The organism is Nocardia sp. NPDC059240 (assembly GCF_042753865.1).
In the GTDB taxonomy this organism is placed as follows: domain Bacteria; phylum Actinomycetota; class Actinomycetes; order Mycobacteriales; family Mycobacteriaceae; genus Nocardia.
The window spans coordinates 115344-173014 of the sequence record NZ_JBHZAC010000011.1; the positions used below are offsets into that span (position 1 = coordinate 115344).

38 protein-coding genes (2 of these 38 cut by a window edge) are annotated in these 57671 nt (G+C 68.7%); 17 read left to right on the forward strand and 21 right to left on the reverse strand.

The genetic code is table 11. The features are described 5' to 3' along the window. The 7 genes from ACFXHA_RS34475 to ACFXHA_RS34505 all read right to left on the reverse strand — a co-directional run. Nucleotides 1-481, reverse strand: the 5' portion of a protein-coding gene (locus ACFXHA_RS34475) for a lipase family protein (protein WP_379363927.1). 716 nt of this gene lie to the left of the window's left edge; the window shows 481 of its 1197 coding nt (coding positions 1-481); the start codon lies at nt 479-481; the stop codon falls past the left edge of the window. A 98-nt stretch (nt 482-579) separates the two neighbouring features. Beyond that, nucleotides 580-1326 (reverse strand): anti-sigma factor, encoded by a 747-nt coding sequence (locus tag ACFXHA_RS34480; RefSeq protein ID WP_379363641.1) that lies wholly within the window; start codon nt 1324-1326, stop codon nt 580-582. Continuing rightward, a complete protein-coding gene (gene sigK / locus ACFXHA_RS34485) occupies nt 1323-1979 on the reverse strand; it encodes an ECF RNA polymerase sigma factor SigK (RefSeq protein WP_379363643.1) in 657 nt (218 codons plus the stop codon). Before sigK (ACFXHA_RS34485) ends, ACFXHA_RS34480 begins: the two co-directional genes overlap by 4 nt. 127 nt (nt 1980-2106) lie before the next feature. Continuing rightward, a complete protein-coding gene (locus ACFXHA_RS34490; RefSeq protein ID WP_379363644.1) occupies nt 2107-2322 on the reverse strand; it encodes an MbtH family protein in 216 nt (71 codons plus the stop codon). After that, nucleotides 2319-25628 carry a non-ribosomal peptide synthase/polyketide synthase gene (locus tag ACFXHA_RS34495; protein WP_379363646.1) on the reverse strand — a complete coding sequence of 7770 codons (23310 nt, stop codon included), beginning with the start codon at nt 25626-25628 and terminating at the stop codon, nt 2319-2321. Before ACFXHA_RS34495 ends, ACFXHA_RS34490 begins: the two co-directional genes overlap by 4 nt. A gap of 30 nt (nt 25629-25658) precedes the next feature. Further along, nucleotides 25659-27296, reverse strand: a complete 1638-nt coding sequence (locus ACFXHA_RS34500) for a molybdopterin-dependent oxidoreductase (RefSeq protein ID WP_379363648.1) — start codon at nt 27294-27296, stop codon at nt 25659-25661. Nucleotides 27297-27312: 16 nt separating this feature from the next. After that, nucleotides 27313-27939, reverse strand: coding sequence for a fasciclin domain-containing protein (locus tag ACFXHA_RS34505; RefSeq protein WP_379363649.1), 627 nt, complete (start codon nt 27937-27939; stop codon nt 27313-27315). A 357-nt stretch (nt 27940-28296) separates the two neighbouring features. On the opposite strand from ACFXHA_RS34505, the gene sigK (ACFXHA_RS34510) reads away from it, so the two are divergent. Beyond that, on the forward strand, nt 28297-28959 hold the full coding sequence (gene sigK / locus ACFXHA_RS34510) for an ECF RNA polymerase sigma factor SigK (protein ID WP_379363650.1): 663 nt from the start codon (nt 28297-28299) through the stop codon (nt 28957-28959). Next, the gene (locus tag ACFXHA_RS34515; protein WP_379363651.1) at nt 28952-29674 is read left to right on the forward strand and encodes an anti-sigma factor domain-containing protein; all 723 of its coding nucleotides are present in this window, start codon (nt 28952-28954) and stop codon (nt 29672-29674) included. Before sigK (ACFXHA_RS34510) ends, ACFXHA_RS34515 begins: the two co-directional genes overlap by 8 nt. 25 nt (nt 29675-29699) lie before the next feature. Here the strand turns inward: ACFXHA_RS34515 and ACFXHA_RS34520 are convergent, their stop codons facing one another. Further along, entirely contained in the window at nt 29700-30116 is a 417-nt protein-coding gene (locus ACFXHA_RS34520; protein ID WP_379363653.1) for a nuclear transport factor 2 family protein, read from the reverse strand. Nucleotides 30117-30204: 88 nt separating this feature from the next. Next, on the reverse strand, nt 30205-30756 hold the full coding sequence (locus tag ACFXHA_RS34525; protein ID WP_379363655.1) for a CGNR zinc finger domain-containing protein: 552 nt from the start codon (nt 30754-30756) through the stop codon (nt 30205-30207). A 110-nt stretch (nt 30757-30866) separates the two neighbouring features. On the opposite strand from ACFXHA_RS34525, the gene ACFXHA_RS34530 reads away from it, so the two are divergent. Beyond that, nucleotides 30867-31730: an NAD(P)-dependent oxidoreductase gene (locus ACFXHA_RS34530; RefSeq protein ID WP_379363657.1), complete on the forward strand. Its 864-nt coding sequence runs from the start codon at nt 30867-30869 to the stop codon at nt 31728-31730. A 276-nt stretch (nt 31731-32006) separates the two neighbouring features. After that, the gene (locus ACFXHA_RS34535) at nt 32007-32489 is read left to right on the forward strand and encodes a hypothetical protein (RefSeq protein ID WP_379363659.1); all 483 of its coding nucleotides are present in this window, start codon (nt 32007-32009) and stop codon (nt 32487-32489) included. Here ACFXHA_RS34535 and ACFXHA_RS34540 read toward each other — a convergent pair. Next, nucleotides 32442-32789: a DoxX family protein gene (locus tag ACFXHA_RS34540; RefSeq protein WP_379363661.1), complete on the reverse strand. Its 348-nt coding sequence runs from the start codon at nt 32787-32789 to the stop codon at nt 32442-32444. The genes ACFXHA_RS34535 and ACFXHA_RS34540 overlap by 48 nt on opposite strands. 49 nt (nt 32790-32838) lie before the next feature. On the opposite strand from ACFXHA_RS34540, the gene ACFXHA_RS34545 reads away from it, so the two are divergent. Beyond that, nucleotides 32839-33213, forward strand: a complete 375-nt coding sequence (locus ACFXHA_RS34545) for a winged helix-turn-helix transcriptional regulator (protein ID WP_379363663.1) — start codon at nt 32839-32841, stop codon at nt 33211-33213. 145 nt (nt 33214-33358) lie between these two features. Here the strand turns inward: ACFXHA_RS34545 and ACFXHA_RS34550 are convergent, their stop codons facing one another. Both ACFXHA_RS34550 and ACFXHA_RS34555 read right to left on the reverse strand, forming a co-directional pair. Then, the gene (locus ACFXHA_RS34550; protein WP_379363665.1) at nt 33359-34282 is read right to left on the reverse strand and encodes a formylglycine-generating enzyme family protein; all 924 of its coding nucleotides are present in this window, start codon (nt 34280-34282) and stop codon (nt 33359-33361) included. A 10-nt stretch (nt 34283-34292) separates the two neighbouring features. Beyond that, nucleotides 34293-36620 (reverse strand): sulfatase-like hydrolase/transferase, encoded by a 2328-nt coding sequence (locus tag ACFXHA_RS34555; RefSeq protein ID WP_379363667.1) that lies wholly within the window; start codon nt 36618-36620, stop codon nt 34293-34295. A gap of 444 nt (nt 36621-37064) precedes the next feature. Between ACFXHA_RS34555 and ACFXHA_RS34560 the strand changes: the two genes are divergently transcribed. Together ACFXHA_RS34560 and ACFXHA_RS34565 are read left to right on the forward strand one after the other, a co-directional pair. Further along, the gene (locus ACFXHA_RS34560; RefSeq protein WP_379363669.1) at nt 37065-38168 is read left to right on the forward strand and encodes a diguanylate cyclase; all 1104 of its coding nucleotides are present in this window, start codon (nt 37065-37067) and stop codon (nt 38166-38168) included. 58 nt (nt 38169-38226) lie between these two features. Then, entirely contained in the window at nt 38227-39084 is an 858-nt protein-coding gene (locus ACFXHA_RS34565; protein ID WP_379363671.1) for an alpha/beta fold hydrolase, read from the forward strand. On the opposite strand, the gene ACFXHA_RS34570 is transcribed toward ACFXHA_RS34565, so the two are convergent. Further along, a complete protein-coding gene (locus tag ACFXHA_RS34570) occupies nt 39053-40261 on the reverse strand; it encodes a M20 family metallopeptidase (protein ID WP_379363673.1) in 1209 nt (402 codons plus the stop codon). The genes ACFXHA_RS34565 and ACFXHA_RS34570 overlap by 32 nt on opposite strands. A gap of 157 nt (nt 40262-40418) precedes the next feature. Here ACFXHA_RS34570 and ACFXHA_RS34575 point away from each other — a divergent pair, with 157 nt between their 5' ends. Continuing rightward, nucleotides 40419-40790, forward strand: coding sequence for a hypothetical protein (locus ACFXHA_RS34575; protein ID WP_379363675.1), 372 nt, complete (start codon nt 40419-40421; stop codon nt 40788-40790). A gap of 3 nt (nt 40791-40793) precedes the next feature. Here ACFXHA_RS34575 and ACFXHA_RS34580 read toward each other — a convergent pair whose 3' ends face one another. After that, complete coding sequence (locus ACFXHA_RS34580) at nt 40794-41435, reverse strand: TetR/AcrR family transcriptional regulator (protein ID WP_379363677.1); 642 nt, start codon at nt 41433-41435, stop codon at nt 40794-40796. Nucleotides 41436-41473: 38 nt separating this feature from the next. Continuing rightward, complete coding sequence (locus ACFXHA_RS34585) at nt 41474-42805, reverse strand: lipase family protein (protein ID WP_379363679.1); 1332 nt, start codon at nt 42803-42805, stop codon at nt 41474-41476. A gap of 457 nt (nt 42806-43262) precedes the next feature. Between ACFXHA_RS34585 and ACFXHA_RS34590 the strand changes: the two genes are divergently transcribed. Genes ACFXHA_RS34590 through ACFXHA_RS34600 form a run of 3 tightly spaced genes read left to right on the forward strand, consistent with a single transcriptional unit; the run spans nt 43263 to nt 47126 of the window. Next, entirely contained in the window at nt 43263-44792 is a 1530-nt protein-coding gene (locus ACFXHA_RS34590; protein WP_379363681.1) for a mannitol dehydrogenase family protein, read from the forward strand. Continuing rightward, complete coding sequence (locus ACFXHA_RS34595; RefSeq protein ID WP_379363683.1) at nt 44789-45511, forward strand: HAD family hydrolase; 723 nt, start codon at nt 44789-44791, stop codon at nt 45509-45511. Before ACFXHA_RS34590 ends, ACFXHA_RS34595 begins: the two co-directional genes overlap by 4 nt. A 10-nt stretch (nt 45512-45521) precedes the next feature. After that, nucleotides 45522-47126, forward strand: coding sequence for a hypothetical protein (locus ACFXHA_RS34600; protein WP_379363685.1), 1605 nt, complete (start codon nt 45522-45524; stop codon nt 47124-47126). Between the two features lie 21 nt (nt 47127-47147). Here the strand turns inward: ACFXHA_RS34600 and ACFXHA_RS34605 are convergent, their stop codons facing one another. Then, on the reverse strand, nt 47148-47597 hold the full coding sequence (locus tag ACFXHA_RS34605) for an NUDIX domain-containing protein (protein WP_379363687.1): 450 nt from the start codon (nt 47595-47597) through the stop codon (nt 47148-47150). Between the two features lie 136 nt (nt 47598-47733). Between ACFXHA_RS34605 and ACFXHA_RS34610 the strand changes: the two genes are divergently transcribed. Then, on the forward strand, nt 47734-49167 hold the full coding sequence (locus tag ACFXHA_RS34610) for a DUF222 domain-containing protein (RefSeq protein ID WP_379363689.1): 1434 nt from the start codon (nt 47734-47736) through the stop codon (nt 49165-49167). 390 nt (nt 49168-49557) lie between these two features. Here ACFXHA_RS34610 and ACFXHA_RS34615 read toward each other — a convergent pair whose 3' ends face one another. Beyond that, nucleotides 49558-50844 carry a family 1 glycosylhydrolase gene (locus tag ACFXHA_RS34615; RefSeq protein ID WP_379363691.1) on the reverse strand — a complete coding sequence of 429 codons (1287 nt, stop codon included), beginning with the start codon at nt 50842-50844 and terminating at the stop codon, nt 49558-49560. A gap of 138 nt (nt 50845-50982) precedes the next feature. On the opposite strand from ACFXHA_RS34615, the gene ACFXHA_RS34620 reads away from it, so the two are divergent. Both ACFXHA_RS34620 and ACFXHA_RS34625 read left to right on the forward strand, forming a co-directional pair. Next, nucleotides 50983-52185, forward strand: a complete 1203-nt coding sequence (locus ACFXHA_RS34620) for a cytochrome P450 (RefSeq protein WP_379363693.1) — start codon at nt 50983-50985, stop codon at nt 52183-52185. A gap of 123 nt (nt 52186-52308) precedes the next feature. Next, nucleotides 52309-52698 (forward strand): hypothetical protein, encoded by a 390-nt coding sequence (locus ACFXHA_RS34625; protein WP_379363695.1) that lies wholly within the window; start codon nt 52309-52311, stop codon nt 52696-52698. 4 nt (nt 52699-52702) lie between these two features. Here ACFXHA_RS34625 and ACFXHA_RS34630 read toward each other — a convergent pair whose 3' ends face one another. The 3 genes from ACFXHA_RS34630 to ACFXHA_RS34640 form a co-directional block, all read right to left on the reverse strand. After that, nucleotides 52703-52897 carry a hypothetical protein gene (locus ACFXHA_RS34630; protein ID WP_379363697.1) on the reverse strand — a complete coding sequence of 65 codons (195 nt, stop codon included), beginning with the start codon at nt 52895-52897 and terminating at the stop codon, nt 52703-52705. 162 nt (nt 52898-53059) lie between these two features. Further along, nucleotides 53060-54028 (reverse strand): hypothetical protein, encoded by a 969-nt coding sequence (locus ACFXHA_RS34635; RefSeq protein ID WP_379363699.1) that lies wholly within the window; start codon nt 54026-54028, stop codon nt 53060-53062. A gap of 61 nt (nt 54029-54089) precedes the next feature. Further along, nucleotides 54090-54779, reverse strand: a complete 690-nt coding sequence (locus ACFXHA_RS34640; RefSeq protein ID WP_379363701.1) for a PAS and ANTAR domain-containing protein — start codon at nt 54777-54779, stop codon at nt 54090-54092. 174 nt (nt 54780-54953) lie between these two features. On the opposite strand from ACFXHA_RS34640, the gene ACFXHA_RS34645 reads away from it, so the two are divergent. Next, on the forward strand, nt 54954-55109 hold the full coding sequence (locus ACFXHA_RS34645) for a hypothetical protein (RefSeq protein ID WP_379363703.1): 156 nt from the start codon (nt 54954-54956) through the stop codon (nt 55107-55109). 157 nt (nt 55110-55266) lie between these two features. Beyond that, nucleotides 55267-55899, forward strand: coding sequence for a glyoxalase (locus tag ACFXHA_RS34650; RefSeq protein WP_379363705.1), 633 nt, complete (start codon nt 55267-55269; stop codon nt 55897-55899). Between the two features lie 14 nt (nt 55900-55913). Here the strand turns inward: ACFXHA_RS34650 and ACFXHA_RS34655 are convergent, their stop codons facing one another. Beyond that, the gene (locus ACFXHA_RS34655; RefSeq protein ID WP_379363707.1) at nt 55914-56402 is read right to left on the reverse strand and encodes a MarR family winged helix-turn-helix transcriptional regulator; all 489 of its coding nucleotides are present in this window, start codon (nt 56400-56402) and stop codon (nt 55914-55916) included. 81 nt (nt 56403-56483) lie between these two features. On the opposite strand from ACFXHA_RS34655, the gene ACFXHA_RS34660 reads away from it, so the two are divergent. Then, on the forward strand, nt 56484-57671 hold the 5' portion of the coding sequence (locus tag ACFXHA_RS34660; protein ID WP_379363709.1) for an FAD-dependent oxidoreductase. Its footprint extends 48 nt past the window's final position; 1188 of the gene's 1236 nt are visible here — the first part of the coding sequence; its start codon is at nt 56484-56486; the stop codon falls past the right edge of the window.

Here is a 57671-nt window from a genome sequence, read left to right on the forward strand (position 1 = left end):
CCCCGTAAGCGCTCGACGGCCCGAGGTGATCGGGGACCGCGACGGCCCAGCCGCGCGCCAGCAGCAGATTCACGCCGCCCGCCTCGCGCACGCCGCCGTCGAACAGGGCATGGGAGGGCGCGCACTGCAGGCCGAGGGAATTCTCGAACGGCTGATACGACAGCAGCGGGCGCGGCCCGGGTCCCGGGGTGAGCAGGGTCGTCACCGCCGCGATGGGCGCACCGGCCGAGTTGGTGGACCGGAAGAGCAGTTGCCAAACCGTTGCTCCTGGCCAGCTATTGGCGTCGAGCTGACGGGCGCGCAGCACGTCCCCGGGCGCGGAGGCACCGAGATCGCCTGGTGCCGAATAGAAACCGTCGGGGTCCGCGGCCGGATACACCGGCGCGGCCTGCGCGGCTGGTAGTCCGTATGTCGCGACCATCAGCGCGGCAGCGCCGACGGCTCCGGCCAGTGTCCGTCGCAGCGCGGGCCGCAGGTCCATCGCAGGGCGTAGGTCCACAGTCACTCCATTCGGGAAGGGGGTCTTCCCGAAGGTTCGCTAGGAGTGTGCTGATGGTTTGGTCGGTGCGCGGAAATCCCTCATCGCAGTTCGATACTCGCGATCGGCACCGTCGTCGGCTGCCGCGAGCCGCCCGCCGGTTCCACGGTCACGACCAGCCGATCCGCCGCACCGAAGGGCGTGATCAGCGGCTGCCCGGGCACCGCGTCCAGGATCGCGGCCGAGCGCGGCTCGCCGCCATTGGCCACCAGCCACACCTGGTAGGCCCGGTCCGGCGGCGGCGCGGCGAGCCCGTCGAAGGCGACGGTCATCGCGGACAACTTCGGCGCGGCCTCGATGCGGACCGTGCCGCCGCCGATGATCGGCGCCGACCGGGTGACCGCGTCGGGCTGGGTGGCGATCAGGCCCGCGGTCAACGGCAGCGGCTCGGGTGCGCCCGGCCGGTGTGTGCCGACCAGGACTCCCACGCCGATCGCGACAGCGACGAGTACGACGGCCGCCGCGAGCCGTTCGAGCCGCGGGACATGCCGGGTGCGGCCGCCGTGGCGTTCCAGGGTATGGCGCTCGGCGGCCCGGATGGCCCGGTCCACCGCGCGCATCAGCCTGGTCTCCAAGGTTTTCGGCGGCGTGCAGATGTCGGCCGCGCTGAGTTCGGCGAGCGTGTCGTAGAGCGCCGCCACCGCGCCGTCGAATTCCGCGGCGGTCAATCGGTCGGCGTGTTCGCGCCGCCGTTCGATGCCGCGGCGTTCCCATTCGGTCACCGCGTCCAGCGCGTACGGGTAGGCGAGGTCGAGTAGTTCGACGTCCGGGCCGACACCGGCGGTCATTGTGGATCACTTCCTGTCAGACAGGTCCCGAGGCGCTTGAGTCCGTCCCGGATGCGGGACTTCACGGTGGCCAGCGGCGTGCCGAGCTTGTTGGCCACATCCGAGTAGGTCAGCCCGCCGTAGTAGGCCAGGCCGATGCTCTCGCGTTGCAGATCGGTGAGCGTGCCCAGGCATTGCAGCACCGCCCGGCGGTCGGCGCGCTGTTCCACGGATTCGGCCACCACGTCGCGTTCGCGTTCGGTATGGGTTCGGCCGTAATGGTTTTCGCGGCCGATGCTGGAGCGGTCGGCCCGCATCCGGTCGACGGCGCGCCGGTGGGTGAGCATCATCAGCCAGCCCATCGGGCTGGCGAGCTGACGGTCGTAGCGCTCGGCCAGCGTCCACGCCTGGAGATAGACCTCCTGGGTGATCTCCTCGGCGGAGGCCCGGTTGTCGAGCATGCGTAGCGACAGCCCGAACACCCGGTGGCTGGTCAGTCGGTACAGCTCGGTGAAGGCGTCCCGATCCCCGCCCGCGATCGCCACGATGAGCTCGGAGAGCACCATGGCGTCCCGGTCGCGGTCGGTGCGGGCGGGGCAGGTCGTCGGTGTCGCGTCCTCGGTCTCGGCGGGTTCGCGCACCAGTCGCAGTACCCGTGGATAGTCGTCGTTCATCGCACACTCACCTGCACTTCCTCCTGATCCGTTCGGCCCCGGCCGAGACCGCGACCGGATTGCCGGTCGCGGTTTTCGGTACGGATGCCAAGGGGTTTCGGGTGGATCGGTCGAAGGGTTTGGTCGGCTAGCCGACCGACACCTCGTCGACGAGGCTCTTGGGTCGCATGTCCAGCCAATGGCTTTCGACGTATTCGACGCAGTTCGGTTTGGCGCCTTCGAAAACCACTCGCCAGCCGGCGGGGACGGCCGCGAAGTCGGGCCACAGCGAGTACTGCTCTTCGTCATTGACCAGAACCTGGAACCGGCCGTCCTCGTTGTCGAAGGGATTGGTGTCGCTCACCGGTGTGTCCTTTCCGTGGTGGGGGTGTTCGAACAGGCACTGCGCCAGCCGATCTCGTCACGGTCGGCGCCGCGTTCCAGGTAGCCGCGCAGCTGCAGCGCGACGTCGGCGAGCGCTTCGGGCGATCCCATGTCGACGTGCGAGCAGGCCACGAAGCGCTCGTCCACCTCGCCGAACACCTGGGCTCGCCACGGCAGCGCGCCGGGGGCGGGTTCGGCCCGCTGTCCGGGTGCCGGGTCGCCGGGTGCGGTCGCGGTGAAATACAGCAGATCGCCGACGTATTCGCCGGGGGTGTACCGGTATCCCATGCTGGTTCCGGCCAGGTAGCCGCCGTAGAGTCGCTCGACCTGTGCGGCGCTCAGCGCCCCGAACGGGCCTTGATGCTCGTGCAGCAGCTGGGCGGCCCGTGCGGCCGAGACGTTCTCGGCGGCCAGGCCGGAGTCGCCGAGCAGGGCGGCCAGCAGTTCACCGGCGCTGGCGTCGGCGATCTCCGGTTCGGTGCTGAGGATGCGGCTGTCGAGCATGGCCAGCACCGCGATCCGCTCCCCTGCCCGGGTCAGTTGCGCGGCCATCTCGTAGGCGATGAGTCCGCCGAGCGACCAGCCCAGCAGGTGGTAGGGGCCGTGCGGCTGCACGGCTTTCATCTCGCGGATGTAGCGGCGGGCCAGCTGTTCGACGCTGCCGGGTCCGGTGGCGCTCTCGGTCAGGTGCGGCAGTTGCAGTCCGTACACCGGCCGATCCGGTTCCAGGTGCGGCACCAGCCCGGTGTAGCTCCAGGCCACACCGCTGACCGAGTGCACGCAGAACAGCGGCGGCAGTTCGCCGCGGGGCCGGATCGGCAGCACCGTGTCGAAGGCGGACTGCAGCACGGTGGTGCTGTCGAAGGTCCCCTCCAGCCGGGCCGCGATGCCCGTCGCGGTCGGATCCAGGAAGACCGCCTGCATGGGCAGTTCGGCCCGATGCTCCTCCCGCAGTGTGGCGACGAGTTTGGTGGCGAGCAGGGAGTTGCCGCCGAGTTCGAAGAAATTGTCCTCGGCGCCAACCGATTCCAGCCCCAGCACCGACCCGATCGCCGCGCACACCGCCGCCTCGGCCGGGGTGGCCGGGGCCCGATAGGCACTCGCCGACACCGGGGTGGGTGCGGGCAGCGCGGCCCGGTCCAGCTTTCCGGCCGGCGTGAGCGGCAGCGCATCGAGCAGCGTGATCGATTGCGGCACCATGTATCCCGGCAGCCGGGCGGCGAGATGGCGGCGCAGTTGCGCGACCGTCGGCGCGGCCGAGCCGGTGACGCGGACGTAGGACGCGAGAATGTGTGCCCCGCTGCCCATTTCGCATCCCACCGTGGTCGCGGCCTCGACCTGCGGGTGGGATACCAGTGCGGCGTCGATCTCGCCGAGTTCGATCCGGAAGCCGCGGATCTTGACCTGATCATCACCGCGCCCGAGGTATTCGAGCTCACGTCCGCCCGCGCTCGCGACCCACCGGACCAGATCACCGGTGCGGTACATGCGCTCGCCCGCGGAGCCGAACGGCGAGGCGACGAATCGCTGTGCGGTCAGTGCGGGCCTGCGATGATAGCCCCGCGCCAAACCCGCTCCGGCGACATACAATTCGCCGGGGACGCCGACGGGCACCGGTTGCAGTCGCGAGTCCAGGACCGCCACCGCGAACCCGCGCACCGGCGTCCCGATGGTGACCGGTTGCCCGGTCCGCAGCGGTGCGCTGACAGTCGCGGCGACGGTGGCCTCCGACGGCCCGTAGGCGTTGAGCATGAGGCGGGTGGGGGCCTGGGCCGGACCGGTCCAGCGCCGCACCAGTTCCGGGCCGGTGCGGTCACCGCCCACCATGATCATGGTCAGCTCGTCGAGCCCATCGGGGTCGACCGTGGCCAGGGCCGCGGGTGTCACGAACGCGTGGGTGATCCGCTCGGCGCGCAGCAGCGCGTGCAGCGCGTCACCTCCGTAGACCGCGGGATCGGCCAGCACGGCGGTGGCGGCCGCACCGAGTGCCAGCAGGGTCTCGAGGATCGCCGCGTCGAAACTCGGTGAGGCGAAGTGCAATACGCGCGACTGCGCGGTGACCCCGCAGCGTTCGACGAGTTCGGTGGTGAAGTCGGCGAGGCCCGCGTGCGTGACGGTCACGCCCTTGGGCTGCCCGGTCGAGCCGGAGGTGTAGATCAGGTAGGCGGGTTGCGCGGTCGAGATGCGCCCGCGTTCGTTGTCGCGCAGGGCACTGTCGGCGTGCGCACGAACCCGGGCCGCGGTGGCCGGATCATCGAGGATCAGCCACGGCACCTCGTCGGGCAGTGCGGTCCGGCTGCCGCTCAGCGTGAGGCCCATTGCCGCACCCGAATCGGTGAGCATGTGCCGTTGCCGGTCGACCGGATAGGCGGGGTCCACGGGGACGAACGCGGCCCCGGTCTTGAGCACCGCCAGCATCGCCCGCATCGAGCTCACCGAGCGCGGAATACTCAGGGCCACCACCGATTCCGGTCCGATGCCGCGCGCGACCAGTTCCCGGGCCAGCCGGTTGGCGGCGCGATCGAGCTGGTCGTAGCTCATCTGCACGTCGCGGTCGCGCACCGCCAGCCCGCGCGGTGCGGCGGCCGCGGCGGCGGCGAACACCTCGGGGAAGGTCACCGCGGGCACCGAGGCGGGTCCGCGCGCCGGTGCCAGGGTGCGCGTTTCCTCCGCGTCGAGCAGCGGCGCGTCACCGACGGCCGCATCCGGCTGTGCCACAAAGGCTTCCAGCAGGCGGACGAAACGCCACCCGAGCCGGTCGGCGGTGGACTCGTCGAACAGGTCCGTCGCGTAGGTGACGCACAGCTCCATCGAGGCGGAATCGCCGTCGGCCGCCGCCGCTTCCGTGCAGGTGAATTGCAGATCGAACTTCGCCACCGCGACGTCGGGGTCCTCGACGGTCACCGTCAGCCCGGCCAGTGCGGGTACCCGCGGTATCTCCTGGTGGACCGACAGCATTACCTGGAACAGCGGATGGTAGGCCGCCGATCGGGTCGGTTCGAGCACCTCCACGAGCCGTTCGAACGGAATGTCGGCATGCGCGAACGCATCCAGGTCGGTGTCGCGGACCGCCGCGAGCAGCTCGGTGAAGGAGCTCGCGGTGTCGACGGGCGTCCGCAGTACCAGCGTGCCGACGAACATGCCGACAAGTGGTTCGAGCTGCGGGTCGACCCGGCCGCCGATCGGGGTACCGACGGTGATGTCCGCCCCGCCGCCGAGCCGGGCCAGCAGTACCGCGAGGACCGAGTGCAGCACCATGAAGACACTGACGTCGTGCTCACGGGCCAACGCTCCGGCCGCCGCGTACAGGGACGGATCTATCCGATGCCGTACCGACGCACCCCGATGCGACGGAACCGGCGGGCGGGGACGATCCGTGGGCAGCGCCAGCACGTCGGGCAGTGCCGCCAGTTGCGTTGTCCAATAGGCCAATTGCCGCCCGGCGAGGCTGCCGGGATCGGCATCGTCGCCCAGCGCTTCGCGCTGCCACAGGCTGAAGTCGGCGTACTGCACGGGCAACGGTCGCCAGTCGGGTGCGCGACCGGACGACCGGGCCGCATAGGCGGCGGCCAGATCCCCGGCCAGCGGCACGATCGACGCGCCGTCGGCGACGATATGGTGGGTGACCAGGACCAGTACATGCTCGTCGGCATCGAGGCGCAGGAGTTCGGCGCGCACCGGAATCTCCTGTGTGACATCGAATCCACGGCTCGCCATCGCGCGCAGGTGCTCGGCGGCAGCGGCGTGCGACAGGTCGGTCACGGTCAATGCCGGACCCGAGCCGGTCCGGATCACCTGGGTGGGTCCTTGTTCGTCGCTGGGGAATACTGTGCGCAGGGCCTCGTGGCGGTCGATGACATCGGCGAACGCCCGGCGCAATGCGGCGACGTCCAGTTCCCCGCGCAACCGCAGCAGCAGCGGGATGTTGTAGGCGCCACCGGCGGTGTCGAACCGGTTGAGCAGCCACAGTCGCTGCTGTGCCGCCGAGAGCGGGATCCGCTGCGGCCGTGGCCGTGTCGTCAAGGCCACCCGGCCACCACGTCCGGCCGCCAACTCACCGTCGAGCAGTGCGCCCAGGGCGGCCGGACTCGGGTTCTCGAAGACGGCCCGCACCGCCAGCCCGGACCCGGCCGCCGCATTGATCAGCCCGATCAGCCGGGTGGCCGACAGCGAGTTGCCGCCGAGGTCGAAGAAGCTGTGGTCGGCACCGACTTCCGCGAGGCCCACCACCTCGGCCATGGCCGTCGCGACCAGCCGCTCGCTCGAGGTGCCGGGGGCCCGGCCCACCTCCACCTCCGGCCAGGTCGGCTCGGGCAGGGCACGCCGGTCGAGTTTTCCGTTGGGCGACAAGGGAATCGCGGCGAGCGCCATGAAGGTCGCCGGCACCATATGCGCGGGCAGTCGTCGTGCGGCCGCCTTGCGCAGGTCGTCCGCCACGCACCCGTGCCCGTCTGCGGCGACGACGTAGCAGACGATCTGGGCGCGGCCGCCGCGATCACGGCGGATCTCGGTGTGCGCGAATCGGATCGACTCCTCGGCGGTGATCAGCGCGGTGATCTCGCCCAGTTCGACGCGGAAGCCGCGCACCTTGACCTGGTCGTCGGCGCGACCCACGAACACCAGATCGCCGTCGGCGTTCCAGCGCACCAGGTCACCGGTCCGGTACATGCGGGCGCCGGCGGCGGCGAACGGGTCGGCGAGGAATCGTTCGGCGGTCAGCGCCGCCCGGCCGTGGTATCCCCGCGCCAATCCCGCTCCGCCCACGTACAGTTCGCCGACCACACCCGGCGGGACCGGCCGCAGCCGGGCGTCGAGAACGATGGCGGTGACGCCGCGGATCGGGCGGCCGAGCGCGATCGGCCGGGCCGGATCCATGGGCGGGGAGAAGGTGGCCGCGATGGTGGCCTCCGACGGCCCGTACCCGTTGACGATGGCGTGGCCGCGGGTCCAGCGTTCGATGAGTTCGCGGTCGAAGGCTTCCCCGCCGACCACCAGGGTGTGCAGGTGCGGCAGCGGCCAGCGGGCGGCATCGATGCTGGCCAGCGCCGCCGGGGTGATGACCCCGTGCGTCACCTCGTACCGGTGCATCAGCGCGGCCAGTTCGTCGCCGCCGTAGACCTCGGTCGGCACGATCACCATGGTCGCGCCCGCGGACCAGGCCATCAGCAACTCCAGCACGGCCACGTCGAAGCTGGGCGAGGCCAGGTGCATGGTCCGCGCCCCGGACCCGATGCCGAACCGGACCCGTTGCACCTCAGCACAATTGAACAGTCCGGCGTGGGTGACCGTGACGCCCTTGGGCAGACCGGTCGACCCGGAGGTGTAGATGACGTACGCGACATCCGACACCGCCAGCGGCCGCACCCGATCGGTCTCCTCGATCTGCCGATCATCGACGGTGTCCGCGCACTCCACCGGCATCCAGTCGATGCCGAGGTCCGCGGGCAGCGCGTCCCGGTCGTGCGGGGTGGTCAGTCCGAGCCGCGCCCCGGAGTCGGCGAGCATGTGCCGGATGCGGTCGGCGGGGTGTCGCATGTCCACCGGCAGGAAGGCCGCGCCGGTCTTGGCGATGGCGATCGAGCCGACCACCGATTCCACCGAGCGCGACAGTCCCAGGGCGACCAGGTCACCCGGGCCGACGCCACGCTCGATCAGCGTGTGCGCCAACCGATTCGACCAGCGGTCGACCTCCCCGTAGGTCAGCGTCCGGGACGTCGTGACCAGGGCCGGGTGCTGCGGCCGGGCGGCGGCGCGGGCGAAGAGCTCGGGCAGGGTGATCGCCGATGCCGCGGTGGTGCCGCAGGCCGGGACGAGCGCCGATCGTTCACCGGCGGTGAGGATTTCGGCGTCGCCGACGGCCGCCTCCGGACGGGCCAGCAGCGCGGTCAGCAGCTGGGTGAACCGTTGTGCGAGCAGTTCGGCGGTGCGGGCCTCGAACAGGTCCGTCGCGTAGGTGAGCGACAGCTCGATGCCGTCCGGATCACCGTGCGCGGCCCGCGATTCGGCGAAGGTGAACTGTAGATCGCATTTGGCCAGCCCCGGGTCGACGGGCACGATGTCGACGGTCAGATCGGGCAGGCGCAGCTGCGGTCCGGCCGCATCGGTCAGCGACATGCTGGCCTGGAACAGCGGGTGGTGCGCGGTGGAGCGCACCGGATTGAGCACCTCCACCAGCCGCTCGAACGGCAGGTCCGCGTGCGCGAAGGCGTCCAGGTCGGTCTCGCGCACCGCGCGCAGCACCTCGGCGAAGCCGGCCGTGGCGTCGATTGCGGTGCGCAGCACCAGGGTGCCGACGAACATGCCGACCAGATCGTCGAGCGCGCTGGCGCCGCGCCCGGCCACGGCGGTGCCGAGGGCGATATCGCCGGAGCCACCCATACGGGCCAGCAGCACCGCGAGCGCCGCGTGCAGCACCATGAAGGCGCTGGCGTCGTTGGCGTGCGCGAATTCCACCAGTTGCCGGTGTGTTCCGGCGTCCAGCCGGGTCGAGACCGAGGCCGCGCGGTGGGTGGCGACCAGCGGTCGCGGGTGATCGACCGGCAGTTCGAGGCACTCCGGCAGATCGGCCAGCCGGTCGCGCCAGTACGCGAGTTGCCGCGCGGCGAGGCTGTCGGGATCGTGCTCGTCGCCGAGCAGATCACGTTGCCACACCGTGTAATCCGCGTACTGCACGGGCAGCGGCGGCAGGCCGGGATCGGTACCCGCACGACGAGCGGCGTACGCGGCCGCGAAGTCGCGGGCCAGCGGGGTCATCGACCAGCCGTCGGCGGCGATGTGATGCACGACGATGATCAGCACATGTTCCTCGGCGCCGAGGGCGAGCAGGGCGGCGCGCACCGGCGTCTCGACGGTGAGATCGAAGCCGACAGCGATCAGGTCGGCCGCATCGGCGTGCAGCGATTCCGGGCTCGAAACGATGTGTGCCAGGGTGGTTTCCGCGACGCCCAGCACCACCTGATGCGGTCCCCGATCGTCCTCGGGGAACACGGTGCGCAGCACCTCGTGGCGGGCGACGACATCGCCCAGCGCCGCCGCGACGGCGTCGCGCTCGAGGCGGCCGGTGAGCCGCAGGCCCACCGCGACGTTATAGGCCCCCGACCCTGGTTCGAACCGGTTGAGGAACCACAACCGTTGCTGCGCGAGTGACAGCGGCACCCGATCCGGGCGGAGCCCGGCGCTGAGCACGGGCCTGGCTGCCACCTCCGGCGAGCAATCCAGCAGTGCCGCCAAACCTTCCGGCGTCGGCTGCTCGAACACCGCGCGCACGGCCAGTTCCCGGCCGGTGGCCTCGGCGATGCGAGCCACCACCTGGGTGGCCGACAGCGAGGTGCCGCCCGCTTCGAAGAAGCCTTGGTCGGCCCCGATGTCATGGCCGAGCACCTCGGCCATGACCCCGGCGACGAGCCGCTCACCGGGTGTCGCCGGGGCGCGCCCGGCCGTGAGTGTCGGCCATCCGGGCTCGGGCAGCGCACGGCGATCCAGTTTGCCGTTGGGCGACAGTGGAATCGAGGCCAGTGGCACGAACACCGACGGCACCATGTGCGCGGGCAGGCGGCCGGCGAGCGCCCGGCGCAACTCCGCCGGGTCGGCGGGCTCGCCCGATTCGGTCACCACGTAGCAGGCCAGGGCGGCACGTCCGGCCGGATCGTCGCGGACCTCGGTGTGCGCGAAGCGAATACCGTCCAGGCCCGCCACGGCCGCCGAGATCTCGCCGGGCTCGATCCGGAAGCCACGGATCTTGACCTGGTCGTCGCCGCGACCGACGAACAGCAGTTCGCCGGCGTCGGTCCAGCGCACCACGTCCCCGGTGCGGTACACCCGCGCACCCGCGGCCACCGCGAACGGGTCGGCCACGAAACGCTGTGCGGTCAGGCCCGGTCGGCGATGATAGCCCCGCGCCAGCCCGTCACCGCCGATGTAGAGCTCCCCCGCCACCCCGGGTGGCACCGGCTGCAGGCGCTCGTCGAGCACCACGACGGTGGTGCCGCGCACCGGACGCCCGAGCACGACCGGGCCGTGCGCGGGCAGCCGCTCGGAGATCGCGCTCATGATGGTGGTCTCGGTCGGCCCGTACCCGTTGACCATGGTGCGGTCACCGGCCCAGCGCGCCACCAGTTCCGCGCCCACCGCCTCGCCGCCCACCACCAGGTACCGCAGGGCGGGCAGGGTCCACCGGGTCGCGTCGATGCTGGCGAGCGCGGCCGGGGTGATGAAGGCGTGGGTGACGCGTTCGCGGTCCAGCAGCCGCGCCAGTTCGTCGCCGCCGACGATCTCGGGCGGCACGATCACCATGGTCGCGCCCGCGCACCAGGCCAGCAGCAGTTCCAGCACCGCCGCGTCGAAGCTCGGTGACGCGAAATGCAGTGTGCGGCTGTGGTCTTCGACGCGGTAGCGGGTGCGCTGCTCGGCGGCGAATCCGGTCAGTCCGCGGTGGGTGACCGAGACGCCCTTGGGCTTTCCGGTCGACCCCGACGTGTAGATGAGGTAGGCCACGTCATCGACGGCCAACGGCCGGGTCCGGTCCGAATCACTGACGGCGGCAGCCGATTCGAACTGCTCGAGTTCGTCCAGTGGCAGCCAGCCGACATCGGCGGGCAGGGTGGGGATGTCGGCTCGGGTGCTGACACCGATCCGTGCGCCGGAGTCGGAGACGAGGTGCCGGATCCGGTCCGCCGGGTAGCGGACGTCCACGGGCACGAAGGCCGCGCCCGTCTTCGTCACGGCCACCGCGGCCAGCACCGAGCGCAGCGAGCGCGGCAGGCCCAGGGCCACCACATCGCCGGGGCCGACCCCGGCGGCAATGAGGGCGCGCGCCACCCGATTCGACCGTTCCTCGAGCTCGCCGTAGGTGAGCGCGCCGTCCGCGCCCGTCAGCGCCATCGCCGCGGGATCCACCGCGGCGGCGGCGAACAACTCGGGCAGGGTGGCGGGCACCGGTCCGGCCGGGCCGCGCGCGGGGGCCAGCCGTCCTCGTTCGGGCGCGGTCAGCAGGTCGGCGTCGCCCACGGGCAGCTGTGGACGCCCGCACAGTCCGGCCAGCAGCCGGGTGAAGCGGGCGGCGAGCCGCTGTGCCGTCCCGGCGTCGAACAGATCCGTGGCGTAGGTGAGCGTCAGGTCGAGTCCGTCCGGATCGCCCTGCGCCGAACGGCATTCCGTGAAGGTGAACTGCAGATCGAATTTGGCGACCGCGGCCCCGATGTCCTCGGCCGACACCGTCAGTTCCGCGAGGTCGGGCACTCGCGGCGGCGCGTCGTGGACCGACAACATGACCTGGAACAGCGGATGGTGCGCGGTGGATCGGGCCGGTGCGAGGGCCTCCACCAAGCGTTCGAACGGCAGGTCCGCGTGCTCGAAGGCGGCCAGATCGGTTTCGCGGACCGCGGCCAGCAACTCACCGAAGGACGCGGAGCGATCGATGCCGGTCCGCAACACCAGTGTCCCCGCGAACATTCCGATGAGCGGATGCAGCCGAGCGTCGGCGCGTCCGGAGATGGGCGTGCCCACGGTGACGTCGCCGGTACCGCCGAGGCGGCCCAGCAGGACGGCGAGCACCGCGTGCAGCACCATGAACAGGCTCACGTCGTGTTCGCGCGCGAGCCGGGTCAGCGCGGCGTGTGAAGCGCCGGCGATCCGGGTCTCGACCACACCGCCGGTGGTGGCACGGTTTTCGGACCGCGGACGGTCCACGGGCAGCTCGAGCCGGTCCGGCAGGTCCGCCAGCGTGCGACGCCAGTAGGCCAGCTGGCGTCCGGCCAGGCTGTCGGGGGCGGTGTCGTCGCCGAGTACGCGGTGCTGCCAGACACTGAAATCGGCGTACTGCACCGGCAATTCGTCCCAGTGCGGGGCGGTGCCACGCCGCCGGGCGGCATACGCCGTCGCGAGATCGGTGGCCAGGGGTTCCGCCGAGCCGCCGTCCGCGGCGATGTGGTGCAGCACCACCACCAGTACATGATCGTCGTGCTCCACCCGCAGCAACTCCGCGCGCAGGGGCCGCTCGACCGCGAGGTCGAATCCGGTGGCGGCGCAGACGCGCAATCGCGCACCCAGCTCGCCGGCGGCGATCGGTGTCACCGGCAGCAGTACCGCGTCGGGGTCGGCCGCGGTGACCACCTGATGGGGTCCGGTCTGGTCCTGAGGGAAGATCGTGCGCAGCACTTCGTGTTTGGCGAGGACATCGCCGAGCGCGGCACGCAGCGCGTCCACCTCGAGCGCACCGCGCAGGCGCAGCGCGACCGGAATGTTGTAGGTGCCCGACCCGCCGTCGAATCGGTTGAGGAACCACAGCCGCTGCTGGGCAGGCGAGAGCGGTATCCGCTCGGTCCGGGGTACGCGCGTCAACTCGGGGACGCCGGAATCCTGGTCTGCCAGTGCGTCATCCAGGACCCGTGCCAGCTGTTCCGGAGTCGGATGGTCGAAGACCGCCCGCACTCCCACCTGTCGTCCGGTGGCCGCCGCGAGCGCCGCCACCAGCCGCGTGGCCGACAGCGAGGTGCCGCCGAGCTCGAAGAAGTCACTGTCGGCGAAGACCCGCTCACAGCCCACCACCTCGGCCATGGCCGCGGCGACCAGTGCCTCACCGGCGGTTTCGGGCTCGCGCCCGGTGCCCGCCGGTTCCCACACCGGATCCGGTAGCGCCTTGCGGTCCAGTTTGCCGCTGGGCGAGAGCGGGATCTCGGGCAGCGCCACCACCGCGTTCGGCACCATGTACGCGGGCAGTCGGGAACCGGCGTGCTCGCGCACCGCGCGGGCGTCCACCTCGACGCCGCGGACCGGGACCGCGTAGCACACGATCCGTGCCGCACCGCGATTGTCGTACCGGATCTCGGTGTGCGCGAACCGGATACCGGTCTGGCCCGCGACCACGGCCGAGATCTCGCCGAGTTCGATGCGGAAGCCGCGCAGCTTCACCTGGTCATCGCTGCGGCCCACGAACATCAGTTCCCCGGCCGAGGTCCACCGCACCACGTCACCGGTCCGGTACATGCGCTCGCCGGGGTCGCCGAAGGGGTGGGCGACGAATCGCTGCGCGGTCAGCGCGGCGCGCCCGAGGTAGCCGCGCGCCAATCCGGCACCGGCGACGTACAGTTCGCCGGCCACTCCCACGGGCACCGGGCGCAGCTTGTCGTCGAGCACCATGACGGCCGCACCGCGGATGGGACGGCCCAATACCACCGGCCGATCGGCCGCCAGCGCGGCCGAGATCACCGGTGCGACGGTCGCTTCCGAGGGTCCGTAGGCATTGTGCAGCGCGCGCCCCGGGGCCCAGCGGGCGACCAGGTCCGCGCCCACCGCCTCGCCGCCGACCACCAGGCAGCCCAGTGTGGGCAGCGGCCATCGACTCGCGTCGATGCTGGCCAGGGCGGCCGGGGTGAGGAAGGCGTGGGTGAGCTGTTCCCGGTCGAGCAGGGCGGCCAGTTCGTCACCGCCGTAGACGTCGGGCGAGACGATCACCATGCGCGCCCCGCTGCTCCAGGCGAGCAGCAGTTCGAGTATCGAGGCGTCGAAGCTCGGGGACGCGAAATGCAAGGTGCGGCAGTTGGAGTCGATGAGATAGCGGGAGCGCTGCTCGGTGGCGAAGGCCGCCAGGCCGCGATGGGTGACCGCGACGCCCTTGGGCACGCCGGTCGAGCCCGAGGTGTAGATGACGTAGGCGAGGTCGTCCACGCGCAGTGCCCGCGCGCGATCGGCGTCGGTGACGGCGGTCGCGGACGCGGTGTCGTCCACCGCGTCCGCCAGGTGCCAGTCGAGCACCAGGTCGGGGGGCAGCAGCGGTCGATCCGCCCGGGTCGTAATGCCCAGTCGGGCACCGGAATCGGCGAGCATGTGCCGGATGCGGTCGGCGGGGTGGCGGACATCGACGGGCAGGAACGCCGCACCGGTTTTGGCGACCGCGGCGGTGGCGATCACCGATTCCAGCGAGCGGCGCAGGCCCAGGGCCACCACTACGCCCGGTCCGGCCCCGGCGGCGATCAGCGTGCGCGCCAGCCGATTCGATCGTTCGTCGAGCTCCCGATAGGTGAGCCGGGTGCCGTCGGCGACGATGGCCACCCGCTCGCCGTCCCCGACCGCACCGGCTATCAGGTCGGGCAGGGTGCGGGCCTGGCCGGCGGGCTCGCCCCGCATCGGGCACAGTGTCCGGGTCTCCTCGTCGGTGCGAATGTCGATGTCGCCCACCGGTTCCTGCGGTGCCGCCAGAACCCGGTCGAGGATGCGCAGGAAACGGCGAGCGGTGCGCAGCGCCGTCGATTCGTCGAACAGATCCGTCGCATAGGTCAGGCGCAATTCGAGGCCATCGGCCCGCTCGGGTGTCGCCGGTGCGCGCCCGAAGGCGAACTGCAGATCGAACTTGGCGACGGCGGCATCGAAGGGCTGCACCGAGATATCGAGCCCGGGGACATGGAATTCGGGTGCCGCGAAGTTGTCGAGGGCCAGGCTCACCTGGAACAGCGGATGGTAGGCGCTCGAGCGGCGCGGGTTCAGGATTTCGACCAGTCGCTCGAACGGCAGGTCGGCATGGGCGAAGGCGCTCAGATCCGCATCCCGGACGGTATGCAGCAGCGCTGCGAACGAGGTGTCGCCGGGCACCGCCGTGCGCAGCACCAGGGTGCCGACGAACACTCCGACCAGTTGCTCGAGGGCGGCCTCGTCGCGCCCGGCGATCGGTGCGCCGACCGCGATGTCCTCGGTACCGGCGAGCCGCGCGAGCAGGACCGCGAGTGCCGCGTGCAGCACCATGAATTCGGTGACCTCGTGCCGGCGCGCGAATTCGTTCAGGCGCGTGCGCAATCCGGCCTCCAGCTGGGCGCGGACGGTCGCGCCGGCGTGCGAGGCGCGCGCGGGCCGGGGGCGGTCCACGGGCAGTTCCAGGCAGCTCGGCAGTCCCGCGAGCCGGCCGCGCCAGAAGCGAATCTGGTTCGCCGCCAGGCTGTCCGGGTCCTGTTCGGCACCGAGCAAGTCCCGATGCCACACCGTGTAGTCGGCGTACTGCAGCGGCAACGGCGGCTGATTCGGGGCGGTGCCGAGTGCCCGTGCGCGGTAGGCGATGCCGAGATCGGTCGCCAAGGGCGCCAGCGAGCCGCCGTCGAGCGCGATGTGGTGCACGGAGAGCACCAGCAGGTGTTCGGTGGCACCGGTGCGGAACAGCTCGGCGCGCAGCGGGATCTCGGCGCTCAGATCGAACCCGGATGCCGCGAACTCCTCGATGTGGCAGTCGATTTCGAGGGGGCTGACCTTGACCGGCGACAGGTCGAAGGCGAGTTCGTGGGCGGGCACGACCACCTGGTGGGGGCCGTGCGCATCCTGCGGATAAACCGTGCGCAGCACCTCGTGGCGACTCACCACGTCGGTCAGGGCGGCCTGCAGCGCAGCACAGTCGAGATCGCCGCGCAGTCGCAGCACGGCCGGAATGTTGTAAGCCCCGGAGTCCGAGTCCAGCTGGTTGAGGAACCACAACCGCCGCTGCGCCGCGGACAGCTCCACGCGCGCCGGCCGTGGGACCGAGCCCAAGGCGGGAATCTTCGTGGCGTGCACGCCCACCCGCCCCTCGATGCGGCGGGCCAGCCCCTCGGGGGTGGGGTGCTCGAACACCTCGCGGACGGCGGGGCGATAGCCGTGGTCGGCCGCGATCCGGGTGGCCAGGCGGGTCGCGGAGAGCGAGTTGCCGCCGAGGTCGAAGAAGCTGTGATCGGCGGCGACCCGGTCGATGCCGATCACCTCCGCCATGGCCCGGGCGATCAGGGCCTCGACGCCGGTCGCGGGCTCGCGGCCGGTCCGATCGGTGGCCCAGTCGGGTGCGGGCAGGGCGCGACGATCCAGTTTTCCGGTGGGGGTCACCGGGAGAGAGCTCAGTTCCACGACGGTCGACGGCACCATGTAGCCGGGCAGCCGGTCCGCGACGGCGGCGCGCAATGCCCGGGTGTCGAGCTCACCGGACCGCTCGGGCAGCACGTAGGCCACCAGTTGCGCCTGGCCCGCGTCGTCCTGGCGAATCTCGCAGTGCGTGAACCGGATTCCGGGCAGGGCGGACACCGCGGCGCCGACCTCGCCGAGCTCGATCCGGAAGCCGCGCAGCTTCACCTGGTCGTCACCGCGTCCCACGAAGACCAGTTCGCCGCCGGTCGTCCAGCGCACCAGATCGCCGGTGCGATACATGCGTTCGCCGCTGCGGCCGAACGGGGCCGCGACGAAACGTGAGGCGGTGAGGTCGGGGCGGCGGACATAGCCGCGGGCGACGGCCGGGCCGCAGACGTACAGCTCGCCGACGACTCCGGCTGGAACCGGGCGCAGCCGCTCGTCCAGCACGGCGAGCCCGCTGCCACGCACCGGGCGGCCGAGCACGATCAGGGCGGCCGGATCCAGGGCGTCGGAGATCGCGACGGCAATACTGGTTTCGGAAGGCCCGTAGGCGTTGTGGATGCGCCGGCCGGGGGCCCACCGGGTGAGCAGGTCCGCGCCGAGGGCCTCGCCGCCCACGGCCAGTCCGCGCAGCGCCGGAAGCGGATGGCGGGACGCGTCGATGCTCGCCAGCGCTGCCGGGGTTAGAAAGGCATGCGTGACAGCGTGTTCGGTGAGCAGCTCGGCCAGTTCGTCGCCGCCGTACACGTCGGCGGGTGCGATCACCATGGTCGCGCCGGACTGCCAGGCGAGCAGCAGTTCGAGCACGGAGGCATCGAAGGTCGGTGCGGCGAAATGCAGTGTGCGGGACTGATGATCGCTACCGACCCGGTCGGTCAGCTCCCGGGCGAAATCGGCCAGGCCCCGGTGGGTGACGACGACGCCCTTGGGGACGCCGGTCGAGCCCGAGGTGTAGATGAGGTAGGCGGGGTGTGAGAGTGCCAGCGGCACAAGCCGATCCGCATCGGTGACCGGGCGATCAGAGAATCGCGTGCACTGTTCGCCGACAGCTGGATCGTCGAGGCACAGCCAGTGCACGTCGGCGGGCAGTTCGTGCAGGCAGGCACGCGTGGTCAGGCCGAGGGACACGCCCGACTCGGCCAGCATCCGCCGGGTGCGCTGCTGCGGCAGAGCGGGGTCGACGGGCAGGAAGGCGGCACCGGCCTTGAGCACCGCGATGGTCGCGCTGACCGATTCGATGGAGCGCGGAATCGCCAGCGCCAACACCGATTCCGGCCCTGCCCCGTGCTGGATGAGCAGTCGGGCCAGCCGGTTACCGTCGCGGTCGAGTTCCCCGTAGGTCAACTCACGCCCGCGATAGCGCAGGGCGGGTCGTTGTGGATCGGTGGCCGCGGTGAAGATCTCGGCGAGGGTGCGGCCGCCGTCGCTGTCGCGGGTCGTCACCGGGGCCAGGCTCGCCGCCTCGGCGGCGGTGAGCAGCGGCAGGTCTCCGATCGGGGTCGCGGGCGCGGCGGGCACGGCGGTGAGCAGGGCGGTGAACCGGTCGAGCAGGGCGGTCGCACCGGATTCCCCGAACAGGTCGGTGGCGTAGCCGAGATCGATCGCGAGGCCGTCGGGATCGCCTCCGGCGGAGCGGGTTTCGAGAACGGTGAATTCCAGGTCGAAGCGGGCGACACCGGTATCGATCGCGCTCGCGACGGTGGCCGTGGTGCCCCACAGCGGTGCGACGACCGGGGCCTCGTTGTGCACCGACAGCATCACCTGGCACAGCGGCTGGTGTGAGGCGGCGCGGATCGGCCGCAGCGCGTCGACCAGCCGCTCGAACGGCAACTCGGCGTGCGCGAATGCGTCCAGGTCGCTGTCGCGGACCTCGGTCAGCAACTTCTCGAACGGTGCGCCGATGTCGACGGTGGTGCGCAGCACGACGGTGCCCACGAACATGCCGATGAGATCGTCCAGTCGTGGGTCCGCGCGCCCGGCGACCGGGGTGCCGATCGCCACGTCCGAGGTGGCGGCGAGCCGAGCCAGCAGTGCGGCCAGGACGGCGTGCGCGACCATGAAGACGGTCACTCCGTGCCGCTGCGCGAATTCGAGTACCGCGGTGTGTGTTTCGGCGTCGAGCCGAGTGCGCACCGTCGCCCCGCGCTGTGACGCGGTGACCGGGCGCGGCCGATCCGTCGGCAGCGCAAGGCATTCCGGCAGCCCGTCGAGCCGCGCGGTCCAGTAGGCCAGCCGCCGGGACACGAGGCTGTCCGGATCGGACTCCGCGCCGAGCACCAGTTGCTGCCACGCGCTGAAGTCGGTGTACTGCACCGGCAGAGGCTCCCATCCCGGAGTCGCACCCGCACAGCGGGATTCGTAGGCCCGCCCCAGATCGCGCGCGAGCGGTCCGAGCGACCGGCCGTCCGCGGCGATGTGATGCACGACCAGCACCAGCAGATGATCGTCGGTCGCCACCCGCAGCAGGCCGACCCGGATCGGTAGTTCGCAGGTGAGATCGAAACCCCCGCGGGCGAAGTCACGGGCATCCGTGTCGAGCGAGGACGGTCCCGACACGATCCGGACCAGCATCACCGCGGAATCGGTGCGCACCTGCTGCCAGGGCCCCTCGGCATCCTCCGGATACACGGTCCGCAGAATCTCGTGGCGCGCCAACACATCCGACACCGCGTCCTGCAGGGCGGTGCGGTCGATCGGACCGCTCATCCGCAGCCCGACCGCGATGTTGTAGGCGGCGGAGTCCAGGTCGAAGCGGTTGAGGAACCACAGCCGCTGCTGCGCCGCCGACAGCGGGGTCCGGTCGGGCCGGGCGGTGGCCACCAGTTCCGGCAGCGCCGCACCGCCCAGGTCGGTGCCGAGGCGCGCGGCGAGCGCGGACACGGTCGGCGCCTCGAAAAGCGTTCGCACGCCGACCTGTGTACGGCGACCGGCGCTGAGCCGGGTGGCGGCCTTCGCCGCGAGCAGGGAATTGCCGCCACGCAGGAAGAAGTCGTCATCGGCGCCCACCCGCTCGACCCCGAGCACCGTCGCGAACACCCGCGCCACCAGCTTTTCGGCCCCGGTGCCCGGTTCCCGGTACCCGATCGCCGGGAACTCCGGAGCGGGCAGCGCGCGGCGGTCAACCTTGCCGGTGGCGGTCATGGGCAGCGCGGGCAGGACGGTCAGCGCGGCGGGCACCATGTACGCGGGCAGGACCCCGGAGAGCCTCTCGCGCAACGCCTCCGGCGCTATCGTCCGCTCCGGCGCGCAGGCCACATACCCCACCAATCGGTCGCCGCGGGCGCCGTCGCGGTGGGCCACCACGACGGCCGCGGCCACGTCCTCGTGGGACAGCAGCGCCGCCTCGATATCGCCCGGCTCGATCCGGAAACCGCGCACCTTGACCTGGAAGTCGGTGCGGCCGTGATAGACGAGCTCACCGGTAGCGGTCCAGGCCGCGAGGTCGCCGGTGCGGTACATGCGGGCACCGGGCGCGCCGAGCGGGTCGGCGGCGAATCGGTCCGCGGTCAGCCCCGCCGCCCCGAAATAGCCGCGCGCCAACTGGATTCCGGCCAGGTACAGCTCACCGACGACGCCGGGGGCCACCGGGCGCAGCCGCGCGTCCAGGACGTAGGCGCGGGTGTTCCATTCCGGCCGCCCGATCGGGACGGTCACGGTATCGGTGGCGTCCACGCGATGCGCCGTGGCCGAGACCGCGGCCTCGGTGGGGCCGTAGAGATTCCACAGTTCGGTGCGCGGATGCGCCTGGCCGAAGCGTTGGGCGACGGCCGGCGGGAGCGCCTCACCGATGGCCAGCACCGCGCGCACCGAATCCGGCAGGACCGCGTCGTCCGCGAGCAGGGACGCGAGCATCGAGGGCACCAGGTGCAGCACCGTCACCCGCTGGTCGGCGATGAGACGAGACAGGTACGCCGGGTCCTGCTGCCCGCCCGCGACCGCCACCACCGTGCGGCCGCCGGTCAGCATGGCGGCGTAGAACTCCCAGACCGACAGGTCGAAGGTCGCCGCCGTCTTCAGCAGCACCGCGTCCGCGCCGCCGAGGGCGAAGGTCGCTGCCTTCCAGCGCAATTGGTTGACGACCGCGCGGTGAGTGACCGCGACGCCCTTGGGGCGGCCGGTCGAGCCGGAGGTGAACAGCACGTAGGCGGTGTTGTCGGGGCGCAGCGGGGCACGCCGCTCCCCCGCGAGCACCGGGAACGCGGGCAGGCCCGTGAGGTCCAGCGTGTCGACGTCCACCAGGGGGATGGTGGACGAGAGCGTCGCGGAACCGGCTGCGGCACCGGTGAGTACGCAGCGCGGTGCCGCAGTGTCGAGAATGTGCGCGAGCCGATCGGCGGGCTGTTCGGGATCCAGTGGCACGTACGCGCCGCCCGCGACCACGACCGCGTACATGGCCACCAGCAGCTGCTCCGAGCGTGGCAGGGCCAGCGCCACCCGCGTCTCGGGTCCGATGCCGAGGCGAATGAGATACCGTGCCAGGCGGTTGACCCGCTCGGAGAACTCCCTATAGGTCGATTCCGTCGGCACCGCGCCGGATCCCGGATCGGCGACCACCGCCACCGCGGCGGGGGTCCGCGCGGCCTGTTCGGCGAACAGGGAGGCCAGGGTCGCGTTCTCGTCGCCGGGGTGGCGAGTGTCGTTCCACCCGTGCACGATCCGGGTGGTCTCGGACGCGCCCAGCACCGCCAGCGCACCCACGGGCACATCCGGCCGGTCCACGGCATCGGCCGCGACCCGGGCCAGGCGGTCGGCGAAGCCCGCCACGGTGGATTCGTCGAAAAGATCTGTGGCATAGACGAAGTGACCGGAAATACCGGCGGGAGCGCCGGTCTCGTCGTATCGGTCGGTCAGCACCAGTTGCAGATCGAACTGGGCGACACCGGTTTCGATCTCGGTACCGGTGACCGTCAGGCCCGGCAGGTCGGCGCTCGGCAGGCCCAGGTTCTGGAACGAGAAGCCGATCTGGACCAGGGGGTGCCGGGCGTTCGAGCGGATCGGGTCGAGATGTTCCACCAGTCGTTCGAACGGCAGCCGGGCGTGCGCGAAGGCGGCCAGGTCGTGATCGCGTTGCGCGGCGAGCAGGGCACGGAACGAACGGCCGCCGTCGACCTCGGCACGGAAGACCACCGTATTGACGAACATGCCGATCAGATCGTCGAGTTCGGGTTCACCCCGGCCCGCGACCGGTACCGCCACGGCGATATCGTTGCCGCCCGACAAGCGCGCCAGCAGCGTCGCGAACGCGGCGTGCACCGCCATGAACAGGGTGGCGTTTTCCTCGTGCGCCACCTCCAGCAGCCGGGCATGGACGTCCGCATCGAGGTCGACGGGGACCTTCGCGCCTCGGAAGGACTGCGCCGCCGGGCGTTTGCGGTCGTGCGGCAGCGGAAGTTCGTCCGGGAGGTCGGCGAGCCGGGCACGCCAGTAGGACAGTTCGGCGACGGCCAGGGCGGTGGGATCGGTGGCGTCACCGAGCAATTCGCGTTGCCAGCGGCTGTAATCCGCGTAATGCACGGGCAGTTCGGCCCAGTCGGGTCCGTGCCCGGCGCGGCGGGCCGCGTAGGCGGAGGCCAGATCCGCCAGCAGTGGCCGCAACGACCAGCCGTCGGCGGCGATGTGGTGGATCACCACCGCGAGCACATGAGCGGTGGAATCGGTACGCAGCAACGCCATCCGCAGCGGCGGCTCGGCGGTCAGGTCGAAGCCGCGATCGGCGAACGCCAGCAGCGCGGCCGCGGTGTCGGCCGGATCCGTCTCGATCGGAATGAGCTCGGGGGCAACATCGTGCGCGGCGAGAATGTGCTGGCTCGGTCCGTCGACGCCGTCCGGGAACCGGGTGCGCAACGGTTCGTGCCGGGTGATCAGGTCGGCCACCGCAGCGCGCAACGCCGGGAGATCCAAGGCACCGCTCAGGCGCAGTGCGAACGGAATGTTGTAGGTGGTCGCGGCCGGATCGAAGCGGTTGATGAACCACAGCCGAAGTTGGGCCGGGGACAGGGGAATACCGTCTTCGCGGGGACCGGCCGTCAAGCGCGGCAGGTCACTGTCAGCGGCGACGGCGGCGACGCGGGCGGCCAGACTCTCGACCGTGGCTTCCTCGAACACCAGACGCACCGGAATCACCGCGCCGACGGCCGCCCCGATCCGCGCCGCTACCCGGGTCGCGCTCAGCGAATCCCCGCCGAGCGCGAAGAAGCCGTCGTCGAGCCCCACGCCGGTCACTTCCAGGACCTCCGCGAACGCCTGCGCCACCGCGCATTCGGCGCTGCTCACCGGAGCCCGGTGCGCGCGCGTCTCCGCCACCGGCTCGGGCAGCGCACGCCGGTCGAGTTTGCCGTTCACCGTCAGCGGCAGCGCCTCCAGGACCACGAAGGCGCTCGGCACCATGTGGCCGGGCAGCCGCCCCGCCACGGTCGCACGCACTCGCGCGATATCGAGTGCGGCACCGGTTTCCGCCACCACATAGGCGACCAGCCGGGCCTCGCCCGCGGCGCTTTCCCGGGTGATCACCGCGACCTGACGGAGCAGCGGATCGGCCAGCAGCGCGGCCTCGATCTCGCCGAGTTCGATCCGGAACCCACGCACCTTCACCTGGTCATCGGCGCGCCCGAAGTACTCCAGCTCGCCCGCGCCGGTCCAGCGCCCCAGATCGCCGGTGCGATAGAGCCTGCCGCCGGGTGCGCCGAACGGATCGGCCACGAAGCGGGTCGCGGTCAGGGCCGGACAGCCCAGATAGCCGCGGGCGAGTTGCCCGCCACACACGTAGAGCTCACCGGTGACCCCGATCGGGGCCGGCCGCAAGCGCCGGTCCAGCACCAGCACTCCGAGACCCGGGAGCGCGCGGCCGATGCCGCCTCCGGTCTGCGCCGTGCTCGCGTCGAGTTCCCGGTAGGTGACGTGCACCGTGGTCTCGGTGATGCCGTACATATTGATCAAGCGCGGCGCGTCGTCCGGGTAGCGCTGATACCAGTCGCGCAGCCGGCGCGGGTCCAAGGCCTCACCACCGAAGATGATGCGGCGCAGCGCCAGTGGAGGCGAGGCCGGCGCGGCGGCCCGATCGGCATCGGCGAGCTGATAGAAAGCCGACGGTGTCTGGTTCAGCACCGTCACCCGTTCCCGGCACAGCAGCTCGCGGAATTGTGCGGGTGCGCGGGAGGTCTCGTAATCGACCACGACCAGCGTGCCGCCATACAGCAGCGCGCCCCACAGTTCCCACACCGAGAAGTCGAAGGCGTAGGAATGGAACAGGGTCCACACGTCCGAGGCCCCGAACCCGAAGTCGGGCAGGGTGTTCGCGAACAGCTGCGTGACATTGCGGTGCGGGATCTGGACGCCCTTCGGGCGGCCGGTCGAGCCGGAGGTGTAGATCACGTAGGCGAGGTGGCCCGGATCGAGGCGACAGAGCCGGTCGGCGGCCGTGAACGCGCGTGCCGAAGCACCCCGGTGCACGGAGTCCACATCGATCACCGGAAGGCCGGGCGTCAGCGTGTGATCCATTGCCGCAGAGGTGATCACGCAGGACGGTGCGGCGTCCTCGAGCATGAATCGGATGCGATCGGCCGGATAGTCGGGATCGATCGGAAGATAGCCGCCGCCCGCCTTGATCACGGCCAGCAGGGCGACCACCAGCTCGACCGAGCGGGGCAGCGCCACCGCGACAATGCTTTCCGGGCCGACACCGTGGTCACGCAATCGCCACGCGAGCGCGTCGACCCGCTGGTTCAACGCCTCGTAGCTCACCCGGTGGTCGCCGCACACCACGGCGGTCGCCGCCGCGTGCGTCGTGGCCGTGGCCGCGAAGAGGTCCGCGAGAGTCTGCGTCGGCGCCGGCGCGGCGGCGGGCGTGATCGCCCAATCACGCAGGACGAGTTGCTGTTCGGCCGCGGTCGCCACGGCCAGCTCCGCGACCGCCGCCTGCGAGTCGGCGGCCAGGAACTCGGTGAGATAGCCCAGGAAGCGGCGGTGGTGATCGCGCAGCTCCACGCCGGTGTAGCGATCGGGGTTGGCGATGAAGTCCACGCATAGTTCACCGGCACCGGAGCCGTTGTAGACGTTCACCGACAGGTCCTCGACCGGGCCGGTGGACAGCAGATGCATCGTGGCGTCCACGCCGCCGAAACGAATTCCATTGTGGAACAGCATGAAATTGACGACCGGGCCCAGGAAGTCCCGCTGGTCGCCGGACCCGCCTCGATCACGCTGCATGTCCTCGTACCGGTAACGCTGATGCCGCAGGGCTTCCCGGATGCGGGCGTCCGTATCCGCGACGAGTTCCGCGACGGTGCGCCCGGCCGGCACCTCGATGCGCAGTGGAACCACATTGGAGACGTACCCGGCCGACATCCCGAGTTCGGGAGTGGTGCGCGCGGTCACCGGCAGGCTGAGCACGACCTCACCGCGGCCGGTCGCGGCCGACAGGTAGGCGGCGACCGCGGAGGTCAGCAGCGCCGGACGGGAGGCGTCGAATCGTGCGCGGGCCGAGGCCAACCCGGCGGCCGGGAACAGTCCCGTCTCCAGCAGGTTGTGCGCGCTCGCCGGGCCGTATCGATCGCTGAGACCGGTGGTGGCGGTGAGTCCGTCGAGCCGGTCGCGCCAGAATTCGCGGTCGCGGGTGAAGTCCTCGGATTCCCGGTAGGCGCACTCGATGTCGTAGATCGAGCGCAAGCCGGGTGCCGTCGACGGGTTCGGCGATCGGCCGTCCACCGAGGCGGTGTAGTGCTCGGCGATCCGGGCTACCAGCAGCATCGCGCCGTAGCCGTCGATGGCGATGTGGTGCATCTTGGCGTACCAGAGATACGCGCGGTCGCCGACCCGGAGCACGGCCGTCTCGAACAGGCGATCACCCAGCACCGGGATGGGCACCGCGATATCCCGGCGCATCCAATCCATCGCCGCCGCACGCGGATCGTCGCAGTCGCGGAAGTCATGGCGGGCGATTGCCACGGGTCCGTCCGGCCCGACCAGCTGCCAGGGCTGCCCGGCCACCTCCTCGACCCGCAACCGGAGGCTCTGCAAATCTTCGGCACACATGCGCATGGCTTGGGCGAGCACATTCGCGTCGAAATCACCCGGGATGTCGACGTATTGGGCCACGGTCAACGGGACCTCGGGGGCCAGGTGCTGCGCATTCCAGATGCACATCTGAGCTGGTGACAAGGGAAAACCGGTAGCGTTGTCCGATGCGTCACGACCTGCGGTACCCGAGGCCAAGGCGGTCATCCAGACACTCCAATCGCCGATAAAAGACTGTGGACTCTCCACTTCGGACTCGGCAGCAACATTTCCGCTAAGTCCAGGAAGGGAATCGCACAGACCAGTCGGGTGGATTGGTCGGGAGCCGCGAATTTTCGATCTTTTGTCCGGAAGTAGCCACAGACATCGCGAATCCCGCTGCAGGACCGGACAAAGACGGCGAATCCGGCCGGCATCCATTGTGCCGACCGGATATTCGATGCCGCGCCATCAGCGCACGGTGATCACCCGATTGTGCCAACCGGTGGCGCCGTTCGGGAACGGCGTGGTGCGGGCCTCCTCCTGCAACGCACCGGTGCCGTCGACGGCACGGACCCGCACGGTGTGGGTGCCCGTGCTCGCCTGCCAGCGCCAAACCCATTGCCGCCAGGTGTCGGTCGAGTACTCCGCGGCCAATTCCGCGGGCTGCCAAGGCCCGTCGTCGACCTGCAGTTCGACACTCGCGATGCCGCGATGCTGGGCCCAGGCCACACCGGCCACGATCACCTCACCCGCGTCCACGGTGGTGAAGGCGGCGGGGACGTCGATGCGCGATGCCGTCTTGATCGGCCCGCGGTCCGACCAGCCGCGCTGCGTCCAGTAGGCGCGGGCGCGGTCGAAGCGGGTGACCTCGAGGTCGACCACCCATTTGGTGGCCGACACGTAGCCGTAGAGGCCGGGAACGATCAGCCGGGCCGGATAGCCGTGCGCCACCGGCAGCGGCTCGCCGTTCATGCCGACCGCGAGCAGGGCGTCACGGCCGTCGGTGACGGCGGATAAGGGTGTGCCCGCGGTGAATCCGTCGACGCTGCGCGACAGCAGCAGATCCGCGTCCGGGTGCGGTCCGGCCTCGGCCAGCAGGTCGGCGAGCGGATAGCCCAGCCAGCGGGCGGTTCCGGCCAGTTCGCCGCCCACCTCGTTGGAGACGCAGGTGAGGGTCATGAGGCTCTCGACGGCGGAGCGCAGCCGCAACCGGTCGAAGTCGAATTCCACTGGGCGGTCGACCATTCCGTGGATGCGCAGCCGCCAGTCGCCGCTGGTCAACGCCGGCAACTGGAGCGCGGTATCGACCCGGTAGAAGCGGTCATTGGGGGTGACGAAGGAGGTCAGGCCCGGCACGCTCGGCGCGACCCGCGCCGTCACCGCGGGCGCGGTCCGGACCGGGCGGGGCAGCAGAAAGCGCGCCCGATCCGCGGTCACATCCCGCAGGCGAGTCGCGAGGGTCTGGCCCAGCGCGGCCGCGCCCAGCGCGAGCGCGCCCACGCTCGCGGCCGAGACCAGGAACCGGCGACGGGAGACACCGGTCTCGGGCCGCCGGAAACTCGGCCGGCCCGCCACCAGCACCCGCAGGACCGCGACACCGGCGACCACACCCGCCACCGCCGGAACCGCGAACCATGCACCGGCAGTGGGTCTTTGCAGCGCCGCGACCACGACGACGCCGCCCAGTGCCACCAGCAGCACGCTGCCCAGCGGACGCCGGCGCTCCAATACGCCGGCCACCACCGCCCCGAGCACCATGACCGCCGCCATGGAGGCGAACAGCGCCTGCTTGTCGTGGCTGCCGAAGCGGCGGATCGCGGCGTCCTTCAACTGATGCGGCGTGTGATCGACCATGGTCGCGCCGAGCACGAAGAACGGTGATGACGCGGGATCGATCAGCGCGGCGACGAGATGACCGACACCCAGGACCGTCGCGGCGGCCAGCACTCCGGCCACCGCCGCGCGTGTCCATCCGATCGCCGCCCCACGGGGCGATCGGGCCCCGGCCGCGCGCAGCCGACCGATCGACGGGAGTCGTGAGTGTCGTTCGTGCACAGCAGGTTCGGAGTCGGCTATCGGATCGGGAATTACTGCGGGTTCGGGCATGACAGCGCCTTCGGCATCAGGCGGGCGGCATGAGGACGGAGTCGATCATGTAGACGGTCGCGTTGGCCGTCTGCACGCCACCGCAGATCACCGACGCGTCGCCGACCTTGATGGTGTCCCCGTCGCGGGTGACCGAGACGTCCGCGCCCTCGACGGTCTTGTGGGTTCCGGCGATCTGATCGGGCGCGATCCGGCCCGCCACCACGTGGTAGGTCAGGATCTTCGAGAGCCCGGCGGAATCGGTCTTGAGCGAATCCACGGTCGCGGCCGGGATTTTCGCGAACGCCGCGTCGACCGGGGCGAATACGGTGAACTGGCCGCCGTCGAGCGTGTCGACCAGGTTCACCTGCGGGTTCAGCTTGCCCGACACCGCCGCCACCAGCGTGGTGAGCAGCGGATTGTGCGAGGCCGCCACCGCGACCGGGTCCTGCGCCATGCCGCTGACCGAGCCCGCGCCGGTGGGGACCTGCTTGGCGTAGTCCGCGCAGCCGGGGCCGACCAGCGCCGCGGCCGCGGCGGCGGTCGTGGAGCTCGCCATCGCGGTCGTGGTGCTGGAACTGGATTTATCGCTGGAACAGGCGGTCATACCGACCGCCGAGGCCAGGGCGAGGGTGAGCACAGCCGTGCGTCGAACGAGTTTCATGATCGATTTCCTTCCGAGGGAGATGAGGTCAGAGGTCACCGGCCGGGGTCGGGAGTTCGGATCGGCCGGTGACCGTTCTGCCATGGGGCGGCTCTGGGCCCCGGGCGACGCTCCTTGGATCCGATGAGCGTTGGATCCGATCAGCGCCGCTTGGGTTTCGCGCCGCTCCCCGGGACGGTTTGGTCCGGGCCGGGAACCAAACCGAATCGGCTCGCATATCGAAATCGAGGTATGTCCTGGCAGACACCGCTAGCCTCGGAGGCAGCGCGCGACGATTCGACCTTGCGCCGCGGCTGCCGCACGTGGTCCCCAGCATCGGAAGCACCGAGTCATCCCTACATACGGAGACACAGCGCTATGGCGGATGAACGCCGCATTCTCTCGATCGACACGGGCCATCAAGAGCTGCCCGGCGGCGGTGGGGAATCCTGCCCGACGCAGCGGGTCACACCCGATCCGGAGGCCGCGCGCCGGCTCGCGGAGCTGTTACACGAGATCGCCGACGGTGATCGCGCGGCCTTCACCCAGTTCTACCGCTCCACCCACGACCGGGTGTTCGGGCTCGCACTGCGCATTCTGCGGCGCTCGGCCCCGGCCGAGGAGATCACCCAGGAGGTGTACCTCTACGTGTGGAACACTGCGGCGCAATATGATTCGCGGCTGGCCAGTCCGATCGGCTGGCTGATGATGCTCACCCACCGGCGCGCGGTGGACCGGGTGCGGGTCGAATCCTCCGCCGCCATCCGGGATCTCACCTACGGGCAGCGGCAGCTGGGCCGCGACCACGATATCGTCGCCGAGACGGTGAGCCAGCGTTCCGACGAGCGGGCGGTCATCCGCTGCCTCGACACGCTCACCACCACCCAGCGCGAAACCGTCGCGCTCGCCTACTATGGCGGCCGGACCTATGCGGAAGTGGCCGAGCACCTGGGCATTCCGCTCAATACCGTCAAGACCAGAATCCGCGACGGCCTCAAACGCCTCCAGAGCTGCCTGACAGGATCGGTGCGTGATGCCTGACATCCACCCCCAGGCCGACCTGCGCGAGCTGGCCTACCCGTACGCCCTCGACGCGCTGACCGACGCCGACCGCCGCACCGTCGAGCAGCTACTTGAGCACGCCGACGAACCTGTCGCCACCGAATTCCGTTCCACCGTCCACGATCTGCGCGAAACCCTCGCATCGATGACGCTGGTCGACGCCGTCCCCGCCCCCGCGGAACTCGAGTACACCATCGACACGGCCCTCGACGCCCAACTCGCCGCACCGTCCCTCGCCGCCGCCCGCCGCCGCCGACTGCGGCTGTACGCGGTGGCCGCCGCGGCGGCGGTCGCCATCGGTATCGGGGCGGGAATCACCATCTACCGCAACCAATCCCCCGCCTCCGGCGAACTCACCGCTCAGCAGGTGATCACCCACGGCGACGCCCGCCAGCAAACCCTCCCGGTGGCCACGGGCGGCACCATCACCGTCGATGCCTCCCGCCAGCTCGGCGCGGCAATCCTCTATTTCGACGCCGTCCCCGCCCCGCCTCCCGAGCACACCTACCAGCTGTGGCTGATCTCCCCGGCGGGCCAACCCCGCTCGGCAGGCGTGGTCCCCACCCTCCCGACCAGCACGGCCCCGATCCTCATGCGAGTAGGCGACGCCACCCAGATCGCCCTCTCCATCGAACCCGACGGCGGCTCCCCCGCCCCCACCACCACCCCGGTCGTCGGAGTCACCCTCTCCTGACCACCATGCAACCGACCTATCCGGGTCAGCCGCGCCGGAACACCCGGCGGAGTACGGCGGGATGCCGCACGAGTTTCGGGGCCAGCACGAGCGCCAGCGCAGTCAGGCCCAGCCAGGGACGCACGTGCGGTGTCAGTCGTCGGATGCGGCCGTGCGCGTCCTGCTCGATCAGTATCGCGTCGCCGATTCGGATACCCAGGACACGTGCTCGCGCCACGACGACGGCGGTGCCGTCACCGTCGATGCGGTGATCCCAGGCGAAGCCGGACAGCGCGGGCAACAGGATCGAGAACAGCACACGCAGATCCTCGTGGCCGCGGAACACCGCACGACCGGCCAATGGCGACACGAGTTCCCCATCGGGCGTGAAGGTTTCGATCACGGCGTCGACGTCGCCCAATTTCGTTGCCGCACAGAATCGAGCGATGACATCCTCGTCCACCGAGACCACCCCTACCCGTAGTGACTACTACGCAGTGTAGTCGTCGCCGGTTGGGTTCGCGCCCGAAAACCGTGCCACGCCGCGAATCTCACCGGCCGAGGCGTTGCTTCTTGACCTTGTTGCCGCAGGTGTTCATGGAGCACCAACGGCGGTTGGCGCCGCGGCTGGTGTCGAGGAAGAGGCCTGCGCAGCCAGGGCCTTCGCAGTTCTTGACGAGGTGGCGGTGGGGGCCGCCGAGGACGTGGATCGCATCCGTGGCCAGGACGCCGAGAGCGTCGCTCGCGGGTGTCGATTCGGTCAGGAGCCAGGCCGCGCGTTCGTGTTTCAGCGCGGCCCTCGCATGGCCGGCTGCCGCGGCCGCGTTGAGGGCGCGGACGTCGCGGGGGTTCGGCTGCTCACCCGCGGCGATCGCGGAGCCGAGGCGGTAGATCGCCTCGCGCAGGTCGAGAGCGTCCTTCAGGTCGGCCGGGGAGGCGTGGGCGAGGTCGAGTCCTACGGCTTGCAGCCACATCGTCAATCGTGCGGGGCTGTCGAGCCGCTCCCGCGGTGCCGGGCTCGCGCGATCGCTCACGGTGGCGGTGAACCGGAACGCCAGGACCTCGTTGTCCAGCCGGAAGACGCGCTGCGCATCCTCTGCCATACCAACCTCCTGAGGGCCACTTACTGAACCGTCTTGGGCGGTTCGTGTCGATCGTAACTCTATGGCAAGATGGAACCGTCTTAGACGGTTCACAAGAAGGAGTGCCCCGCATGAGCAGCATCGCGGTCATCGGTCTCGGAGCAATGGGAAAACCCATCGCCCGCAACCTGTTGAAGGCCGGCCACGACGTCGTGGTGTGGAATCGTTCCGCCACCGCGGCCGACGAACTCGTGGCAGCGGGTGCTACTCGCGCCGCCTCGGCCGAGGAGGCCATGGGATCACCGGTGGTCTTCTCGATGCTCTCCGATGACCGGGCCGTCACCGAGATGTTCCTCGACTCCGGTGTCCTGGCCCGGATTCCGAACGGAACGGTGCACGTCAACCTCGCCACGGTGAGCGCGGATCTGGCGCATCGCCTCGACGAAGCGCACGCCGAGCACGGCATCGGGTACCTGGCGGCACCGGTCTTCGGACGCGCCCCCGTCGCCGAAGCCGGAGCACTCAACATCCTGGCGGCGGGCGAGGCCGCGCTGATCGACCGTGTGCAGCCGTTCTTCGACGTGATCGGCTCCCGGACCTGGCGCCTCGGCGACCGCCCGGAGCAGGCCAATATCGTGAAGATCCTCGGAAACTACTTGATCGCGTGCGCGATTCAGGCCGTGAGCGAGGCCGTCAGCCTCGCCGAAGCCACCGGCGTCGACTCCAGCCAGTTCGTCGAACTACTGAGCTCGACCCTCTTCCCGGGGCCCGTCTATTCCGGCTACGGGTCGATGATCGCCGAAAGGCGCTACCAGCCGGCCGGATTCACCACCGTCCTCGGCCGCAAAGACGTCCACCTCGCCCTCGACGCCGCCAATGACAACGACGTCCCCCTCCCCATCGGCCAACTACTCCGAACGGTCCTCGATCAGGCCATCGCCGACGGCCGCGAATCGGACGACTGGGCCGTCATCGCCGAACAGCAACCGCGATAACGAAGGCAGTTTCACACCGCCGCCGCCGGTGTGCACAGATAGCTTTCTCGCATGGGTGCCGACGAACACGACCAGGCTCGCACCGCAACCGCGCTGCGCACACGACTGCGCCATGTCTATTGGATCGGTGGGGGCAGCGGTGCCGGGAAATCAACAGTCGCAAGTAATCTCGGGGACCGACACGGCTTGCGCGTGTACTCGACCGATGATGCGATGCGGGATCATGCGGCGCGCAGTACACGGGACGACGCGCCCTGGCTCACCCGGTTTGCGGCGATGAGTATGAACGAACGCTGGGTGGACCGGTCACCGGAGACGATGCTCGATACGTTCCACTGGTTCCGGGGAGAAGGTTTCCGTTTCATCGTCGACGACCTGTTGCACTGGTCCGATGACACCGGGGTGATCGTGGAGGGATTCCGGTTACTACCGCAACTGGTCGCTCCGCTGCTGACCGAGCGACGACGGGGCGTGTGGCTGCTTCCCTCACCCGGGTTCCGCCGGGCGGCTTTCGATAAGCGCGGCTGGGAGATTCCGGGCAAGACCGGTGATCCGGACCGGGCCGCGCGAAATCTGCTCGAGCGTGATCGGCTGTTCACCGAGCGTCTTCGAGAGGAGAACGCGCGGCTCGGACTCCCCGTCCTCGACGTCGACACCGTGTCCGAGCACGATCTGACCGAGACGGTCGGTCGGATGCTCGGACTCGGAGGCTCAGGCAGCGAGGATGAGGAGCGACGAGGTTGCGAGGGAGAAGGTTAGGAAGATGATGGCTCCCAGCATGTTCGGGTCGTGGCTGCGGAGGTGGGCGGCGATCGCGCCTACGAAGTAGAGGACCAGGCCGATGGCCGCGGCGATGGCGACGGGCGGGAACCAGATGCCGCCGATGAGGCCGAGTGTCGCGGCGATTTGCAGGGTTCCGAGGATGGCGAGTTGGGAGGTGTTGAGGTGGACCGCTGCTGCGAATTGGCGGATCCACGCGGGGCGAACGAATTTCATCAGTCCGGACTGGAGCATTGCCAGGGCTAGCAGGACCGACAGAATCAAGGCTGTGATGTGCATGATCGCAACGCTAGGAATCCGTTAGGTACCAATTGGTAACCTTCGGATCGTGAACCACCCCGCCGGAACCATGTTCATGTCCGATTGTCCCGCGCGCACGGCACTCGAAGTCATCGCGAACAAGTGGTCCGTGGTCACCCTGTACGCCCTCAAAGACGGCCCGAAGCGGCACAGCGAACTCGTCGCCCTCTCCGGCGGAATCTCCCGAAAAGTGCTGACCCAAACCCTGCGCCGCCTACAAAGCAACGGCCTCATCGAGCGCCGGCGCTACGCCGAAGCGCCCCCACGGGTGGAATACCGCCTGACCCCACTCGGCCGCACACTCGAGGACCCGATAGCGATGCTGACGAACTGGGCACAAACCCACGGCGAAACCCTCGTCGACTTCCAGGAATCGGCAGCCGCGAACGCCCGCACCGGGTAGTAGGATCCGTTGCGTGCCAATCGAGTTCAGCGACCAATCGTCGGCTCAATGTGGATGCGGTCACGACCGTTGCGCTCATTGCGCCGGAATGGGCCGTGCTGGTCGCGATCGGCGTCGCGGGGGCGTATCTGTATCGGCGGCGGAGTTATCGCCTTAGGACACAACGGAATCCGAGGTGACCGGTTGCGGTGTCTTCGGTCTGGCCTTGACGGGCGGCGGGGCGGTAGCGCAGGCAGTAGTTGGGTGCGCACAGGTAGGAGCCGCCTTTGACGACTCGGTGGGGGAAGTGTTCGGGGGGCTCGGCGACGGTGGCTGTGTGCTGCGGGGCGCAGCAGGCGGGGGCGTGGTCGGGCGGGGCGAAGAGGTCGGTGGTCCATTCCCAGACGTTGCCGGTCATGTCCGACAGGTGGTAGCCGTTGGGTGGGTAGGTTCCGACGGGGGTGGTGCCGGGTTGGCTGGATTGGCCACGGCCGGGCTGGAATTGCCAAGGGAATTCGCCCATCCAGGTGTTGGCCATGCGGCGGCCCTTCGGTGCGAAATCGTCGCCCCAGCTGTAGGTGGCGTTGTCGCGGCCGCCGCGGGCGGCGAATTCCCATTCGGCCTCGGTGGGTAGCGACTTTCCGGCCCAGGTGGCGTAGGCGGTCGCGTCCGCGAAACCGACCTGGGTGACCGGGTGCCGGTCCAGTCCGTCGAGGGTGCTGTGCGGGCCGCGGGGATGCCGCCAATCAGCGCCGGGCACGTACGCCCACCAGCGTCGCCAGTTGTCGAGATTGACCGGTCCCGCGGTGCGCTGGAAAACCAAGGCGCCGGGGACCAGTCCGTCCGGGTCGGCATCGGGATAGTCGGCCGGATCCAGGGGACGCTCGGCGACGGTGCGATAGCCGGTGGCCTTGACGAAGCGGCGGAACTCGGCATTGGTGACCGGATGGGCATCGATCCAGAACGGGTCGACGCGCATTCGACGCACGGGCCGTTCCTCCGGAAAGAAATCCGCTGAGCCCATGGTGAATTCACCGCCCGGTATCTCGACCATATTGCGAACCCGCGCGCGGACAGTGTCATTCGCCATCGCATGCTCCTCAATCACGCAGGTAGGCCCCTTCGGCTGCTCGGCGCAGATCGACGGAGATGTCGTCGGCGGTGTACACCTCGACCCGGTCGACGCGTGCGCCGGACAGCGCGAACGGCGAGCGATATTCGGCGGAGACCGGCTGCCCCCGGTCCTTCCCTACATTCATGCCCTCGCCCGAGAGCGAGAAGAAGAACGGCTGGATCGTCAATCCTGATGCCGCGACCCGTTCACCATTGAGATACAGGTGCGCGTCCCCGGTGGGTGAAGGCCCGTCACTGCCCTTCTTGAGGAAATCGATGCCGACCGTATTGCGGCCGACCGGCAGCGCACGATCGGAGACGAGGTGTTGTTCTCGCTCACCGAGCCAGTTGTAGACATAGTGCAGACGTTGATCCTTCACGAACAGCGAGCGTCCACCACCGGCGAAAACCACCCCCGCACAATTGATGTCGTCGATCGTCACCTCGGCGGCGAGCGCGAACGACCGCCCGATCATCACGAACGCCCGCTCGGGCACCTCCGAGCCGCCGGGGAAGAGCGTGATGCGCCCATTGCTGTCCGCAACCGACGGCCGCTCCAGATCCGCGATCTCCATGCCGGTGCGGTCATCGAGCGGATACCCCTTGTAGAGCCCGGCCTGTTCATCCCACAACGCGACCAACTCCGCCAGCCGCCGCGGTTCGGCGCCGGCAAGATCGTGCATCTGGTTACGGTCGACGTCGAGGTGATACAGACACCAGGTGTCCTGATCGAAGTGCCCCCAGCCATTCGGGGCCGGGGCGTGCACGGTATTGGCCTGCCAGCCATCCCGCCAGATCGCCCGGGTGCCCATCATCGAATAGAACTGAGTGTGCTTGGGCGAGACCGCATTCGGGTCACGCAGCACCGACGCCATCGAAACGCCCTCGAGCGGCGTCTGTTTCACCATGCGCACCGTATCCGGCGCGGAGATCCCCATCAGTTCGTACAGGGTCGGCACGATGTCGATGGCGTGAATGTACCTGTCGCACTTGACTCCCTGCGCGGACAGGCCTTTTGGCCAGGAGATCAGCAGTGGATCGGCGGTCCCGCCCTCCCACGCCGCATTCATCTTGTACAGCTTGAACGGAGTGTTGAATGCCATCGCCCACCCGTTGCTGTAATGCGGATAGGTGGATTCACCGCCGAGTTCGTCGATCTTGGCGAGATTCTCGTCGAGGTTTTCCGGAATCTGGTTGTACCAGCGATTCGCGTTGACCGATCCCTGCGGGCCGCCCTCCGCCGACGCGCCGTTGTCCGACATAGCAACGATGATCGTGTTGTCGAGTTGCCCGGTCTGCTCCAGATAGTCCAGCAGGCGGCCGATCTGCTGATCGGTGTAGGAGGCGTATCCAGCGAACACCTCGGCCTGCCGGGCGAACAAACGCTTCTCACCGTCGCCGAGCTGATCCCACGCAGTAACCAGATCCGAGGTGGGCCACGGCAATCCCGTGGTACTGGCGGCGTGCGCGAGCGGGTTGATATCCGGCAGAACGGTATCGGCGGGCAGCAGCCCGAGTTCCTTCTGCCGGGCCAGCACTCGCTCGCGATAGTGCTCGTAGCCGTCGTCGAACACACCTTTGTACTTGTCGGCCCATTCGCGGAATACATGATGAGGGGCGTGGCAAGCACCGGGGCAGTAGTACATCATCCACGGTTTGTGCGGTGCGGTGGCCAGCGAATCGGCGATGAATTCGATGCCGTGATCGGCCAGGTCCGCCGACAGGTGATAGCCCTGCGCCGGTGCGGCGGGCGGGTCGATCTGATGGTTGTCGTACCACAGATCCGGATACCACTGATCGGTCAAACCACCGAGAAACCCGTAGAACCGGTCGAATCCGCGGCCCAGCGGCCAGGTCCGTTTGGCCGCTCCCATCGACATCTCCGAGGCCGGAGACAGATGCCACTTCCCGACCGCCATCGTGTTGTAGCCGCGCTCGCGCAGCACCTCGGAGATGAAGCCGTTCTCCGGCGGGATGTAGCAGGACATGTTCGGGAAGCCGTCGGAGATCTCACCGATCACGGCCATGCCGTTGCTGGTCGCATTGCGTCCGGTCAACAGCGCCGCCCGGGTCGGCGAGCACAGGGCGGTGGTATGGAATTGCGTGAATTGCACTCCCCGGTCGGCGATTCGGCGCATGTTCGGCATCTCGATCGCACCGCCGTAGAGATCCCACGACCCGAATCCCATATCGTCCCACACGATATAGAGCACATTCGGCGCGCCCGACGGCGCTTGCGGCTCGATGAACGGACCCCAGTCCGGCACCGAATCCCGGACATCGTGGGCGATCTTGCCGGCGAACTTCGGTGTCATCGTCGTTTCCTTTCCCGGCGAACCTGACGGACCGCTCCACCGCGCACCGACCGCGGCACCGGCGACGCCTGCGGTCGCCAAAGCCGCGCCCGCGCCGAACAACCTGCGTCGTGACACCTGCGGTTTCTGGAAACCGTCTTCGGTGTCGGACTTCCCGTTCATCAACATCCTCTCCGGTTCGCCCTCTTCGAATTCGACGGTAGAAATCCGAACCGAACCCCCGCCTCACCTCCGAGAGGTGAACCCGTGACTCCCCTGAAGACGGGCCGGCGGGATCGACCGTGATCACCCCAACCTGCGCGAGCGAGATCTAGGTCACATCGCTGAGGCGGACCGGTCGGTAACATCGGTCGGGTCTTTCGATCTTCGGTGCAGGGCAGGCCCGTCGAGCGGGTCTTCGAGGGAAAACACACAGACCGGTAGTCCACTCGCAAGGCAAAGACCATGTCCGACAGTCGTTCGCTGCTTCGGGACTGGTGGCGTGATCGGACCGACTATCAGGGGTTGGTCGAGACCCTGACCGGGTCGGCCGCATTGCCGCTGGTGCGCTTCACCGTGGGCTTGGGCGGGGTGGTGATGTGCGCGATCACGATTCTGACGATGCTGTCGCCGGCGGGACCGAGCGGCACGGTCGCGCGATGGGTCTTCGTGGCGATCGCGGTGCTCGCGGCGGGGTGGACGATCCGATGGTGGCTGTTGCCGTGGCCGTGCGAAGTCGAGTCACTGGCGTGGGTGGCCGCGGCGGATGTGGCCATCACGACGGCGGGCCTGCTGGACAGCGATCGGGTCTACGGTGCGGTGGGCGGGATCCTGCTGGTGGTGACCGGGGCCTATCTCAGCCTGTTCCACAGCCCGAAAGCCCTTGCCGTGCATACGGTCTGGTCACTGGCTTCGATCGTGGCGCTGAGCGGTCGCATCGCGCTGGGCAGCGCGATCGGCGACACCACGCTGGCGGCGGCGATCGTGCTGACCATGGTGGCGGCGACCGTGCTGGTGCTGCCGACCCTGCAGTTCTGCACCTGGCTGATGCGCGTCGACACCCTCACCGATCCGCTGACCGGGCTGCTCAACCGCCGCGGACTCGACTACTACCTGCCGGGTTTCGTGCGGTCGGCCCGGTCCGGGGAGATCTGCGTGCTGACGGTCGATCTGGATCGGTTCAAGGCGGTGAACGACACCTACGGGCACGGGGTCGGCGATGAGGCGCTGGTGCGCACGGCCGCCGAACTCGGTGCGGTGGCGGGTGAATTCCTCATCGCCCGCACCGGCGGCGAGGAATTCGCGCTCATCGGCAGGCTGTCGCCGGCCACCTGTGGCGACGCCGCCGAGGCGGTCCGCCGCGCCATCGAATCGATCGACGACCTTCCGGTCCGTCTCACCGCCAGCGTCGGTGCCGCACTGCTGAACTCTGCCCACCTGGGTCGCTGCGGCCGCGAATATCTGCTGACCAGCCTGCTGCGCTCCTCGGACGCGGCGATGTACCAGGCCAAGCACAAGGGCGGCAATACCGTCGTCTTCGCCGCCCGGGTCACACCTCAACCCATCTGATCCACGTTTCCTATGTATATTAGGTTTCAACCTAAACAACATAGGAAGGATGTTAGCGATGACTCCCGACACGGGAATCAAGTCCGACACTCTGCGCGTCCCCGGTGCGACGCTGTACTACGAAATCCGCGGCGCGGGGCCACTTCTGGTGTTCCTGCCCGGCGGTGGCGGTGACGCCGGGACCGTCGATCCACTGGCCGACGTGCTCGCCGAGCACTTCACCGTGGTCGCCCTCGACCCACGCGGATACTCGCGCAGCACCCTCGACGGCCCGCAGGTCACGCAGCGGGTGGAGGTACAGAGTGATGACGTGTTGCGGCTGATCCAGCAGCTCACCGATGAGCCCGTGCATGTCGTGGGCGGCAGCGCGGGAGCCATCGTCGGACTCGATCTGCTGGCGCGGCACCCGGACAAGGTGCGCACGCTGGTCGCACACGAGCCGCCGTGTTTCGCCGTGCTGCCCGATGCCGCCGTGCAGCGCGCGATGATCGACGAGGTGCACACCCTGTTCCGCACCGAGGGTGTGGCCGCGGCGTCGGCCCGGTTCCTGGCCGGTATCGGACCCGCGATGAAATCCGCGCCCGCACCGGGCGAGTTGTCACCGCGCGCGGCCGCGATGTGGGAGCGCCTGGCGGCGAACGGGCCGCTCATGCTGGAACACGAGCTGCGCGAATTCACCTCGTACATACCCGATTACGAGGCGTTGAGCGCGAGTGTCGATCGGCTGACCCTCGCCGTCGGGCGGGAGACCCGGGGTGCACTCCCCTATCGGCCCGCCGTGGAGATCGCTGCCCGCCTCGACACGGCGGTGACCGAATTCCCCGGTGCCCACAATGGAATGCGGACCGACGCCGACGCCTTCGCGCGTCAGCTCGTCGGGATCCTCACCGCCGGAACCCGTTCGGGCCGTGGCTGAGTCGCTGTAGAGCGAGTTCGGCGTACAGCGCCGCGCCGTCGGCCAGGACCGATTCGTCGAATTCGGCCAGCGGTGAATGGTTGGCCGGGGCCCGATCCGGCTCGGGCACGCCCGCCGGGGCGGCCCCGAGCAGCAGCATCGCACCCGGCACGGCCGCCAGCACGCGGGAGAAATCCTCGGATCCGGAGGCCGGATGCGGCGCCCAGTCGAACCGGTCGTCACCGAAGAGTTCGATCGCGGTCGCGGCGGCGAATTCGGCCTCGGCCTGGTCGTTCACCGTGACCGGATACATCGGTTCGTAGTCGATCGCGGCGGTGACGCCGTGCGCCTCGGCCAGGCCACGGATCATTCGCACGATGCCGTCCCGCGCCCGGGTCCGCGCCGCGTCCGAGTAGCTGCGCACGGTGGCTTCGAAGGCGGCCTCGTCGGGGATGACATTGCTCTGGGTGCCGCCGTGGATCGAGCCCACCGTGATCACGACGGGATCGTGGATGTCGAAGCGGCGGGTCACGAATGTCTGTAGCGCCAGCACCATTTCGCAGGCGACGGGGATCGGGTCGAGGGCTTGATGCGGCATGGATCCGTGTCCGCCCGCGCCGCGCACGGTCACCCGGACGGTGTCGGAGGCGGACAGGAACGGCCCGCCGCGGGTCGTGATCCGACCCGCCCGCAGCATGCTGATGACATGCAGCGCGTAGGCGGCGACCACCCGCTCACCGGAGGCGTCGAGCACGCCCTCCGCGAGCATGTGCCGCGCGCCGTCGTACCCTTCCTCGCCCGGCTGGAACATGAAAACCACGTCGCCGCACAGTTTTTCGCGGTGTGCGCAGAGCAGCCGGGCCGCCCCGGCGAGCATGCTGACGTGCAGGTCGTGACCGCAGGCGTGCATCCGGTCCACCGGCGCGGCGAAGCTGAGGCCGGTGCGCTCGGTGACGGGCAGCGCGTCCATATCGCCGCGCAGCAGCACCGTGGGGCCGGGCCGCGCCCCGCGCAGCACCGCCGTGACCGACGAGAGCGCCGCTCCGACGGTCACTTCCAGGTCGAGTCCGTCGAGGGCGGTGAGCACCTGCTCCTGGGTCCGGGGCAGCGACAGCCCCAGTTCGGGTTCCCGGTGCAGGCGACGACGCAGGGCCACCAGCTCACCCTGGATTTCACGGGCGTCCTCATGAACCGACATCACTGTCCTCCCTGCCCTCCCAGTGTGTGTCGCGCCGCGGCGGCGCGCTGCGAATTCCGGATCACCGCGCGATCACTATCCACGCCTTCAGGTTGCCAAAAGTTTGCCCATCTGGTGGTGTGGATCCGATCGTCCAGTCGGAACGAGAGGTGTCGAGATGAGAGTTCGAACCGTGCTCACGACAGGAATCGCGGGCGTCGCGCTGGTCTTCGGCATGGCGGCCCCGGCCCAGGCACAGGAACTGGCGGCGGGTCTGAACTGCGATGGCCTGATGTGTACCAATGACAGCGACGACTCGTACGTGGTCTCCGGTGTCACGTACTGCCTCACCAATCCCGCGAACACACCACAGACGCCGGGACAGTTCCCGGCCTCTCCGACGCCGTACCAGAATTCGTTCAGCGGTGTCGCCCCACCGCACGGGTCGGTCGGACTGACTCCGATGTGCCGCGGCGGCGACAGCATGACCGGATGGGCACTGACCGGCGCGGCCCCCGGCACCGGAATGCCGGGCACCGGTTCCGGGTAGGCCTCACCCTGCGGCGGGCACCACCAGGCCGGTCAGGAAAGCGGTCAGCACCGCGGTCACGTCGGCCAGGTCCGGCCGCGGCTCCGCGGTACTCCACTGTTGCACCAGGGCCATCAGCGCGCCGATGAAACCCGTTGCCGCAGCCCGGAATCCACCCGGCGGGACATAGTCCGGACCGACGCTCTGCCGCATCCGCTCGATGAAGAACTGCACCCACGTCTCGCGCTGCGTCAGCCGATGCTGTTCCACCCGCGGGCTCACCCCCACGATCTCCACGAACGACACCGCCGCCCGGCGCGGATCGCGGCCCACCGACTCGGCGTACGCGGTCACCGCGGCCGCCATGTGCACCCGGACATCCGCGGTTCCGGCCACCTCGACCGCCGCGGTCACGGCGTGGCGGGCGTCGTCCTGAATCAGGTCGTACACCGCGAGCAGCAGATCCTCGCGATTGCCGAAGTGCTCGTAGAACTGTCCGCGCGCCAGCCCCGCCGCCCGGCACAGCGAGGTGATCGAGCTCTCCCGATAGCCACCGCCGCCGAAGACCTCGAGCCCGGCGGCAAGGAATTCCGTGCGGCGCTCGGCCCGGCGGTCCTCGACCGGCCGGCCGCTGTATTTCCGGGTCGAAACGCTGCTCTCGGTCACGACTGCGAGGTTAGTCGGCGGCCGTCCGGATCTCGGGATCAGCTGGCGGGGAAGCCCGGGGGCAAGGGCTTGAAGTCGGCCTTGAAGGTCGGGCCTGGCGGCAGGCCGCGCAGGATCGCGGTGGTCCACGCGACCGCCGGCAGCCAGCCGGTGACCGCGTTGGTGCCGTGTTCGGGCACCGGGACGGTGTAGAAACGCAGGTTCGCGCCGCGCTCCCAGTAGGAGTCGATGGTCGGCAGCACCGTCGAGGGCGGCACGATCTCGTCCCAGACGCCGTGCCACCAGAGCACCGGGGTGTCGGGGATGTAGTGGCCGAGGCTGTTGTCCTGCAACACCTTCATGACCTCGGGTGAAGAATCCAGCGACTTGCCGGGCTGGAAGTACTCGCTCAGCGGGCGATACATGCCGGTGGCGAGAATGGTTGGCAGGCAACGGCTCTGGAAGTCCCGCAGCAGCCGCTGACCTTCCTCGGTGAGGAATTCCTCGGGGCGGAAGACGTCGGGGTACTCGCGGGCGAGACTCACCATGCCCAGCCACATGGTGAAGTTGCCGAGGCCCGTCAGGCCGGGCTGCTGTGCCATCCCATATTTCGCCTCCGCCACCAGATCGCCTGGCGTGCCGCCGATTGCGGTGCCCAGCAGCTGGATGTCTGGGGCGTAGGTGGCGCGCAGTTCGGCGGCGCGGATGGAGCCGGAGCCGCCGCCGGAATAGCCGTAGAGCGCGATCCCCGAATCCGCGAGGCCCAGACCGGCGTCATTCTTCATGGCGCGCAGGCTGTCCAGCACCATCTTGCCCTCGGCGTAGGTGTTGAAGGTGTTGAACTTGCCGTCGAAGTCGGGGACGTTGATGGCGAATCCCTGCGCCAGCCAGTCGACCGCGAGCGCGGCCTCCTTCATGGTCCCGACCTGCAGCGTGTAGGAGGGATTGCAGGACGGGTCGGTGGAGTCGATCGCCTCCTGGAACGAGACCACCGGGCGCGGGCCGCCCGCCCACGGGATGCCGGGCACGATGACGGTCGTCGCGGTCACGATCGGATTGTCGTGAACATCGTTGGAGCGGAACAGAATCTGGCGGGTGTACACCGGGAACGGAATACCGAGAATTCTGGTCTGCACGTCCCGGGTGCGCACGATCTGGCCCGGCGAATACGAATCCAGGTCGGCCGGTTCGTCGTACCAGGCGTCCTGTGACGGCTTCGGAATCGGCAGCGCGCCATAGAGATCCGGCTCTGTAGGCAATTGCGGCAACTGGTTCTGATCGGGCGGGAACGTGGGATATCCGGTGTCGGCGCACGCCGCCTCGGTGGCACTCGCGAACGCGACCACCGATGTCGCGAGCAGCACGGCCCACCGCAAGCGGGAGTTCCCCACATCAACCTCCTGAGCATCATTGCCCTCGTTCGCCGACCGCGTCACACCCGGCCGCCGACATGAGCTGGATTACACTGCGGGCCATTGTTGCACACATGCGTCCAAGATTTGAACAGCTTCTGACCAGGCAGTTTTCATCGGCGCAGCCCGCAACCGCCCCGCAAGCCCCCGAGTCGGCCCGGCCGGTGTCGCCCCGGACCAGCCGCCGACGGCCACGTCCCGCTTCCAGAAGTCCCGATCGGCGAATATGTATTCGGAATACAGGAATTCAGCTGGGCATTTACGAAATACCTACGGCCCCTTTATCGCCAACCGTGTGACAGAGCGAACAAAGGAAAGGCGTAATTCCCTGTCGAGGTTTCCGGAAACGTGATCTAGATTCGGGTTCTGCGGCGAATTCAATGTTGATCGGTCCGCTTTCACACCAACGACTCCGAAATGCTTGCGAGGGCGCGGTATGTGCAGCAATCCGAATTCAGGGACGGCCAGGACGATTTCGCCACGGCTCGGAGTCGGGGCCCTGCGCGGGCTCCCGCGAGACGTCACCCGACCACCCTTCACGCCCGGCATTCTGGGCACCGGCATCGTGCACCTCGGGTGCGGCGCGTTTCATCGCGCACATCAGGCACTGATCACCCAGCACGCCATGATCGCCACCGGTGACCGACGATGGGGTATCGCCGCGGTCGCCATGTCCCGGCCCGACGTGGTCGGCGCCCTGCGCGCCCAGGACAACCTGTACACCACCCTGCTGCGAGATGAGAGCGCAGTGCGGGCGGAGGTTGTCGGGGCGATCACGGCGGCGGTGCACGCACCGTCCGACCGGATCGGGGTGGTGCGCCGGGTCGCCGATCCACGGGTGCGCGTCGTGACACTCACGGTCACCACCGGCGGATACTGCCTGTCCCCCACCACCGGACGGCTCGATTCCGGCAGCGATCCGGTGCGACATGATCTGCGCTGCACCGCGAAACCGTGCACGGCCATCGGCATGCTGGTGGGTGGGCTGGCGGCGGTGCGAAGGCGGGGCGGCACGCCGCCGGTGGTGCTCAGCTGCGACAACCTCACCGCCAATGGACGCCAATTGCGCAGTGCCGTCACCGATTTCGCGGCGCTGCGGGATGATCGGCTGGCGACCTGGATCGCACGGCACGTGCAGTTCCCCTCCAGCGTCGTCGACCGCATCGTGGCCTCGGACGACAGCGAGGACGATGCGGCGGCCCGCAGCCGGCTCGGCGGCGTCGACGATCGGGCGCCCGTCTCCGCCGAACCGTTCATGACCTGGACCATCGAGGACTTCGAAGGCGAGCGCCCGCGCTGGGATCTGGCCGGTGCCAACTATGTCGCCGATGTGTCCGATCATGAACTGGCAAAACTGCGGCTGCTCAACGGAACTCACATGCTGCTGGCCTACCTGGGCGCGCTCGCCGGACACCGGACCATCGCCGAGGCGGGTGCGGATCCGGTGCTGAGCGCGCTGGCACGGCAGTTCATGCTGCACGAGCAGGGTCCGACCGTGCGACTGCCCGACGCCGAATTGCACCGCACCGTCGACGATCTGCTGCGCCGATTCCGCAATCCCGCCATCCGGCACGAGATGACCAGGGTCGGCCGCAACGGTTCGGACAAGATGCTGCCGCGGGTCGCCGCACCCATGCGCGAGAATCTCGCGACCGGCCGACCCACACCCGGTGCGGCGCTGTTGATCGCGGCCTGGATCCGCTGGTTCGATCTGTGCGGAACATCCGGTGCCACCATGGAAATCATCGATGCGCGCGCCCCGGAACTGGCCCGGTTGGCGGCCATCCCCGATCCGCACCTGCGGGCTCGCGCTTTCCTCGCGCGCACCGACATCTTCGGTCCGCTGCCGCATCTGGGTCACATCCAGCAGGAGGTCGGCGACGCCTTGAGCGAACTGATCAACGACAATGTCATCGAGGTGATCGGTCGCCGCATGCGGCCGGAATCGATTGGGCGGGTGGCATGAGCTTCGACGAACACGAAAAGCCGGTCCGAGCCGTCGTTTTCGATATGGACGGGCTGCTGCTGGACTCCGAGCGGCTGGCGGTCGAGTCCCTGGCGGTGTCCGGGCGCGAACTCGGCTACGAACTGTCGGAACAGTTCTGTCACAGCCTGATCGGCATGCCCGCCGACACCTGCCGCGCGATGGCCGTCACCGCGTTCGGCCCCGACTTCCCGCTCGACGAGTTCTTCCGCAGGCACGAATCCGTCATCGCCCGCCTGGTCGACGCCGGTCGCCTCGCCGTCAAGCCCGGCGTCTTCGACCTCCTCGACGAACTGGACCACCGCGGCATCCCCCGTGCGATAGCCACCTCCTCCAACCGCGACCGCACCCGCCACCACCTGCGTGCCGTCGCCCTCGGCGACCGCTTCGACGCCATCATCACCCGCCAGGACGTCCAGCACGGCAAACCCCATCCCGAGCCGTATCTGACAGCGACCGCCGCGTTGCGTGCCGACCCCGAATTCACCCTCGCCTGCGAGGACTCCCCCAACGGCCTCCGCGCTGCCCACGCCGCAGGCCTCCGCTGCCTGTTGATCCCCGACCTCATCCCACCCAATCCCGAAACCACCGCCCTCGCCCATCGCATCTATCTCAGCCTCCACCACGCCATCGACTACATCGCCGCGGCTGACAGCTCGAAGCCTGTTGTTCCGCAACGCTATAGCGAGTCGCAGCCCTAAGCTCTTCGCCATGATCATCTCGGCGGGGGAAATGGCCGACAAGTGGGCCGACTCTCAAACCTTCTCTACGGCAGTTCATTTCGACGAGGTCCGGAAAGTTGCGCTACCTGCCGGGGAGGCGGTGGTGAGCGGCTGGTATCTGCTGCGGTTCCTCGACCACACCTTCTATGTCGGGGAATCGGTGAATCTGCGTGCACGGATGAGCCAGCACGCTACGAAGTGGGGGACGGAGATCTCGACGGTGCGGCTGCTCCCGCAGGTGGCGTCGAAGCAGGAACTCAAACGGCGGGAACGGATCCTGACCCGTGAGTTGGAGGCACTGGGGGTGCCGCTGCGCAATGTGGTCAATGCCAGCATGGACGGTGATCGCGATGCCCTCGAGGAATTGATACCGGCCACCGCGCAACGGCGATGGCTGGCCGACCCTCACGCTTTCAATGCCGCCGATGCGACGCCATTGAAAGCGATGGCGGCACAGGAGATTCGGTACTCGACGGCCGCGCGGCGATACCACGAGAAGACGGATGCGGCGGTGTCCACCGAGCTACTCCGGACCTTTCTGGAGTCGTGCGTCCCGGTGCCGCGGGCCACCGAGTTCCAGTACTGGTCGGTGAGCACCGGCACCTTCGGAGGGCGGCGACGACTGTGCGTCAGCGTGGGCTCGATGGAAGTTTTCGTTCTCGGCGAGAACCTATCGGGCTTCCTGAACGTCCGCCGCAGCCTGCTCGCCCCGAATCCGAAGGCCGAGTACGCGTTCCAGCGTCAGCATCCACGGGCGCGCTTGGAGCACACCGAATATCGTGATGCCGACGGCGATGTGATCGCCGTGGAGTGCCCGACACCCGAGAGCATGCTCGGCGTTCTGAACGACCCGCAAATCGTTGCGGCGGCTGCCCGGCTGATTCTCGACATCATGCGCAAGCATGCCTGCATCTACACGCGCAATCACTGTCCGCAGCTGGTGCAATCGATCTATCCCGGCGATCGAAGCAACAACGTTCTGCCATCCGGAACAAGCACGGAGACGACGGTTCCTGGACCACCGATCGCCGCACCGCTGTTTCCGGACACCGTGCACCCGGATATGGCGGTGCACGATGGCAGCATGCCGAGCGCAGACAGCGACGAACTCGGCGATATCGTCTGCTATTGGCTCGTGCCGCCCGGCCCGAAGAAATCCCGCCGTAATCAGCCCGAGGACTTCCTCACCCGCGGCGAATGGCGGATGGATCCGCACCCCCGCTTCGAAGCCAAGGTCGCCGACATGCTCCCCGGCGAACGGATCGCCGTCCGCACCCGACGCAACACCTCCGGCGACGACGTCCCGTTCGACCGTCGGGGAAACCTCGTCTCGGTCATGGACTTCCACCTCACCGGCACCATCACCGCCAACCCGGGCGACGGCTGCTCGGTAAGCGTCGCCTGGGACCCGGCCCCCGCCCACCCACGCCAGTACTACCTCTACACCAGCCAGGACACCGTCTGGACCCTCGCCCGCGGAATGCACTGGATCTGGGAAGACCTCATCGCCTTCGCCTTCGACGGCAAACCGCAACGCAACCTGGACGACCTACGCAACAACCCCTTCTGGTCCGACCGCTTCGGCGACCGGTAGATCCCCACGACGCATCCACGGTCACTCCATGGGGAGCCCGTTCTCCAGATAGGCCGAAGTACCGCCGAGGTGGGCTCGCAGGGCTTCACGCACCCGGCGAGCCATCACCTCGGGGAGACGCTCGGCGATCTGCGACTCGTCGCACCAGGCGCAGCTTCGAAGTTCTTCGCGTTGAAGGACAATCGCGGCGGTCCGGTCGGGGGTGAGGCGGCCGCCGTCGAAGATCAGCATCAAGCCGTCGTCGGGATAGAGACCGGGGGCAACCCAGTCGACCACCAGCAGGCGGCCGAGCGGGATGGTGAGGCTCAATTCCTCGCGGACTTCTCGGAGCACCGCAGCACCGGGCGATTCGCCGGCCTCGACCACACCGCCGGGCACTTCCCAGTAGTCCTTGTAGGTCGGCTCGACCAACAGTGCTCGGCCCAGATCATCGACGAATAATGCGCCCGCACCCATCCGCTTGCGGGGCAAATTGGCAATGTATTCGGACAAATCAGATTTCATGGGACACAACATTATCCGGAATGCGGGTCGACACATTCCGAAAACCTTTATACCACAATATAATTCGCTTCGAATATGCTTTCGATAGGAGTAGAATAGGGGTATGACCAGCGGCGCAACGGTTCTCGACGACATCACGATCGCAGACGCGATCGCGATGCTCTCGCAGGCCACCGACGCACTGCTGCAAGGGGCGCTGGCAGCACTGTCCGACGGTGAGTTCGTTGCGGTGATGCGCGACTACGAGATGGGTAAGCGTCGCCTCGCCGGGTTCGAGCACCGGCTGATCGACGGCGTCGAAACCCGTTGCCTGCCGCAGAAAGCCGGCTGGAAGGCGCGCACCGACAAATACCTCGAAGCCACCCTGCACCTCGGGCACGCCGACGCCGCCTCCCGCGTGCGCGCGGCCGGACTGCTGGGCACCCACCAGCAGGATGGGCAGGTCGTGCCGCCGGTGCTGGCTTCGACGGCGGAGCTGCAGGAACAGGGACGGATCTCGGCCGATCACGCCCGGGTGATCGCCAAGCTCGTCGACCGCATCCCGGACAAGACCGACGCGCAGCAGCGTGAGAACGTCGAAGCGCAGTTGGCCGAGCTCGCCACCCGCTTCACCCCCGATGACCTGTCCAAGACCGCTGCCCGCATCCTCGATCGCCTCGACCCCGACGGCACCGTCACCACCGAGGCCGACCGTCAGCGTCGACGCGGCGTGGTCTTGGGTAAGCAGGGCATCGACGGCATGTCCACGATCAGCGGCGAGTTGACCCCGACCGCACGCGCGCTGCTCGACCCGATCTTCGCCGACCTGGCACGGCCCGGCATGTGCAACCCCGCCGACCCCGAAAGCCCCTGGCAGGCAGAAGGAATCGACCCCGCCACGCTCGAAGCCGCCGCCCAGCGCGACAACCGTTCGGCTGCGCAGCGCCAGCACGACGCTCTGGTGGCGTTCCTGCGCCCCGAGCTCGGCCCGACCAACCTCGGTCAGCACCGTGGCCTGCCCGTCTCCACGATCATCACGATGTCGCTGGCCGAGGTGGAGGCCGCCGCCGGTGTCGCGACCACCGCCTCCGGCGGCACCGTCCCGCTGCAGGAAGCGCTCGTCCTGGCCGAGAAGTCCAAGCCGTTCCTGGCGATCTTCGACCACACCGGCCGCCCGCTTCACCTGGGCCACGGCAAGAACCGTCTCGCGAACCCGGCGCAGCGGCTGGCGTTGATCGCCGCCGAGCGCGGCTGCACCCGCCCCGGCTGCAACGCCCCCGCCACCTTGACCCAGGTGCATCATGTGACCGACTGGGCCAAAGGCGGAGCGACCGACATCGAAAACCTCACGCTCGCTTGCGATGCCTGCCATTCACTGGTGGGTGACGGCCCCGACAACTGGAAAACGATTGTCATGCCACCGGATTCCGAGAATGCCGGGCGTATCGGCTGGATCGCACCCCGGCTTGTCGACCCGACGCAGACCCCGCAGGTCAACGATCGTCATCATGCGGGGGAACGGGCGACGGCCGCGTTCGAACGCTGGTTACGTCCCTAATGTCCGTGGCAGCCTCACCAAAGGTGGGGCCCCTCGGGTTGCTTGCCCACCGATTTGCCTGTCCGACACCGGCGTACGCAGAAGTGAAAAGAAGAAGTGTGGTTACGTCGCCTGCCCTACCGGACCTGGGCTGACGCCGAGCCGGGAGCCGTAACCCACCAACCCCAGCCCACGGACCGCACGCATCACCTACTCGAGACAAAACAACAACAACGCCCCCCCCGAAAAGGTTTTCTTCTTTTGGTCTTTGACAACTCCACAGAGACGATTAACGGCCGGACCGCAACGAGGCTGGAACCGCCGGCAGGCGAGCCGAACCCAGCCACCTACCTACTCCTCCTCCTGGCCGCTTTTTATCTTTTAGCTCTTGTCTTTACAGCTCTTGATCTTTCAGCGCACGGTGACCGGGTTGAGGCAACTGGATGGCAGATCCTGGATCGAGCAGAGAGCCGGTGCGCGGGTCGGAACGTAGCCGCCGGGAACCCCGCCGGTGGCGATGATGTCGTGATAGGCCGGAACCGCAGCGGTGGGATGCCGAGACAGCGAAGGATCGGAGGTCACGTTGACGGTGTAGAGACCGAAACGTGGGGAGTAGCTCCCCCATTCGTAGTTGTCGGTGATGCTCCAGTAGTTGAAGCCGATCACGTTCATACCGTCGGCTTTGGCACGCTGAACCCAGTAAACGGTGTCCCGAAGGTTGTCCTCACGAGTCATGCCATCGGTGGTGGGTGACCCATTGTCCGACGGCATGCCGTTCTCGACAACGTAGAGCGGTCGCCCGGGGAACTTCTGGGCGTATCTCCGCAGGGCGTAGTAGATACCGTCCGGTTCCAGGATGAGGCTAGAGGGCTGGTTGGTCAGTTGCGCAACCACATTCGGCGGGTTGCTCAGCGATCCGCCGTAGTAGTAATCGATTCCGACATAGTCGAGTTTGTCGGCAATGCGGTCGACGAAGGAGGCGTCGGCCGTTGCCTCGCCCATCGCCGCGTAGGCGATATTGCTGGTGACCATCGCGCCCGGTTGCACGGCATGGATGTGGTCGTAGATCGCGCGGTGCGCGGCGACCATGCGGTCGATCATCGGCGCGACGTCGAGTGCGCCGAGGTCGCCGATCGACTGCTCCTTGCTCGAGTAGTTGAGCGGCTCGTTGAAGGTGACCCACAGCGGGTCGAGGTGCGCGTAACGGTCCACCACCGCGCGGGCATTGGTCAGCCAGTCGTCGACCATGCCGGGATTGCGCCAGCCGCCACGATCGACCTCCCAGCCGGGAAACACCCAGTGGTCCAGGGTGATCATCGGCTGGATGCCGGCGGCACGGATCCGCGCGAGCATCCCGTCATAGAAGGAAAAGTCCCATTCGCCCGGATTGGGTTGCACTCGTGCCCATTCCACGCTCACCCGGTAGACACCCACGCCGAGATCGGCGGCATTGCGGATGTCCTCGTCGTAACGGTGCAGGAAATCGACCGAATTGCGATAGTCCGATCCGGCGTAGCGGCTCCAATTGCTGTCCGGTGCAAAACCTTCGCTCTGGAACCCGGAGCTGGACACTCCCCACAGGAAATTGCCGCCCACCGATGGTAGCCCGGCATCTGCTGTGGCAGCGCCAGGCGTGGCGACCACGCACCAAGCCGCCAGGACGGTACATACAAGCGCGAACAGTGCACGATGTCCCATCTCATCGAGATTAGCGCGCCGAGAGCGGGTTCCGGGGCGATACGACGCAGAGACGCAAATCCCATTGCGCGGTAACGTGTTCCAGAAATCAGGCTGCACCTGTCGGGATCGGGGCAGCTTCGGAGGAGGAAAATCCGCGTGACCACGCACACCGAAGTCCGCCAGTATCCGTTCGGCGAACCGGTCCGGTTGGACCCGCATCCGATGGCCGCGAAATTGCTACGCGAGGAACCGATCTCCCGCATCCTGCTGCCCTTCGGTGGTGAGGCATGGCTGGTCACCCGCTACGCCGATGTGCGTTCGGTGCTCAGCGACGCGCGTTTCAGCCGGGCCGCCACCGTCGGCCGCGAGGATGTGCCGCGGGTGCGCGAAACCCCGGCCCTGCCCAACATTCCGACCAGCATGGACCCTCCGGAACTGACCCGGCTGCGCAAGCTCACCATGACCGCCTTCACCGCGCGGCGGGTGCAAGAGTTGCGGCCGCGCGCCGAGCAGATCGTCGAGGACATGATCACCGCCATGACGGCGGCCGGCTCCCCCGCCGATCTGGTGACCGCGCTCGCCTTGCCCATGCCGGTCACCGTCATCTGCGAAATGCTGGGCGTCCCAGCAGAACACCAGCATCGCTTCCGCGACTTCTCCGATGCGATCATGTCCACCACCGCCTTCACCGACGAGGAAAGAGGGGCCGCCTACCTCGCCGTCGCCGGGTATCTGACCGAACAGATCGCCGCCCGCCGCGCCGATCCGAGCAACGATCTACTGGGCGCGCTGGTGGCCGCCCGCGACAACGAGGACCGGCTCAGCGAGGACGAGCTCATCACCCTCGGCATCACGCTGCTCGTCGCCGGGCACGAGACCACCGCCAACCAGATCGCCAACTTCGTCTACGTACTGCTCACCACCGACGGCGAGTGGACCCGGCTGCACGACGATCCGAGCCTCGTCCCGGCCGCCATCGAGGAACTGCTGCGGCACACCCAGCTCAGCAACGGCGGCGCGTTCCCCCGCGTCGCCACCGAGGACATCGAACTCTCCGGCACTCTCATCCGCGCCGGTGAGGCGGTCTTCGTGGACCTGCAGACCGCCAACCGCGACGAGTCCGTCTTCCCCGACCCCGAAACCCTCGACCTGGAACGACACCACAACTCGCACTTGACCTTCGGCCACGGCTTCCACCACTGCGTGGGCGCGCAACTGGCCCGCCTGGAACTACAGGTCGCGCTCACCGCACTGCTGCAACGCTTTCCGAACCTGCGTCTGGCCGTCCCCGCCGACGAGGTCGAGTGGAAGACCGGCATGCTGTTGCGCGGCCCCAAGGCCCTGCCGGTGGCCTGGTAGACCCGCAGGGGCGCGGATCACACCCGGCCAACGCGTAATTACAACCATCGTTACAGCGGGCGGTGCCGTCGATAGTCTGGAAGTCCGGGGGCCTCGACAGGCGACATCTAGGACAAACATTCCATGACATCAGGCACCGTTCCCGTGCACACGACGCGCTGGCGCGGGTTCTCCTTGCCGGAACTCGATGAACTGCTGCGGCGAAATCGTCCGTCGTCCACCATCGAGGAACTGCTGTGCCCGCATTGCGGGCACCACAGTCTGCGCACCTATCTCCACGGTGCCGACCGCGGCGACATCCCGATGACCCTGACGCACTTCTGGTGCCCGGACTGCCGCCACTACGCCGGCTGGCCCGCGCCCAGGCAGCAGGGCTTCTGGTTCAGCGACCCGCTCGCCGAAACCTCCTGGAGCCGTTTCCTGTCGCTGTCCCGCAGCGAGGACGTCTTCTTCGAAACCCTCGACGAGCTGTGGGCGAACACCGAACTGCCACAACAGGTTCAGTATCACTGAACGACTACTGGCTGGGCTGCGGAATTTTCACGTCGCAGTCGTGGATCTTCGGATTCACTCCGGCATAGTTGAGCGGTCCCGCCAGAATGGTGACCGCGATGGTTCCGGTGCTCGCGCAATTGGTCGGCTGGTTGTCGAAGTAATGCCGCTGCCCGGCGGCGACGGCACCGATGATCAGCCAGATGATGACCAGGAGCATGAATCCTCCCCCGTATTGCACGTTGCTGCCGCGATATACCCGTCGGTCGCCGTAAATGCCCATCGTCCTGCCTCCATGAGATCTGAAGTTGTTGCGGGGTCCGCATATCCGACCCATTGGTCGCGATACCCGGCACCCGCACCCATAAACAGGACAGCGCGGTTACGACGCCTTCGGGTCGAGGACGGGCCGCAGCGGATCGACGGCATCGGTGAGGGCGGTGCCGCCGGTGGTCCAGGAGGTGTCGGCGGGCTGGGTGGTGAGGATGACCACCGCATAGCGCAGCGGCTGGCCCGAGCCGGTGCCGACCAGGCCGGTGGTGTCGAGGGTGGTCGAGGAGTCGAGGGTCATCCAGCCCTGTTTGATCGCCCAGGTGTCACCGGTGAGCGCGTCGGGAATGCCGAAGAACTGGTCGGTGCCGTCGGCGGCGGTCTGATCGGCCGCGCCGAGGGCGTTCATCAGGATGCCGCGCGACGGCTGCGGGACGACGGTGGTGATGTAGTGGTAGATGGCGACGACATCCTGTGGGGTGGTGAGGGTTTCGCCCCACTCGTCGGGGTCGGCGGGCGGCTGGGTGTTCTTCAATCCGATCAGGTCGGCCATGCGGGTCACGATGTCGTTGCCGCCGTTGGCATCCCAGAAGGCATCCGCGATGTCGTCGTCACTGGCCGAGAGCATCTGCGACATCTGGTCGGCGACCTCCGGATCCGGTTGCCAGCCTTGGCCGTTGAACTCGTCGAGCGCGATCAGCAGCTTCACCACCGACGCCGTGTAGAACTGCTGGCCGGTGTTGAGTCCCACCAGGGTCGCACCGGTGGTGGTGTCGGTGACATCGATGCCGACCTGGCTGCCCGGCGACACGGACTGGACCGCCGACTGCATGGTCTGCGCGAGCTGGGCCGCCGCGGCGGCGCTCAGGCCCGCCGATGGCTGCGCGTTCGCCGGTTTCCCGGTGGTCGCGGTCGCCGGAGCCGACTGGGATGCGGCCGGCACGGTTTCCGGCTTGTGCGCGTGGGCGATGGCGGCCGGCGCACCCAGCACCGACGCCCCCGTAACCACGGCCGCACCCATCCCCACCAGCAGACGACGCATCATCTTGGCCCCCGCAGCGCGCTCTCGAATCGGACTCATATCCATTAGATCGGCGGGAGCCTGCCTGCATGCCGCGAGGCGACTGTGAGATAGCTGTGAGCTATAAGTTGTTCTGTTGCACCCGTTCATGGACGGTCAGCAGCAGATGGTCGAAGCGCGGGCGTACCGCCGCCGCGGAATCGGCGAGGGTGCGCAGCTCCTCCACCAATTGCGCGGCCAAGTGCCGCAACTTCGTGTTCGTCTCCTGCGACCGCCAGGTCAGCAGCCGGAAGGCCTGGTCGGCGTCGATGCCGTAGATGACAATCAGCGCGCCCTTCGCCTGTTCGATGGCCGCACGCGCGGCGTACAGCTCGGGCAGCGTCTCATCGAGGGCTTCCTGCCGCTGCTGTTCCAGGGTGCTGGTCACGTCGATGTAGTAGCCGGTGGTCCCGATGACCAGGTTGTCGTCGTCGGCCATGGTGTCGCCGACCACGATGACATCGTGGATCGCGCCGACGGTGTCCACGATCCGGTGCCGGCTCGAGAACGGTTCGCCGTTCTGCACCGACCGGGCCAAGGTCCGCGCGACCTGCTCGCGATCGTCGGGATGCTTGTGCGCCAGCAGCAATTCGGTGGTCGGATGCACCGCGCCCGGGCGGTGCCCATGCATCTGCGCCACCTCGTCCGACCATTCCCAGCGCTGATCGGCGAACCAGAAGCGGAAACTGCCCACCCGCACCGGATTTCCCGCACCGAGTACCTGGTCGAAGGCCCGCGCATCGTCGGAGAAGGCGTCCGCACCCGTCGTCACGAACCGAGTATCCACCGCCGGGACACCTCCTGACCAGCGCGTCGCCCCGGTCTGTCGAACACCGGCGCCGGTAACCGCCAAGCGCGCGTGCACAACTGACCGGCCCCACTGTTTCAGGGCGGCTCGAGCGGGAACTGCGGGCATGTCACACCCGCCCAGACCAGAGGAGTTCACATGATCATCCTGGGCCTGATCCTGCTCTTGTGCGGGGTCCTCTTCGGCACATCGATCCTGACCACCATCGGCGTCATCCTGATGATCGTCGGCGCGGCCTTCTGGCTGCTCGGCGCGGCCGGCCGTCCGATCGGCCGCCGTTCGCACTATTACTGATTCTCTGTCTCCCGAAAGGGATTCAGGTGTCGATGCCCGGCCGTACCCGCGAGTGCGAACACGAAACTGAGGCGGCCGGGTCCGTGGGTGGTCTCCGTGGTGGGATCCGTGGTCGGCACGGATGTTGCAGCGGCGCAGGTTATCTAGCGTTATGGGCATGGAAATCAGCACTGACATCAGCACCGCCCTTACCGTCCAGCTCGAGGTTGCCGACCCGGATGCGGCGGCCGCCACCTACGACGCGGCCTTCGGATTGGGTGACCGGCTGCGGTTCCGGGCCGGGCAGGAGCCGAGCAGCGGGTTCCGTGGGTTCTTGCTCGCGCTCGTGGTCTCGCAGCCGAGCACGGTCGACAGCCTCATCGGGACCGCGGTCGAGGCCGGGTTCACTGTTCTCAAGCCTGCCAAGAAGACTCTCTGGGGTTACGGCGGCATCATCCAGGCGCCGGAGGGCACAATCTGGAAGATCAGCACCTCACAGAAGAAGGACACCGGGCCGTTCACCCGGAAGGTCGACGATGTGGTGCTGCTGCTCGGGGTCGCGGATGTGAAGGCCACCAAGCAGTTCTATGTCGAGCGCGGGCTGACCGTGGCGAAGAGCTTCGGCGGCAAGTACGCCGAGTTCGCCACTCCCGGCTCCCCCATCACCCTGGCCATGTACCCGCGCAAGGCGGCCGCCAAGGAGGCCGGTGTCTCCCCGGAGGGCAGCGGCTCGCATCGCCTGGTCGTCGGCGGCACCGTCGGCACCTTCACCGACCTGGACGGATTCGTCTGGGAGACAACGGGTCTGTGAGATCGGCGGCCTTCCTATCCCTTGGAGTCGCGAACCCACCTGGGCAGCGCCGCGAGCCGATCGCGGTGGCGCAGTTGGAGTTCGCGACTCCGGGCGAGGAAGTCGGTGATGGTCCGCAGTTCGGCCTCCGAGTATCCCTCCAGCTCCGCGGTACCTTCCTCGGCGATCGGCCCGTAGATCTCCCACGCCTTGGCCATGGCCGCGGGGGTGATCCGGACCAGTACCTTGCGGCGGTCGCCGGGTTCCGGTTCGCGGGTGACGTGGCCGAGCTTGGCCAGCCGGTCGAGCATCGTGGTGACGCTGCCGCTGGTCAAGCCCAGTTCGGCCGCGAGTGCGCCGGGCGTGGATTCGCCGCCGACCAGCACTTCCAGGCAGCGCAGATCGGTGCGGTTGACGCCGAGCACGGTGGCGGCGGCCTGGTCGACGTCATCGACCGCGGCCTGTAGGCCCTGAGACTCCCGGCCGACGCACGCCCGCAACTCGGCCAAATTTTCTCTTGACATTCAAACCTCTTGATCGTCAAACTATTGATGTCTTGATAATCAAGATACAGCACAGCCAAGAGAATCCCGAGGAGACCTCCCATGAAGAAGGCACTGGTCATCGGCGGCGGCATCGCCGGACCCGTCACCGCGATGGCACTGCAGCGGGCCGGCTGGGACGCCGTCGTCTACGAGGCCTACCGCGACGCCGCCGCCGAACAGATCGGCGCGTACCTCACGGTCGCGGTGAACGGCCTGTCCGCACTGGCCGAGATCGACGCCCACCGGATCGTCATGAACACCGGCCACGCCACCGACACGCTGTCCTTCCACGCCAGCAACGGCAAGCACATCGTCGACATGCCGATCGGCGGCACACTCCCCGACTGCACCGTCACCCACAGCGTCAAGCGCCGCGACCTCTACCGGGCGCTCAATGCCGAGGCGGTCTCACGCGGCATCCGCTACGAATTCGGCAAGCGGCTGATCGACGCGCAGCCCCTACCTGGCGGCGGCGTGCGCGCCACCTTCGCCGACGGCACCGTCGCGGAGGCCGACCTGCTCATCGGCGCGGACGGAATCCATTCCCGCACCCGGGAAATCATCGACCCGCAGGCACCGAAGGCGCACTACCTCGGCATCTACGGTCTGGGCGGGTTCGTCAACGACCCCGACCTGCATCGTGAACTCGGTTTGCGGCCCGGCGTTTACAACATGATCTTCGGCAAGAAGGCGTTCTTCGGCTACCTGGTCGCACCGGACGGCGAGATCTGGTGGTTCGCGAATATGCCGGGGGCGCAGGAACTTCCGAAGGAGACATTGGCGGCGACGAGCACCGAGCAGTGGCGGGAGCAGCTGGTGCGGATGCTCGAGGCCGATCGTGGCCCGGCCGCGCGCATCGTGGCCGCCACCCCCGAGAGTGGGTTCGTCGACGGGTTTAACCAGTACGACATGCCCTCGGTCGCCCAGTGGTACAACGACTCCATGGTGATCGTCGGCGATGCCGCGCACGCGGTGGCCTCCTCCTCGGGGCAGGGCGTGTCCATGGCCGTCGAGGACGCCGTCACCCTCGCCATCTGCCTACGCGATCTGCCCGATACGCCCGCGGCCCTGGCCGAATTCGAGCGCCGCCGCCGCGACCGGGTGGAGCGGGTGGTCGAGCGTGGCGCGAAGACCAGCGGCGACAAATCCCAGAACGGCCTGGCCCGCTTCCTGGTTCGGCAACTGACCCCGTTCTTCCTCAAGAAGGCGGCCAAGGAAGGCGTCGGTGGACTGAGCTGGATGTTCGAT

What these genes read in the sequence shown, in the direction of transcription:
- ACFXHA_RS34515 (WP_379363651.1), top strand. Translation starts at nt 28,952, where the DNA reads ATGCCTGACATCCACCCCCAGGCCGACCTGCGCGAGCTGGCCTACCCG.
- sigK (WP_379363650.1), top strand. Translation starts at nt 28,297, where the DNA reads ATGGCGGATGAACGCCGCATTCTCTCGATCGACACGGGCCATCAAGAG.
- ACFXHA_RS34495 (WP_379363646.1), bottom strand. Translation starts at nt 25,628, where the DNA reads ATGGATGCCGGCCGGATTCGCCGTCTTTGTCCGGTCCTGCAGCGGGAT.
- ACFXHA_RS34560 (WP_379363669.1), top strand. Translation starts at nt 37,065, where the DNA reads ATGTCCGACAGTCGTTCGCTGCTTCGGGACTGGTGGCGTGATCGGACC.
- ACFXHA_RS34480 (WP_379363641.1), bottom strand. Translation starts at nt 1,326, where the DNA reads ATGACCGCCGGTGTCGGCCCGGACGTCGAACTACTCGACCTCGCCTAC.
- ACFXHA_RS34500 (WP_379363648.1), bottom strand. Translation starts at nt 27,296, where the DNA reads ATGCCCGAACCCGCAGTAATTCCCGATCCGATAGCCGACTCCGAACCT.
- ACFXHA_RS34540 (WP_379363661.1), bottom strand. Translation starts at nt 32,789, where the DNA reads ATGCACATCACAGCCTTGATTCTGTCGGTCCTGCTAGCCCTGGCAATG.
- ACFXHA_RS34565 (WP_379363671.1), top strand. Translation starts at nt 38,227, where the DNA reads ATGACTCCCGACACGGGAATCAAGTCCGACACTCTGCGCGTCCCCGGT.
- ACFXHA_RS34505 (WP_379363649.1), bottom strand. Translation starts at nt 27,939, where the DNA reads ATGAAACTCGTTCGACGCACGGCTGTGCTCACCCTCGCCCTGGCCTCG.
- ACFXHA_RS34535 (WP_379363659.1), top strand. Translation starts at nt 32,007, where the DNA reads ATGAGTATGAACGAACGCTGGGTGGACCGGTCACCGGAGACGATGCTC.
- ACFXHA_RS34655 (WP_379363707.1), bottom strand. Translation starts at nt 56,402, where the DNA reads ATGTCAAGAGAAAATTTGGCCGAGTTGCGGGCGTGCGTCGGCCGGGAG.
- ACFXHA_RS34610 (WP_379363689.1), top strand. Translation starts at nt 47,734, where the DNA reads ATGACCAGCGGCGCAACGGTTCTCGACGACATCACGATCGCAGACGCG.
- ACFXHA_RS34530 (WP_379363657.1), top strand. Translation starts at nt 30,867, where the DNA reads ATGAGCAGCATCGCGGTCATCGGTCTCGGAGCAATGGGAAAACCCATC.
- ACFXHA_RS34555 (WP_379363667.1), bottom strand. Translation starts at nt 36,620, where the DNA reads ATGACACCGAAGTTCGCCGGCAAGATCGCCCACGATGTCCGGGATTCG.
- ACFXHA_RS34645 (WP_379363703.1), top strand. Translation starts at nt 54,954, where the DNA reads ATGATCATCCTGGGCCTGATCCTGCTCTTGTGCGGGGTCCTCTTCGGC.
- ACFXHA_RS34525 (WP_379363655.1), bottom strand. Translation starts at nt 30,756, where the DNA reads ATGGCAGAGGATGCGCAGCGCGTCTTCCGGCTGGACAACGAGGTCCTG.
- ACFXHA_RS34590 (WP_379363681.1), top strand. Translation starts at nt 43,263, where the DNA reads ATGTGCAGCAATCCGAATTCAGGGACGGCCAGGACGATTTCGCCACGG.
- ACFXHA_RS34630 (WP_379363697.1), bottom strand. Translation starts at nt 52,897, where the DNA reads ATGCTCCTGGTCATCATCTGGCTGATCATCGGTGCCGTCGCCGCCGGG.
- sigK (WP_379363643.1), bottom strand. Translation starts at nt 1,979, where the DNA reads ATGAACGACGACTATCCACGGGTACTGCGACTGGTGCGCGAACCCGCC.
- ACFXHA_RS34595 (WP_379363683.1), top strand. Translation starts at nt 44,789, where the DNA reads ATGAGCTTCGACGAACACGAAAAGCCGGTCCGAGCCGTCGTTTTCGAT.
- ACFXHA_RS34635 (WP_379363699.1), bottom strand. Translation starts at nt 54,028, where the DNA reads ATGAGTCCGATTCGAGAGCGCGCTGCGGGGGCCAAGATGATGCGTCGT.
- ACFXHA_RS34650 (WP_379363705.1), top strand. Translation starts at nt 55,267, where the DNA reads ATGGAAATCAGCACTGACATCAGCACCGCCCTTACCGTCCAGCTCGAG.
- ACFXHA_RS34600 (WP_379363685.1), top strand. Translation starts at nt 45,522, where the DNA reads ATGATCATCTCGGCGGGGGAAATGGCCGACAAGTGGGCCGACTCTCAA.
- ACFXHA_RS34570 (WP_379363673.1), bottom strand. Translation starts at nt 40,261, where the DNA reads ATGTCGGTTCATGAGGACGCCCGTGAAATCCAGGGTGAGCTGGTGGCC.
- ACFXHA_RS34615 (WP_379363691.1), bottom strand. Translation starts at nt 50,844, where the DNA reads ATGGGACATCGTGCACTGTTCGCGCTTGTATGTACCGTCCTGGCGGCT.
- ACFXHA_RS34550 (WP_379363665.1), bottom strand. Translation starts at nt 34,282, where the DNA reads ATGGCGAATGACACTGTCCGCGCGCGGGTTCGCAATATGGTCGAGATA.
- ACFXHA_RS34575 (WP_379363675.1), top strand. Translation starts at nt 40,419, where the DNA reads ATGAGAGTTCGAACCGTGCTCACGACAGGAATCGCGGGCGTCGCGCTG.
- ACFXHA_RS34625 (WP_379363695.1), top strand. Translation starts at nt 52,309, where the DNA reads ATGACATCAGGCACCGTTCCCGTGCACACGACGCGCTGGCGCGGGTTC.